This is a genomic window from Halomonas sp. TH-94, assembly GCF_057473365.1.
On record NZ_JBYCKL010000041.1, the window covers coordinates 1 to 56,034 of the forward strand.

Genomic DNA, 56,034 nt, shown 5'->3' on the forward strand with positions numbered 1-56,034 from the left:
ATCATCGCCGCTCGTCGCGACGAGTTCCTCTTGCCGCTGTGCCCGCGCCTCGTCACGACGCGTGATGATGATCTCGTCGGGGCTGGGGCTGACCGCCGCCGGGGGAGCTTCGCCGACTTCAAGACGTGCCCAGGGCACACGGACGTCGCCACGTACCTGCAGCGCCTGAGGGTTGATGCGCACGGCGATTTCCGGCGCGACTCGCAAGCGGCCGAATTGAGGCAGAGTCACCAGCAGCGGTCGGCGCGTACCGTCGAGGTCGACCGCAATACGCCAGTCGTCGAGCGACGGCCAACTGGCATTACCGTCGATCACCAAGCGCCCTTCATCGCTGGCGACGAAACCCATGATGCGTGCCCCATCGCCGGTGAATTCGATACGTATGCGGCCATCCTCGACGATAAGCGGCACATCGAGGCCCGAGGCACGCAGGCCCGTCAGCTCGAGCGCACCGTCGAGGCTCGGGTTGTCCCGGCTGCCCGAGACGTCCACCCGGCCGCTGACGATACCTTCCAGCATGTCGAGCCCGGCAGCCAGGGTCCGATAGCGCGACAGATCGAGGCGATCCAATACCAGGCTCCCCTCGAGCTCACCGGCGCCCAGCGGATCGTCAAGCCCGATGTCAAGCTGCAGGCGGCCGGCATCGCCGAGTCCAAGGTCGAGGTTGAACGCCGTGCGTGCCTGGCTGGCATCGAGTTGCATCTCGAGGCGGCTCTCCGGCATCGTCCAGGGCTGGCCGTAGATATCGACTCCCTGGAGGCTCAGCCGGCTGGCGAGGTCCGCCTCGACGTTCCACTGGTTGCCGCCCTGCCGCCAGCGTGCCTGCAGCTGCAGGTCGGTCTGGCCGCTGGCACGCCAATCCTCAGGCAGCCATTCATTGAGCATCTCCATGGGCAGCTCACGCAACGTCAGGCTGGCCTGCCCCTGATCGGCGCCGGCCTGGAGAGTATCCTCCAGGCACAGTCGGCCGCCCTGTTCGCGACGCAGACAGAACGGCTGTACCTGAGCCCGGCCGGTAGTCAGATTGGCACTGAAAGCGATCGGGTCGTCCAGGCGCATTTCACCGTAGTCGGTATCGATTTCAAGCGGGTCGATGCGGCCGGTATAGCGCTGGCTATCGCTGCTCAGGCCCCCTTCGAGAGCCAGTGACGCCCGCGAGAGCGGCATGCCCCGCCCGGCAATCGCCGTCAGCTCGGCGCGATGCGACGAAAGCCGACCGCCCAAGGCCAGCGTTACCTCATCGAATCGCTGGCCGCCGGCATTCAGACGCTCGATGGCGAGATTCACGTCGAGTTCCGGGTCGTCCAGCCCCTGCACGCTGCCGGTGAGCTGCAGCGCTTCGAGGCGGTTATCGGCAAACGCCAGCTCCCTGCCCTGAAGATCGAGAACCAGGCGAGGCCTCTCGACAGTGCCCGCAGTGCGGAAACGTCCGGACAGGCTTCCGCTGAGCTCATCGTGCAGGCTGCCGAGTTCGGTGAGGGAGATGTCACCGCTCAGGTCCATGCGCTGCTCCGAGACGGCGCCCTCGGCGGTGATACGGTTCTGCCCCTGGCGAAAATCGAACTCCCGGACCTGCCAGCGCATATCGCTGTCACCGGCCAACCGCGCCCGCAGCGACAGCGGCAGCTCCTGCAGCACTCCATCGATGGCCAGCCGAGGCACCTGCAGCTGCCAACCCTCATCCGTCTGGCGGAAGGCGATATCCAGGTTGCCGCTCAGTCGACCTTCCATGGCATCGGTAAATTGACCCGGGTTCAGGTTGTCGAGGCGCGCCGTGGCATCCAGCGCCAGGCCATCTTGCCACTCCACCCGTCCTCGACTGACAACCGAGGCGTTGCCAAGGCTCAGCGAAAGCGGTGTCCAGGCGAAGTGGCCAAGATCGCCAGTGCCCGAGAGCGCAATTCTCGTCAGGGGAACATCGGGCCCTTCGACATGCATCGACAGCGAAGCGGCATACTGGCTCAGAGAGCCCGAGAGCCGCAGATCGAGGTCCTCGACCACAAAGGGGTCGCGGAAGTCTTCATCGTCTTCGGCATGGGCAATGGCCATGGGCAATGGCCACTGCAGTAGTTCGCTGCCGGCCCTGGCGGTGAATGGCAGCTCGGGGTCCAGGGCATCCACTTGCGCGGTCAGTCGAGCGTCCACCGGACCGCGTGCGATGAGTTCGGCATCGAGCTGAGCCAGGGTGCCATCCAGTCTCAGGTCGAGACGCTGCCCGGCCAGTTCGGGGAGTAGCTCCGGGAGCCACAGGGCCGTTTCGAGACGCGCCTCGAGCGGGTAGTCGCCATGAAGCTCGACACGAGCGCTGAGACTCACATCCGCATCCAGGCTGGACGCTTCCAGAGCGAAGATCTCGACTTCCCGCCCACTGGCCTCCAGGGCGAGAGTCAGATGGCGCAGGTCATAATCCACCGGCCCGCGCACTGCGATGTCCTCCAGATGAATACGCGGCGCGGACACGCCGAACGGCAAGGTCACTTCGGGCAGTTCGATGCGCTCGCGCTCTTCGAGCGGGGTTTCCGCCTCGAGCACTTCCGCTTCGGTCTGCCGAACCGCCTGAGCCGATGCCAGCGCCTCCCGGCTCAACACCGCCGCATCTGCCGACCGTTCGAGAGCCAACTGCTCCGGTCCTCGTAGCGGGATATCCACACGCAACCGCTCCAGCCGAGTCGGCAGCACCTGCAGATGGTCACCTTCGGCCTCGAGGCCGGTATGCAAGGTGTGCCACGCTATCTGCGTGCCGTCGCCCAGCCGCACGACCACATCATTCAGGTCGAGCTCGGGGGCCTCGATCTGAAGGGGGAAACGGAACGGCGCAGGCGTCATCTCCTGCCCAACGTCCTGTCCCACCGGTGAGGGATGCGGTGCCGCCTCTCCTGCCCCTGCCTCGGGATCAGCAGGCGTTTCGGGACTGGTGGGCAGTCGGACACGCAGCCCTTCGGCGCGGGTGGCTTCCAGCTCCAGTCGAGAACCCGCCGCCTGAGCGGCCGTGGTCAGATTGGCAAGGTCGATCTGCGTGCCGTCAGCCAGCAGCACTCGGGTATCATCCAGTACCAGCTCGCGCAGCTCCACGGGCAGCGGCAGCCGCAAGGGATCGCCCGCCTCGGCCGGCTCTTGTTCCCGCTCCATCGCGCCTTGATCCTCGCCCGGTTGCAGTCGCACCTGCCCGCCTTGCATGGCCAGCCGCTCGATACACAGGCGGCCACGCAACAGGCAGTCGTCAGCCCAGACGAGCTCGAGTCGCTCGGCCGCTATCTCGGCAGGCCCCGCCTCGATTTGGAAGCCGTGCAGCACCAGGCGATCGAGCGGCGCACCCTCGAAACTCTCCAACTGATAGAAGCCGCGCTTGGCGCCTTCTTCCAGCAGCAGGTTGGCCCCCCAGGGCGACAGCGCAAGGCCGAGCACGAGGAACAGCACTCCGATAGCCAGCAGGGGTAGCAGGATGAACAGACGCAGCAGCGACCAGAGCAGCAGGCGTGTTCTCAAAATTCCGGGCCGATGGCGAAGTGCAGACGCCACGAGTTCTCCTCGTCATCGAAGGGGTGAGCAATATCAAAGCGTACCGGGCCCACAGGCGAGATCCACCGCACGCCCAGGCCAGCACCGGTATTGAGCGTATCCGGCCCCCAGTTGTCGAACGCATCGCCGCTGTCGATGAAGGCGGCCCCCCACCAGTTGCCGCGCACGCGGTGCTGGAGCTCGAGGCTGCCAGCCAGCATCTGCTGGCCACCGCGTAGCAGCCCCTCTTCATTGCGTGGTGCAAGGGTTTCATAACCGTAGCCGCGCACCGAACGATCGCCGCCGGTGAAGAAACGCAGTGAAGGCGGTATCTGGGAGAAATCATCGGTTTCGATGGCCCCGATAGCCAGCCGGGACACGAAGCGCAGATTGTCCCCGAACATGCGAATCCATTCGGTGTTGCCCGTCATGCGCAGAAAAGTGGCGTCAGAGCCCCAGGCCGTATCGGAGTACTCGAAGGCGATGCGTTGACGATCCCCCCAGGTGGGGAAGCGTGGGTTGCGAGTTCGCGTGCGTGACCAGCTTACGCCCGGGTAGTAGAGGAACACGCTCTCGGCCTCGCCGCCCTGAGTGAAGTCCTCATAGGTGGCACGCACGAACAGTGTCTGCACCCAGTGGTTGTCGAATTCCCAGCGCCGAGCGCCTTCGAGGGTCAGCTCGCTGGTACGTGTGTCCTGGTTGTCACGATGACGCAAGCCGTACTGAAACCGATACTGGTCGCGCAAGGGATCGTCGAGGGGCATCAGATAGGTGCCGGTAAACTGCTGCTCCGGCATTGATAGCGACAGATCGTGCTCGAGACTGTGGCCGTAGCGGTTGATCCACGGCTGATCCCAGCCGAAGTGCAGGCGTGGCCCGACGTCGGTGGCGTAGCCGATACCGGTTTCGAACTGGTGACGATCCGCCGGAACCAGCGACACATCGATCGGCATGTTGGGTTGCTCGGGGGCATGCAGGCGCGAGACACCGGCCAGTGCCATGGCAGAGACCGTTGGACCGCTGGCCATGGCGGCCCGCATGGTTGGCGCCTGCGGCAGCGCCGCCTCGCCCTCGGTGGTGACCATGTTCCACCAGCCCAGCGTCGGCGGTGCGATGGCAAGCTCGCGCCTGGCATCGAGCCGAGGGCGTACGCTTACCGAACTGAACCAGTTGGTCTGTCCCAGGCGCTGGGCATAGAGGGCAACCTGGCCCGCAAGGTAAGGCTCGCCAGGCTCGAAAGGCGCCAGGTTGCGCAAGCGCTCTTCCACGATATGGTGGCCACGCAGCGTGATGTTGCCGAATGCATAGCGCGGTCCGCTGTCGAGGGTCAGATAAAGCCTGGCGCTCTCGTCGAAAGGCCGCACTTCCATGCGCCGATCGGTGAAACTCCAGCCGAAGTAGCCGCGCTCCAGCGCCAGATTGGCGAGGCGGCTGCGCATGCGATCCCAGGGCGCATGAAGTAGAGGATCGCCAACCTGAAGTGTCAGGCTGTCGACGGTGTCGCGAAATGGCTCATCCCGCGCAGCCTGGCCTTCGAGGCGTACCTCGAGCACCTCAACGATCACCTGCGGACCGGAGTCGATGGCCAGATCGACGTAACGCGGTGGCTCGCGCTCGTCGAGACGGGGCTGAATCCTCGGCTCGTAGTAACCATACACCCGCATGGCTTCACGGGTGCGGCGCATCACTTCACCTTCCAGACGGCGACGGTCGTACTGAACGGCATCCACTTCGCTGAGATAGTGGCTGATGTTCTCGGCGACAGCACCCTCGACACCGTCGATCCTTGCCTCGAGGGCCAATGCGCCATGCGCTATGCCAAGACCCAAGGCCGCCGCCATCACGCGTGCAAACACGCCTCTTTCCATATCTACGGCTTCCCGTCTTGACTACCGCCGGAGCGTCTCGAGCTCCGGCCATACTACCTAAGGGCTTCCAGCCCTGCGTTGAGCGACAGCTGCTCCTGACGCAGCTCGCGAAGCTCCGTCTCAATGCCGGCCAACCTGGCCTGCAGGGCTTCGACCGCCTCTGAGGCATCGTCGTCGGCACCTGCTTCAATGCTAGCTTCCAGCGAGTCGAGACGCTCGCTCAATTCGGCTTCGCGCGTTTGCATGGCCTCATCGAATTCGACACGCTGCTGCTCAAAGAGTTGTGCAACTTGTCGATCGAGGGCTTCGAGCCGTTCGTCATAGGATGCTCTCACGCTGCGCTGCTCTTCCGCCAGCGCTTCCTGCACGTTCTGCAGATCCTCAGCAAGTTGTACAACACTTTGATCGCCTTCTGCCAGTGTATCGATTCTTGCCGCCAAGGCTACACGCCCCTCTTCGCCTGCCCGTTCGATTGCATTTAGCGAAGAGCGAACGGCCTGGAGCACGGCTTCGCGATTCTCGGCTTCGGACACCATACGTTCGACATTCTGGGAGAGATCGTCGACGCGCTGAGCGATGTCGTCGACGCGCTCATCGACGGCCCCGAATCGTGAACCGTCCCGCTCGGTGACCTGCTGGACCTCGACTTCCAGGCTAGCCATGCGAGCAACGAGCGATTCGGCATGGTCTGCCAGCGCAGAGAGTCGAGATTCGAGCTGTTGGAGGTTGTCCCCACGGCCCTCTTCGGCATCGAAGCGGGCATGCACGTTCGACATCTCGGATGTCACTTGAGCCAGGTGTTGGTTCAGGCGCTCTCGCTCCTGCCAGCCAAACCAAGCCAGGCCGAGCAGCATGGCCAGCAAGAGGAGTATGGTCATTTTGAGCGGCCATAGGCGGGGCTGGGAGTAGGACGCTCGGCGCGGCCTTGTCAGGCTGGTATCGGGATCGGGCACGATGGGACGTCGCTCGGAAGGACGCGCTTCGGGCATGTCGAACTCCTCGTTGGCAGATGCGGCAGGCGCTTCACCATTGTAAGCAGGTTGCGCGCCTACGCGCACACTACCATCTCAACGTGCCGCAGGTTGCTCCAGCGGCTCGGCACGGCGGCCAATACCGCGATAGACCAAACCCCAGCCGGCCACGTGGGCAGGATCGTAGATGTTACGCCCATCCAGCAGCAACCGCTCACGCAGAGATCCGGCCAGCCGAGACCAGTCAGGATTCCAATAGTGTTTCCACTCGGTGATGAGCATCAGCGCATCGGCGTTCTCGCAGGCAGCGTAGGGGTCACCGTCGAACAGCGTCAGCAGCGGGTGGTCACCCACTTCGGCCTGAAGTGCCGGGGTGGCGGCAGGATCGTGCAGCTGCACACGAACCCCCTGCGCCCATAGCGCACGCAGCAGGGTCAGCACCGGTGCGTGGTCGATACGCGCGGAGCCCGGCTTGAAGGCGGCACCCCAGATCGCCACAGTACGGCCCTCGAGCTGGCCATGGAAGTGGGTCCAGAGCTTACGGAACAGCGTCTCCTTTTTCTGCTCGTTGATGTCCAGGACCTGTTCGATCAGCGCGGAATGACGCCCGCTGGCCTCCTGTACATCGGCCAGGCGCATCAGGTCACGGGAGAAGTGCGGTCCGCCGAAGCCACAGCCCGGGTAGAGATATTCGTAGCCGATACGGGAGTCGGCCCCCATCCCCTGGCGCACGTATTCCACATCGACGCCCAGACTGTCGGCAAGACCGGCAATCTCGTTCATGTAGCTGATGCGGGTGGCGAGCATGCCGATCGTCGCCAGCTTGGTCAGCTCGGCGGCACGGCGCGGCATGAGCTGCATGACGTCCCGGCGTCGATTGAAGGCGCGCAGCACCTCCCTCACCTGAGCCTCTGCACGCTCGTCGTCACAGCCCAGGAGCCAGCGGCCAGGGCGAGTGAAGCTGTCCCAGGCGCGACCCTCTTCGATCATGTCGACCAGCGCGACGGCGCGTCGGCCCTTGCCACCGAGAAGACCTTCCAGGCGTTCGGTTTCACCGACGGGAAAGGTGGAGTTGTTGACCAGAACAAGCTCACCATCCTGACCGTCAGCGACCTCGGTTACCAGCTCGTCGGCCTCTTCGCGCTGCTCCGGCGACAGCGCGAGCCAGAGAATATCGAGGCGTCCACCCGGATCGACACCCTCACCGTTGGCCAGGCTCAGGGTGCCCTGCTCCAAGCCTTCCTCGAGACGCTCGAGAAGATCTGGCTCCCGCCGCAGCCAGTGCGCCGTCTTGAGGGCGGGCCAGCGCATCGAAGCATGCGGCACCCAGCGCACCTGATGGCCGACCCAGGAAAGGGCAGCGGCGGCCGTGGCCGCTGCAAGCTCGCTGCCATGAATCTGTATACGCATGGCACTCACTCCGCTTTGCTATAGCGCGTCAGTAATTCGCGAAAGCCTTCGCCGAAACGAGGGTGGCGACGGGCGTAGACCAGCGTGGCCTCGAGATAGCCGAGCTGATGACCGCAATCGTAGGTCTTGCCGTTCATGCGCCAGGCATCCACACCGTCACGCTGACGCAAGGTCTCGATGGCGTCGGTCAACTGTATTTCGTTCCCCGCTCCCGGCGGCGTCTCGGCCAGCAGGGCAAAGATGCTGCCCGGAAGCACATAGCGGCCAATGACGGCCAGGTTGGAAGGGGCCTCTTCACGGCTGGGTTTCTCGACCACACCGGCCAGGCGGCAAGACTCGCCGGCTGCCGGCGGCTTCCCATCGGGATTCACGATGCCGTACTTGTGCACGTTTTCCCAGGGCACTTCCTCCACCATGAGCTGCGAGCGCCCAGTGGTCTCGTAGGCATCGATCATGCCGGCCAAGTCGTTGCGCGGCAGCCCCTCGTCATCCACCAGCACGTCGGGCAACAGCACCGCGAAGGCCTCTTCCTCGCCGATGACCGGACGCGCGCAGAGCACGGCATGCCCCAAACCCAGCGGCTCGGGCTGGCGTACGCTTATGATGTTGACGTCATCGGGAACGATGGCCTTAAGCTCGTCGAGCAGTTCCTGCTTGTCCTTGGCCTCGAGCGTGGCTTCGAGCTCGAAGTGCTTGTCGAAGTGGTTCTCGATGGCGCTCTTGCTGGCATGGGTCACCAGCACGATGTCACGGATACCGGCCTTGACCGCTTCGTTGACCACGTACTGGATTACGGGGCGGTCGACGATGGTGATCATTTCCTTGGGAATCGCCTTGGATGCCGGCAGACAGCGAGTGCCGAATCCGGCCACGGGCAGAACGGCCTTGCGAATCATGGTGCCTTCCTTGTCGGTTTGAGAATGGTCGGTCGGTAAAGCATCTCCCTTGGCCTGTCCTTGATTCCGTCATGGGAATGCCCAGGCCGCTACGGGTACAATAGTGCATGATACCGAAGGTAAATAATGTTGCCAGGGTGCCTGACCCAATTGACACGGAGAGATCACATGAGCGCAAGCTTCCACCACAACGTCGACCAGGGCGAAATCGCCAAGTTCGAGGCCCTGGCCAGCCGCTGGTGGGACCCTCAGAGTGAATTCAAGCCGCTGCACGACATCAACCCGCTGCGACTGGATTTCATCGATGCCCGCTGCGGCCTTGCCGGACGCAAGGTGCTAGACGTGGGCTGCGGTGGGGGCATACTCGCCGAAGCCATGGCCCATCGTGGCGCACAGGTGACCGGCATCGACATGGGTGAGGCGCCGTTGGCGGTTGCCCGCCTGCACGCTCTGGAGAGCGGCGTCGAGGTGGAGTATCGGCAGACCAGCGCCGAGGCCATGGCCGCCGAGCATCCGGGTGAGTACGATGTGGTGACCTGCCTCGAGATGCTCGAACACGTACCCGATCCCGGCTCGGTCGTTCAAGCCTGCGCCGCCCTGGTCAAGCCCGGTGGGCAGCTGTTCTTCTCCACCATCAACCGCAACCCCAAAGCCTATGCACTGGCTATCGTCGGCGCAGAATATCTGCTGCAGATGCTGCCCCGCGGCACCCACGAATATCGCAAGTTCATCCGTCCGTCCGAACTCGCCGGCTGGTGTCGCGAGCATGGGCTCGAGGTAAGGGAGCAAAGCGGCCTGGTCTACAACCCTCTGACCCGCCGCTATCGTCTGTCATCGCGCGATGTCTCGGTCAACTACATGGTGCACTGCCGTCGGGAGCTGGTATGACGGCCTGCCCCCAGGCACTGCTGTTCGATCTCGACGGCACCCTGGTCGATACCGCGCCGGATCTTGCCCGCGCCACGAATGCGCTGCGCGCTCACCATGGTCTCGAACCGCTCCCCTATCCGCTCATCCGGGCGCAGGTTTCCAATGGCGGAAGTGCCCTGGTCGCGCTGGCGTTGGGATGGGACAAAGCGCACCAGAGGCATGACGAGGCGCGCCAGTTCCTGCTCGATGCCTATGGACGAGCGGTGGCCGAGGAAAGCTGCCTGTTTCCCCATCTCGACCGCCTGTTGAGCGCCTGGGAAGAGAGTCAGCGCCCGTGGGGCATCGTCACCAACAAGCCGCGCGCCTATGCGGCACCACTGATCGAGAGCCTGGGGCTGGAACCTGGTGCCCTGCTTTGCGCCGATGACCTTCCACAGAGAAAGCCGGCGCCAGAGCCGCTGTGGGTGGCGGCCGAACGGCTGGACGTCTCCCCTGCTCAATGCTGGTACATCGGCGATCATCTGAGAGACATGCAGGCGGCACGCGCCGCCGGCATGGTGGCCGTCGCCGTGGGCTACGGCTATATCGAAGAGGGTGAGGACTACCGAGAGTGGCCGGCAGACCTCTGGTTCGAGACATGCGAGTCGCTGGTTCAGGCCCTGCTTCAGCCTGCCTGAGCTACCAGGCAGGCTAGGCTATGTCTGAAAACTGTCTGCACTTGGCCATACGGCGTCAAAATCAGCTCGTGCGCGAGTCCGATCAAAGTACTCATTTACACCACGTAAACTTCGTCTTTGGACTCGCGACATCCCTGGCGCTCGCTCTTCGAGCAGCGGAGCTGCCCAAATCGGCTTCCCTGCCGATTTGTCGCTGATTTTTGCCTTGCGACCCACATGGATGTGGGAAGTGCGCTGGCCCGTCGGGAACGGGCCTAGCCCTGGCCTTCGCTCGCCGACTCTTCAGACAAAGCCTAGCAGCCATCTGCTTACTTGGGCGGCTGGGCGTCGAATCGCTGGCCGTTGATTCCCTTGCTGTCGGGCCCCATCAGCCACAGGTAGGTGGGCATGATCTCTTCCGGCGTACGCAGGGTTTCGGGGTGCTCCCCCGGGTAGGCATTGGCCCGCATCTTGGTGCGGGTCGCCCCCGGGTTGAGCGAGTTGACCCTGAGCGTGCCCAGATATTCGACCTCGTCCGCCAGCACTTCCATGAAGCCCTCGGTGGCGAATTTGGACACGGCATAGGCGCCCCAATAGGCCCGCCCCTTGCGCCCGACGCTCGATGAGGTGAACACCACCGAAGCATCGGCAGAAGCCTGCAGCAGCGGCAACAAGGCCTGAGTCATCCAGATCGGCCCATTGATGTTGACCTGCATCACCTGCTCCCACAGCTCCGGATTGTACTGTTCGAAAGGAGTGATGCGGCCCAGCAGACCTGCATTGTGCAAGATGCCATCGAGACGACCGAACTCCTTGTCGAGAGTTTCGGCCATGTCGTGGTAGTCCTTGAGCGTGGCACCTTCGAAATTGAGCGGAAAGATGGCCGGCTGCGGCCCGCCGACAGCTTCGATCTCGTCGTAGACCTTCTCGAGCTTGGCAATGGTTCGTCCCAACAGGATTACCGTGGCACCGTGTCGGGCGTAGGTCAGAGCGGCCGCACGACCGATGCCGTCACCGGCACCCGTCACGAGAATGATGCGGTCACGGAGCAAATCCGCGGGCGCCTCGTAGTCGAACTTGCAGGTCATCTTGGGTCCTTGATCAGGGCCAATCGGTTACAGGGATTGTCGCAGGAAGTCGTTGGCGAGGCCGGCAGCGCTGCTGTCGGGGTAATCCTCACGCACCCGTTCGAGCAGTCCACGACTCTCTTCGAGTTCGCCTTGACGCGCCTTGATCAGGCCCAGCTTGTACAGGGCATCGGGCACCTTGCTGCTCTGCGGATAGTCGTCGATGACCGTACGGAAAGCGGTCTCGGCCTGCTCCAGGTTGGCTTCCGCCGAGTGCAGCTCACCCAACCAGTAGTAGCCGTTGGCCGTCAGATTGGTATCCGGGTGCTCGACGACGAACGCATCGAACGCGGCAATGGCGTCGGCGAACTGACGCGACTGCACCTTGGCGAAGGCAGCCTGGTAAGCAGCCTGGGCATCGGCACTGGTGCCGCTCGGCGAAGGGGTCTGGGCAACCTGGCGGGCCGACTCCTGATCGACCTCGGGAGCGGTCTGGATACCGGCGCTACCGGCCGCCAAACGCTCATCGAGATCCATGTATTGCTGGCGGGTCTGGTTACGCAACTGCTCGAGCTGATGACGCAGCTCTTCGATCTGACCGCGCAGCTGCTGTATTTCGCGCTGATGCTCCTGCAACTGATTGTAGAGCACCAGGCTACCGCCCGGCTCTTCACGCACTTCGGCCTGATCGAGGAAACCCCGCGGCTGGCCGCTGCGGTCTTCCACGATGGGGCGCTGCTGGGCTTCGACAAGGCTCATCACGGACAGCGGGAGCACCAGGGCTCCCGCGCCGCACAGCCTTTTCAGACTGTGTCTCATGCTTTACTCCATAGGCGCGCGAGCGCGCCAGTTCGCTCAGTAGGCAAAGACCACGCGACGGTTCTGGGCATGGGCATCTTCGCCATTGCCACGCACGGCCAGACGCTCTTCGCCATAGCTGACGACTTCGAGCTGTGAGGGAGAGACGCCCTGCACCTCGAGGAAACGCTTGACCGAGTTGGCGCGACGCTCACCCAGCGCCATGTTGTATTCACGCGTGCCACGCTCGTCGGTGTGGCCCTGCAGTACTACACGGGCATTGCCGTTGGAACGCAGGTAGCGCGCATGGGCGACCAGTACCGATTCGAACTCCGAACGAATGTTGTCGCGGTCGAAGTCGAAATAGATGGTGCGAACGTCCGGAATACGACCGTCGGCCTGCTGGCCGGCACGATCGCCGCCTACACCGGTACCGCTGACCTGACCGGCGCCGGCAGTTCCCGTACCAACGCCGCCATCGGCGCGTGTGCCATCCATGGATCCGTCACGGCTGCCACCGGTGCTGGAACAGCCGGCAATCAGGGCCAGAGACAGGGCAATTGCCAGAGTTCTGGCATGTGACTTGAATTGCATCGTCGAACTCCTCAAAGGACTTGAATGACACGTAACACTAGTTCAAGAAAGGTGACCATGCGGGTTCACGCACATCACCACGCGCCGACGGCAACCGGTAGGACGCCCGTCCATCGGCCGACACGGCCCCCAACACCCCGCTGTTACCTTGCTGGGTGGCGAAGATTACCATGGTCCCGTTGGGCGCAACACTAGGCGATTCATCCCAACGGGTCTCACTGATTACTACCAGACGACCGGAACCCAGATCCTGGCGTGCAACCTGGAAACCGCTGTTGCTGCGATGGATCATGAACAGTGCCTCGCCGTCCGGCGACAGGCGACCGCGCGCATTGTAGTTACCGGTGAAGGTCAAGCGCTCGGATTGGCCGCTGCTGAGGTTATGACGGTAGATCTGAGGCCCACCGCTGCGGTCCGAGGTGAAGATCAAGCTACGGCCGTCCGGCGCCCACGCAGGCTCGGTGTCGATACTCGAGCTGTTGGTGATGCGCTCGAGACTGCGCGAACCCACATCCATTATGTAGATGTCGGGCTGGCCATCCTTGGACAGGGTCATGGCCAGGCGGCGCCCATCGGGCGACCAGGCGGGGGCGCCGTTGATACCGTCGAACGACGCCACCTGGGCACGCTGCCCGGTGCCGACATCCTGGACATAGATCGCGGGGCGTTCGGTCTCGAAGGAGACGTAGGCGAGCTTGCGACCATCCGGCGACCATGCCGGCGACAGGATCGGCTCGCGCGAGCTCAGTACCTGCTGGCTGTTGTGGCCATCGGCATCGGCTACGTACAGGGCAAACTGCATGTCCTGATCGGTACCCTGAGCCGTCACATAGGCGATGCGCGTCGAGAAGGCGCCACGGATACCGGTGACGGCCTCGAAGATCTGATCGCTGATGTAGTGGGCACCACCGCGCAACTCATTGGCTCCGGCGCTGACGCTTTCGCCAATCATGCGGCGTTGACCGCTGACGTCCATCAACTCGTAGCGGATGCGATAGCCATCGGCGGCACGGCTGACCTGCCCGACCACCAGGTATCGCACATCCAGCGCTCGCCACTGGCCATATTGCACCTGATCACCGGAGCTGGGACGGTCATACATGGCATTGCGGTCGAGCGGAGCGAAATAACCGCTGCGCTCCAGGTTATCACTGATGATCCGGGCCACATCCTCTGGCAGGCTTTCCCCGTCGGCCGCGAACGGCACGACAGCGATGGGGGTTGCACGGTCGCTGCCGCGGGTGATCTCGATGGTCAGGTTGGCCTGGGCAAGCGAGCTGAACAGGATCAGCAAGGCGCTTAGCCAGGTAGTCATCAGGGCTTTCATCAGCGTACATCTCCCGGTGTGAAACGCAGATTGAACTGTCGGAAGTCACGTTGCGCAGCTGCTGGCAGCTGACGCAGTTCATTAAACGGTGCGGCGGCTTCCACTGCCTGTAGTGCCGATCGGTCGAAGGTGCCGTCTCCACTACTCTGACTAATGGTAGCGCCAAACAGCTCACCCGAGGGACCCAACCGCACCTGGACCGTCGCAGCGAGACCGCCACCGGAGCCTGGCGGAATGACCCAGGCCTGCTCCACCGCACGGCGGACAAGATTGATGAAGCTGTTGGCCGCCTCCTGGGCCTGGCGGGCGTTGGCCACCGCATCCGACTCGCCATCGATGGCGCGGTCGAGCCCCTGGCTGGCTGCCTCGGCGGCACGCCGGGCCTCCTCTTCGCGCTGACGCTGTGCCTCGGCTTCACGCTGACGCTGGGCTTCCGCCTCGCGTTGACGCTGCTCCTCGGCTTCACGTTGACGCTGGGCTTCCGCCTCGCGCTGGCGCTGCTCCTCGGCCTCACGCTGACGCTGAGCTTCCGCCTCGCGCTGGCGCTGCTCCTCGGCCTCACGCTGGCGTTGTTCCTCGGCTTCACGCTGACGCTGGGCTTCCGCCTCGCGCTGGCGCTGCTCCTCGGCCTCACGCTGACGCTGGGCTTCGGCCTCCTGCTGGCGCTGGGCTTCCGCTTCGGCGCGCTGCTGAGCCTCGAGCTGACGCTGGCGCTCTGCCTCTGCCGCGGCTTCCTGCTGGCGTTGGCGCTCAGCCTCCTGCTCTTCTCGCAGCCGCGTCTGCCGCTCTGCCTCCTCGGCACGCCGCTGCGCCTCGGCCTCGGCGTCCTGGCGCGACTCCTGCAGGCGACGAGCCTCCTCTTCACGTGCCTGCTGCTGCTGTTCGGCCTCGCGGGCCTGTTCTTCGGCAGCCTGACGCTCAGCTTCCGCGCGGGCCTGCTCTTCGGCTTCGGCCTGGCGGGCCTCCTCCGCCTGACGCGCCTCATCTTCTGCCTGTCGAGCAGCGGCGCGTGAACGCGCCTCCTCGGCGCGCTGGGCCTGATCGGTGGTCGTCTCGGTGCTGACCAGCGTCGCCTGCACGATGGAGGTCGACTCAGGCGTTTCCGCTTGACGCTGGGGCAAGGTGATCAAGCTGAGCACCACGACCAGCACATGCAGGCCGATGGCGAGCAGAGTGGGCACGCCATAGCCGACAGGCCTGTCGTTCGTGCGCGAGGGGCCGCGCTGACGTCGGGCCATCACGTCTCCTAATCTCTTGATCAAGCGACTCTTAATCACGCGCTGGCGGCTCGGAAAGCAGACCTACGTTGGCAACCCCGGACACTTGTAGCGTGCTCATCAGGGTCACGATTTCCCCATAGGGCACGAAACGATCACCGCGCACCATGACGGGTGTACCGGGCTGACGGTCGAGCAGGATGAGTACGCGATCGCCCAACTCCTGTAGGTCGACGGCCATCTCTTCGCCACCGATCGACAGGTAGTACCCCCCCTCCCGATCCACCGAGACGATGATGGGGTCGCGGTCCTCCTGCGACTCGAGCGGTTCGGACGTGACCTGGGGCAGTTCGACCTGGACACCCTGGGTCAACATGGGTGCCGTGATCATGAAGATGACCAGCAGCACCAACATGACATCGATGAAGGGGACGACGTTGATCTCCCCCATCGGCTTGCGGCGACCGCCGCGATTGAACGGACCATGCATGTCGCGACTCCCTCAGGCGGTGCTGGCTTCGCTGCGACCCTGCAGATTGCGGTGCAGGATGGAGTGAAACTCCTCGGCAAAGTCCTCGTACTTGCCCAGCAGGCGATCGGACTCGGACGACAGGCGGTTGAAGAAGATTACCGCCGGGATAGCGGCGAACAGGCCCATGGCGGTTGCGATCAAGGCTTCGGCGATCCAGGGGGCAACGGTTGCCAGCGTGGCCTGCTGCGCCATGGAGAGCGCCTGGAACGAGCCCATGATGCCCCATACGGTACCGAACAGGCCGATATAGGGACTCGCCGATGCCACCGTGGCCAGGAACACGAGGTGCAGGGTCAGGCGCTCCTCTTCGCGCGACCAGGCAACCCGCATGCTGCGCTGCACGCCGTCGAGAATGGCGTCGGCGCTCTTGGTCTTGGGCATCAGGCGATTGAATTCGCGAAACCCGGCGCGGAAGACCTGCTCGGCGCCCTGGGTTTCCTGCTCAGAGGGCGTTTCACGGTAGAGCTCGTTGAGATCGACCCCTGACCAGAAGCGCTCCTCGAAAGCCTGGTGCGCGGCACGCGCCCGGCGCATGACGAACGTGCGCTGGAAAATCACCACCCACGAGAGTATCGAACCTATCACCAGGATCAGCATGACCAGCTGCACCACGGTGCTGGCGCTCATGATCAGGTGGGGTATAGACATGGTGTCGTTCACGGGCATCCTCGCTGATCTTGCATTCAAGCATTGATAACCGCGGCGAGTGCCGGCGGCCAGGGTCTGGGTTTGAGGCGCGACGCATCCAGACAGGCGATGTCGACTCGCGCTTCGCATAAGGGTTCCCCACTACGCTGCACCGACTGGCGAAAGCTCAATCGGCAGCGTCCGCTCGATTCGACAGCTGCGGTAGCGCAAAGCTGATCGTCGAGACGGGCGGGCTTGGCATAGCGACACTCCAGGCGATGCACCACCAGCTGAACGCCGGCATCGAGCAATTCGCGTTGGGTGAAGCCGTGATGGCGAAGCCATTCACTGCGTGCCCGCTCCATGTACTTGAGATAGTTGACGTAGTAGACGATGCCACCGGCATCGGTATCCTCGATGTAAACGCGCAGCGGCAGCTGAAATTCACTCACTTACGCACCTCACCGCTCGCATCCTGTGCCTGCTCGTTGGGCACGAGGCCGAAATGCTGCCAGGCCTGACGGGTCACGACCCGGCCCCGGGCCGTGCGCATCATCAGCCCTTGCTGTATCAGGTAGGGCTCGATCACGTCCTCGATGGTATCGCGCTCTTCGCCGATGGCCGCCGCCAGCGAATCGATACCCACCGGGCCACCGTCGAATTTCTCGATCATGGCCAGCAGCAGGCGACGGTCCATATGATCGAGCCCATGGTGGTCGACGTGAAGCATGTTCAGCGCCTGGTCGGCCAGCTCCGCGTCCACCCGACCGTTGCCGCGCACCTGAGCGAAGTCACGCACCCTGCGCAGCAGACGATTGGCGATACGCGGCGTTCCTCGTGAGCGGCGAGCCACCTCACGGGCACCGTCGAGATCGGCTTCTACCCCGAGAAGTCTGGCGGAGCGCGCCACGATCTCGGTGAGTTCATCGATGGCATAGAACTCCAGGCGCTGGACGATACCGAAGCGGTCGCGCAACGGCGACGTGAGCAAGCCCGCCCGGGTGGTCGCACCCACCAGCGTAAAAGGCGGAAGGTCGAGCTTGATCGAGCGTGCCGCCGGCCCTTCGCCGATGACGATATCGAGCTGGAAATCCTCCATGGCGGGATAGAGAATTTCCTCCACCACCGGTGACAGGCGATGGATTTCGTCGATGAAGAGCACATCGCCCGGCTGCAGGTTGGTAAGCATCGCTGCCAGATCGCCGGCACGCTCGAGTACCGGCCCGGAGGTGGACTTGAGCCCCACTCCCATTTCAGCGGCAATGATGTTGGCGAGCGTGGTCTTGCCCAGCCCCGGCGGCCCGAACACCAGCGTGTGGTCGAGACTCTCCTCACGCCCGCGCGCGGCACGGATGAAGATTTCCATCTGCTCGCGCATGCGCGGCTGGCCGATGTATTCGGCCAGGCTCTTGGGGCGAATCGCGTGGTCGACGCGGCTTTCACCCTCGCGCTCATCGGCAGCGATCAGACGGTCATTTTGCATCATGTCGAACACTCGTGGCGTTCATGAAAAATCAGGGTGACGGTGCCACCATCCTCGCTCTGGCGGAGGTGGGGGCGCGCCGGGCCGATGCATGCCATGCGTTGCTCCTACCCAGCCATGCGCCTGGTCAGGGCAGCCTTGATCATGGCCTCGGTGGACAGGCCTTCGTCCAGCCCTGAAAGCATCTTCGCCGCCTCGGTGGGCTTGTAGCCCAAGCTGACCAACGCGGCCTCGGCATCGACCAGCGGATCCTGGTTTCTGCCCCCCGCCTGTGCCTCCTGCGAGACGGCAGGAAGCCCAAGCTCACCTGGATGCTCCCAGTGGGGAAAGCGGTCGCGCATCTCGATGATCAGCCGCTCGGCCGTCTTCTTTCCCACACCCGGCAGCCGGGTCAGCGATTTCGCATCATCCTCCATCACGCAGCGGATGAAGGCCGATTCGTCCATCCCCGAAAGAATGGCCAATGCCAGCTTGGGGCCGACGCCGTTGACCCGGATCAGGGCGCGAAACAGCGCCCTCTCCTGCTCACGGGCGAAGCCGAACAGCAGATGAGCGTCTTCGCGCACAGTCAGGTGCGTGTAGAGGGAAACCTCTTCGCCCACCCCGGGCAGCGCCACTAGAGTGGTCATCGATGCCTCGAGTTCGTAGCCTACGCCGGCCACGTCAACGACCAGCCAGGGCGGTTGCTTGTCGAGCAGGGTGCCACGCAGGCGTCCGATCATGGGGCTCCACTATCCATCCAAGAACATCAGGTTACTAAGCCTTCCTGGCGCCACTATACTGGTCGCTCAAGCGGCTGACCAGTCTAGAGTAAACGGTGTTCGACAATTATTCGATCCCCCTGGCCCCGCCCGTTTCAGGGTTGGTAATCGCGCCATGATCCGCCCCTTCGGCGAGCTCGATGACCGCCGAAACTACCTTGATGGATCAGGCCCAGCCTGGCATGCGCGTGCGTCAGGGCGATGGCCAGCGCATCGGCGGCATCGGCCTGGGGAACGCCATCGAGCCCCAAAATAGCCACCACCATGTGCTGTACCTGTGCCTTGGCCGCCGCCCCACTGCCGGTGACTGCCTGCTTGATCTGACGCGGCCCGTACTCATTGACTGCCAGACCGTGATTGGCAGCACAGACGATCGCCGCGCCGCGCGCCTGGCCCAGCTTCAGCGCGGAATCCGGATTCTTCGCCATGAACACCTGCTCGATGGCCAGTTCGCCCGGACGGTGCAGGGAAATGAGCTCGGCGATGCCGGCATAGATGCGTGCCAGGCGCTGCGACAGCTCGACATCCTGCAGGCGAATGCAACCGCTGGCCACATAGCGCGGTTTGGGGGTGCTGACATCGAGCACGCCGTAGCCGGTGATGCGCGAGCCAGGATCGATTCCCAGAATCAACATGGCACTTCCTCGAGCTTCGCCTTGGTGGATACCTCATGAAACCGGCGCCCTGGGGCGCCGGTTCGGTACATGCTGCTCGGTCAGGCCAGGACGTTACTCCTGCTCTTCCACCTTGGCCTTCTGGCGCAGTCGGATGTTGAGCTCACGCAGCTGATCGCCACTCACCTCGCCGGGAGCGTCGGTCATCAGACAGGCCGCACTCTGGGTCTTGGGGAAAGCAATCACTTCGCGAATGGTTCGCGATCCCGCCATCAACATTACCAGACGGTCGAGGCCGAAGGCCAAGCCGCCATGGGGCGGCGCACCGTAGTGCAGTGCGTCGAGCAGGAAGCCGAATTTCTCACGGGCTTCTTCTTCACCGATGCCAAGAATCTCGAATACCGTGCTCTGCATCTGCTGGTCGTGAATACGGATCGAGCCACCACCCAGCTCGGTGCCGTTGAGCACCATGTCGTAGGCACGGGAGAGCGCGCCGGCCGGATTGGCCTTGAGCTCTTCGGGGCTGCACGAGGGCGAGGTGAACGGGTGGTGCAAGGGGCTCAGGCGGCCGTTGTCGTCGGCTTCGAACATGGGGAAGTCGACTACCCACAGCGGAGCCCAGTCACGGGTATAGAGGTTGAGATCCTCGCCCAGCTTGACGCGCAGTGCGCCGAGCGCCTCATTGACGACATTGGCCTTGTCGGCGCCGAAGAAGACGATGTCGCCGTCAGCCGCGCCGACCCGGTCGAGCAGCTCCTCGATCACGTTCTCCATGAACTTGACGATCGGCGACTGCAGGCCTTCGATGCCCTTGGCGCGCTCGTTGACCTTGATCCAGGCGAGCCCCTTGGCGCCGTAGATACCGACGAACTTGGTATAGTCGTCGATCACCTTGCGCGACATGCTCGCCCCGCCCGGTACCTTCAAGGCCGCCACTCGCCCATCGGCCGCACTGGCCGGGCCTGAGAATACCTGAAAATCGACCTGCTTCATCAGGTCGTCGACATCGACGAGCATCAGCGGAATGCGCAGATCGGGCTTGTCGGAACCGTAGCGGTCCATGGCATCGGCCCAGGTCATACGCGGGAATTCGGGAAGTTCGACGTCGAGCACGTCCTGGAACAGCTCGCGGATCATTGCCTCGGTGATGCCCATGATATCGTTCTCCTCCACGAAGGAGGCCTCGATATCGATCTGGGTGAACTCCGGCTGACGATCGGCGCGCAGATCCTCGTCACGGAAACACTTGGCGATCTGGTAGTAGCGATCGAAGCCGGCGACCATCAGCAGTTGCTTGAAGAGCTGGGGCGATTGCGGCAAGGCAAAGAAGCTGCCTGGATGGGTGCGGCTCGGCACCAGGTAGTCACGCGCCCCTTCGGGGGTGGCACGAGTCAGGATGGGCGTCTCGATATCGAGGAAACCCTGCCCTTCGAGGAAAGCGCGCACGTGATGCGAGATGCGCGAACGCAAACGCAGTTTCTCGATCATCTCGGGACGACGCAGGTCGATGTAGCGATGCTTGAGGCGAACCTCCTCGCCGACCTTGCCGTGCTCGTCGAGCTGGAACGGCGGCGTGGCCGCCGTGTTCAGCACCTCGACGTCCTTGGCCAGCACCTCGATCATCCCGGTGGGCATCTTGGGATTCTGGGTGCCTTCCGGGCGCAGACGCACGCGACCGGAAATGCGCAGCACGTACTCGCTGCGAGCGCGGTCGGCAGTGGCGAAGGCCTCGGCGGTGTCGGGGTCGACCACGACCTGGGCGATACCGTCGCGATCGCGCATGTCGAGGAAGATCACGCCCCCATGGTCACGGCGGCGATGAACCCAGCCGCACAGGGTGACCGTCTGGTCCACCAGGGTCTCGTTGAGCTGGCCGCAATAATGGCTGCGCATGTCGTATCCTGTTTCGGTTAAGCGTTTTCGATTAAGTGTCAGTATCGGTCGCGGTCAGGCCGCGGCGCCGTCCTTCGCCGGCGCCTTGCTTTCGCTGCCACCCGCGGAATCTCCGGCCAGGTTCTTCTTGCTGCCGGACTTGAAGTCGGTCTCGTACCAGCCGCCACCGGCCAGACGGAAGCCCGCAGCCGAGACCAGTCGGCCTAGCTCGGGGGCTTTGCAGGCAGGACAATCGGTCAGGGGGGCGGCGCTCAGCTTCTGGAGCTTTTCCAGACGATGGCCGCAAGCCTTGCACTGATATTCATAGATGGGCATGGTTCAATTCACTCCTGATTCGACAGTGCACAACCAATGGCGATATAGGGTCGGGCGGTACACTTTCCAAGCCTGCCGTAAAAGCCCGATAGTATAACGTGCCAGACGTGGCCTGTCCCAGCCTTGCCACACCGCCCAACACAAGGAATCCAGCATGAAAGCCGTGATACTCGATGCCGCCAGTCTGGGCCCTGACGTCGACCTCGCTCCGATCCGCGAGCATCTCGATGTGCTGGACGTGCATCAAGCCAGCACCACCGAGCAGAGTCGCGAACGTCTGGCGGGCGCCCAGGTGGCCATCGTCAACAAGGTGGTGCTCGATGGCGCCACTCTCGACGCCCTGCCCGATCTCAAGCTGATCTGCGTCCTGGCCACCGGTACCAACAACATCGACATGCCTACCGCCGAGCGTCTCGGCATCCCGGTGCGCAACGTCACGGCCTACGGCACCGCCAGCGTGGCCCAGCACACCCTGATGCTGATCCTGACGCTGGCCAACCGGCTGCCGCTCTATCAGCGCGACGTGGCGGCCGGCCGCTGGAACCGGAGCCCCTTCTTCTGTCTGATGGATCACGGCACGCTGCAGCTCGAAGGCAAGCACTTGGCCATTGTCGGCCAGGGCGAGCTCGGCAGCCGTGTCGCCGCCCTTGCCGAAGCCTTTGGGATGCGTGTCAGCTTCGCCGCCCGCCCCGGCAACGAAGGCAACGACACACGCCCGGGCATCGCTGAACTCGCCCCGGAAGCCGACGTGATCAGCCTGCACTGCCCCCTCACCGACGCCACTCGACACCTGTTCGATTCTAGACTGATTGCCAGCCTCAAGCCCGGCGCCCTGCTGGTCAACTGTGCACGCGGGGGCATCATCGACGAAGAAGCCGCGCTCTCTGCACTGCGAGCCGGGCGCTTGGGCGGGCTGGGAGTCGACGTGCTGCCGGTGGAGCCGCCGCGTGACGGCCACCCGCTGCTCGATGCGCTGAGCGAACCGCTCAATCTGATCGTCACGCCACACAACGCCTGGATCACCCCCGAAGCGCGGCAGCGTATCGTCGCCCTCACCGCGGAGAGCCTGGGCCGCTGGAAAGCCGAGAACGGAGCCTGACATGCTGCACAATCTGGGCTCGATCAATCTCGACCACTTCTACCGAGTACCTCATCTGGTTCATCCCGGTGAAACGCTGGCCAGCCGCAGCTACCATGTCGGTCTCGGTGGCAAGGGGGCCAACCAGTCGCTGGCCATGGCGCTGGCCGGCGGTCGGGTATGCCATTGGGGCCGGCTGGGCCGGCAGGATGCCTGGGCGCGGGATCGCCTGGCCCGTGCCGGGGTCGACGTCACACATGTGGAACTGGTCGATGAAGCCAGCGGCCATGCCATCATTCAGGTCGACGACCGCGGCGAGAACGCCATCATCCTGCATCCAGGTGCCAACCACGGTTTCACTCGCCGCCATCTGGATGCACTGTGCGATACCGCAGAGCCCGGCGACTGGCTGCTGCTGCAGAACGAGTGCAATGCCCTGCCGGAACTGCTCGCATGCGCACACAAGCGCGGCCTTGCCATCGCCTTCAATCCCGCGCCGATGAACGATACGGTGCTCGAGCTGCCACTCGGAAGCTGCCACCTGCTGTTCGTCAATCGGGGAGAAGCCGCCTGGATGGCGGGGCTTCCTGAATCCAGCGATGCCGAGGTGCTGCTCCAGGGCCTGCATGAAAGGCTGCCCGATACGGCCACGGTGCTGACGCTAGGTAGCGAAGGCGCCTGGTACCAGGCCGCCGCCGAACGCCACTTCCAGCCTGCCCTGAAGGTCGAACCGGTGGATACCACCGGGGCCGGCGATACGTTTATCGGCTATTTCATGGCCGCGCTGCAGGAGCAGCATAGCGTTCCCGACTGTCTGGCCCTGGCAGCCCACGCCGCGGCCTTGAGCGTCCAGCAACCCGGTGCCGCCGACAGCATTCCGTCGCGCGACGAGGTCGAGCGGTACCACACCCGACCATCCAGTACCTGACACCCACAAGCAGTACCTGACACCTACAAGGAGGCAACGTGTCACATCCGATCATTTTCGATACCGACCCCGGCGTCGACGACGCCCAGGCCATCGCCATTGCCCTGCGCCATCCCGACATCGAGCTGTTGGGCTTGACCACCACCTATGGCAATGTCGATGTGGAAACCGCGACCCACAACGCACTATTGCTCAGCGAACTGGCCGGCCGTGAGATTCCCGTCGCTCAAGGGGCTGCCGGCCCCATGGTCAAGCCGCGCCACCCGGCACCGGCGCATATCCACGGCGCCAACGGGCTGGGCAACATCGACTTGCCCCCGGTGAAAGGCAGGCGGGAGTCGCGCAGCGCAGCCCAGTTCATCGTCGATACGGTCAATGCCCGTCCCGGCGAGGTGACGCTGGTTTCCGTCGGGCCGGTGGGCAATCTGGCCGCCGCCCTGCAGCTCGATCCGGCCCTCACCGAGAAGGTCAAGCGCGTGGTAGTCATGGGCGGATCGATACGCGAGGGCGGCAACGTCACGCCGGTGGCCGAGGCCAACATGTTCAATGACCCCCACGCCGCCCAGCGCGTGCTCACTGCCGGCTGGCCCCTGGTGCTGGTCGGGCTGGATGTGACCCACCGCTGCGTCCTGACCCAGGAACACATGCAGCGCATCGAGGCAGGCCAAGGAGAGCTGGGCAAGGTGCTGGCCGGCAGCTACGCCTTTTACCGCGATTTCTATCGCGAGTTTCTCGGTATCGACGGCTGCTGCCCTCACGACAGCTGTGCCCTGGCCTGGCTGCTGCGCCCGGAGCTGTTCACCACGGCTCCCGGCCATCTCTCGGTGGTCACCGACGGCATCGCCGAGGGTCAGACCGTTTTCGCCCCCGAGGGACGCGGCTTCATCCAGGAGCGCTGGTCGCAGGCGCCCCTGGCAGAAGTGTGTCTGGCAGTGGATGGCGAAGCCGTCGTGGAATGGATTGCCGATACCCTGAGCTGAGCCCATTCAAAGACAAACGAAGTTGTCAGGGTCACGATGTTCGATCGCTTCGAGCTCGACGTGGGTGACCCTGGCATTCGGTGGCCCCTGCCATAGCCACGACACCACCCGGTTGATTGACTCGCCGTCGCCGCACAGCAGCACTTCCACCTGGCCATCGGGCAGATTCTTGGCGTAGCCGGTCAGGCCTTGCTGAAGGGCCTGTTCCTGAACTGCACGGCGGTACCACACTCCCTGCACCTTGCCGGCCACCAGCGCTCTTACACAGGATTTGTTCATCTTTTTTTACTCCCTCTCGCCCGTCAATGATGCTCCTGGATGCTCTAATCTTGATAATAGGAAGGCGGCTTCGCCACAAGCAATGGCCGCCCCGGTGGAAGCGGTGACACCCACTGCGTTCCTGACCATAACAATGCATCCTTACAAGGGAGACAACGCCATGCAGGTGTTCGACCACCCCGAGTTCGACCATCATCGTCAGATCGTCTTCGGCTGCGATAGAGCCAGCGGACTTCACGCCATCATCGCCATTCACGACACACGCCGCGGTCCCGCCCTGGGCGGCCTGCGAATCTACCCCTACGCCAGTGAGGCGGAAGCCCTTACCGACGTGCTCCGTCTATCGCGAGGCATGACCTACAAGTCGGCGCTTGCCGACCTGCCCCTGGGGGGCGGCAAGGCCGTGATCATCGCCGACCCTCGACGCGAGAAGACACCGGACATGCTGCAGGCCATGGGCAGACTGGTGGAATCGCTGGGTGGGCGTTACATCACCGCCGAGGACTCCGGCAGCGACGAGGCGGACATGCGCATCATTCGCAGCGAAACCTTGCACGTCAGCGGCCTGGGCCATGGGGGGGAATCTGGGGATCCATCCCCCTTCACTGCCTACGGCGTTTTCTGTGCCATGAAAAGTGCCGTTCGACACCGCTTCGGCCATGACGACCTGCACGGGTTGCGCGTGGCCATACAGGGCGTCGGCCATGTCGGCGCCCATCTCGCTCGCGAGCTGCACGCAGCAGGCGCACAGCTGGTTCTCACCGATGTGGACCGCGACAGTCTCGGCATGCTGGCCGATGAACTCGGCGCCGAGAGCGTGATGCCCGACGCGATCTTCGATGCCGACGTCGAGGTATTCGCCCCTTGTGCCATGGGCGCGGTACTGACCGAGGCGGTGGTCGGGCGACTCAAGGCCGGCTTGATCTGCGGTGCCGCCAACAATCAGCTGGCGACAGTCGAGATCGCCGGACGTCTACACGGACGAGGGATTCTCTATACGCCGGATTACGTCGCCAATGCCGGCGGCGTCATTGAAGTCGAAGCCCAGCGCCATCCCCATTACGACAGAAGCGCGGTGATGCGGCACGTCGAGCGCATTGCGCTCACCGTCGATGAAATTCTCAGCCGTGCTCAGGCCCAGGACATGAGCCCTGCCGTCGTGGCGGACCAGCTGGCACGCGAACGCCTTGCCGAGTGACACCGAGGCCGGGCGACGCCGTCGCCCGGCCTGCTCACGCTACCCAGCGGCGAGTCACTCCAGCACCAGTTCGTGCTTGACGATCACCGCACTGTTGCGCGGCACCACCGGGCGCCCCCTGGCGATCAGATAGCTGCGAGTGAAGGCGGCACCGAACAACAAAATCAGCGAGCTGTAGTAGACCCACAGCAGGATCATCACCACCGAACCGGCGGCGCCATAGGTCGAAGCCGTAGCGGTATAGGCAAGATAGGCAGCAATGGCGCTGCGCCCGATGGCGAAGAGCAGCGCCGTGACCACGGCCCCCAGCAGTACGTCCCGCCAACCCAGCACCACATCCGGAAGGACCTTGAAGATAGTGGCGAAAAGCGCGGCGATGACGACCATGGAAACGACGAACTCCGCTCCGGTGGCCAGGGGGCCCATCAACGGCATGGCGTCACCCACGGTTTGCAGCATGGCACGCAGCATGATTCCCACCATCAGCGAAACCAGCAGAATGAAGCCGATCGCCAGCACCACCGCCAGCGACAGCAGGCGCTGCTTAAGAAACAGCAGCACGCTGTTTCGACTTGGTTTGGCGGTCACGCCCCAGATGGTATTGAGCGAGAACTGCATCTGAGCGAAGACCGTGGTCGCCCCGATCAGCAATCCGCCAAACCCCAGCAGGGACGGCAGGATACCCGTCTCCTCGACACGCGACGCCGCCACGGCCTGCTCCACCGCCCGCGCCGCTTCTTCGCCAAGCGTGCCCTGGAGCTGAGCGACGATTTGCCCTTGGGCCGCATCCTCGCCGAACGCTATGCCTATCACGAAAACGGCAATGATCACCGTCGGTGCCAGCGAAAAGAGCGTATAGAAAGCCAACGAACCGGCATAGCTGAAAGCGTTGCGCTCCAGCCACAGCCTGAAGGCTTGCTGAAGCGTGTTCCACCAGAATTTGATCGAGAATCTGTGCACGGAACCTCCTGGGCAATCCCTCTCTTCAGCATACGCAAATGTAAAGCCCTTGTCGGCCAACGGAGCGCATTGCAGCTCCTGGCTACCCGCGCCCATAATGGTGCCCCCAGGTCAGCCGCAAAGGAAATGCCGATGAGCGACACCGATCACCAATTCGACTGTCTCGTTTTCATCGGACGCTTCCAGCCCCCGCACCTGGGTCACCTTGCCGTGATCAACGAAGCCCTGCGCCATGCACGCCAGGTCATCGTGCTGGTGGGTTCGGCCTGGCAGGCGCGTTCGCTGCGCAACCCATGGCGCTTCGATGAACGCCAGGCGCTGTTGCGCAGCTGCTTCGACGATGAGGAGAATTCGCGACTCGAAATCGTGCCGCTGCTGGATGCGCTGTACAACAATGACGTCTGGGTGCGCGACGTGCAGCGCAAAGTACGTGACATTGCAGGACATCATAACGCCAGGCTGCCGCGCATCGGGTTGATTGGTGCGAGTCGCGGCCAGTCGAGTTATTACCTGGCGCTGTTCCCGCAGTGGGAGTCGGTCAGCGTACCGCTGGTGGACGGTATTTCAGCGAGCCAGATCCGTGAGCGCTTGTTCCGCTCACCCTCTTCCACTGAAGACTACCTCAGCACTGGCGCGACTCACGACCTGCCCCCCGGCGTATGCGATGCACTGCGGGACTTTGCCGGCAGCGAGGCACACCGGCAGCTGATGGAAGAGCAGAAGCTGCTCGAGCAGTACCGCCAAGCCTGGAGCGACGCCCCCTACCCTCCGATCTTCGTTACCGTGAACGCCGTCGTGGTGCAATCTGGGCATGTGCTGCTGGTGCGTCGAACTGCGGCGCCCGGCAAGGGCCTGCTGGCGCTGCCCGGCGGCTTCATCAACACCCACGAGCGGCTGTTGGATGCCTGCCTGCGAGAACTTCGCGAGCGCGTGCGGCTCAAGGTTCCGGAGCCCGTTCTCAAGGGCTCGTTGCGGGGCCAGAGGCTATTTGACGAACCCCATCGCAGCTGGCGCGGCCGCACACTGGCCGAGGCCTTCTACTTCGCCCTTCGCCCGGATCAGCAGCTTCCACGACTCAAGCCGGTGAAGGGGGGCGATCACGCTCGCTGGGTGCCGCTGGCCGAACTCGAACCCGACAGCCTGTTCGAAGACCACTTTTTCATCATCCAGAACTTTCTCGGCCTGCCGGCCGATATCGGCGGGATCTGACCCAGGGATAGAAAACGCTTGCTTGGAAGAGAACGGGATTTCCGCCGGGGCCGGCCGGGCGAGCGCAGCAGGAAAGCCAGGCTTTTTCAGGCTTGGAGGAAGTCTCGGGGCAACTTCATCATCTGCCTCCACAGCTTCTCGACGCCAGGCTTGTGCACCAGCGAGCAACGGTAGAGTCGAATCTCCAGCGGCACGTCCCACTTTTCCCCGCCGGCTCGCACCAACCTGCCGCTTCGCAGCTCTTCGCGAACGCAGAAATCGGGTATCCAGGCCAGACCGACGCCTTGCAGCACCATCCCCTTGAGCCCTTCCGCCATGGCGGTTTCATAGACGGTACGCAGCCTCAGGCGCAGCGGGTCGTTCTTGAGCAGCATGCGTACGCTGCGGCCTAGAAAAGCGCCCTGGGTATAGGCGAGATAGGGAATCGGCTCTTTGCTGTCGAGACTGAAGCGCGGCTTGCCGGCGGCGTCGGCAAGGCTCACCGGCAGCATTTTCACCTGGCCGATGGAAAACGAAGGAAACACCTCGCCATCGAGCTGCATGGTGGCATAGGGATCGTGATAGGCCAGCATCAGGTCGCAGTTGCCTTCCCGCAAGACGTGGATCGCCTCACCCACGTTCATCGCCACCAGGCGCGTCGGCAGCTCCCCCAGTCCCTCCTGGAGCCGTGAGATCCATTCGGGATAGAAGCTCAGGGCCAGAGAGTGGGCGGCAACGATATCCAGCGCCTCGCGTGCCATGGAGACACCGCGCAAGTGGCCCAGGCACTCATTGAGCTGCTCCACCAGGTTGCGCGCCGTGACCACGAACAGCTGCCCTTCCGGGGTCAGGTTGATCGGCGTGGTGGAGCGATCGACCAGCGTGACACCCACGGCCTGTTCGAGAGCCCGTATACGCCGGCTGAAGGCGGGCTGGGTCACGTGGCGCTGCCGAGCGGAGGCGGAGAAGCTTCGGGTGTTGGCCAAGGCAACGAAATCTTCCAGCCATTTTGTCTCGAGGTTCACCGGGACTCCCGCTCACAGCAATCGCGATCTAGTTAAGCGCCCTGACAAAAATCTCAAGGACGAGAGTTTGTTAGGCGTCGCCTAATGTACCTCAGCTGCCATTCGAACCCAAGTGGCTTCGGCGGAGCCGGCTGGACTACTGAATGGGCGCCGTCAGATAAGCGGCTCGCGAAATGAGCTTGCTCCATAGCGGGCGATTCTCCAATTCGTCGTAGCTTATTCGGCGACAGTCGGCGAAGTCACGTTCAAGCATCAAACGCACCTGGGCCGCGAAGCGACGGTCGGGAATGAAAGCGGTGATCTCGAAATTGAGTCGGAACGAGCGATTGTCGAGATTCACGGTGCCCACCGATGCAGCACTGTCATCAATCAGAATCACCTTTTGATGCAGGAAGCCGGGCTGATAGCGATAGACCTTGACCCCAGCCCGCACCATATCGGGGAGAAACGAGAAGGCCGAGAGATAGATGAGCAGATGATCCGGGTGTTCGGGGATCATGATCCGCACGTCGACGCCGCGCATGGCCGCCAGGCGCAATGCGTCTTGTACGCCCTGGTCGGGGACGAAGTAGGGGCTCGTGACCCACAGCCTCTCATGGGCGCTGTGGATGGCGTGTTGCACCAGCAAGCTTGCCGTCTCCTGACGATCGGCCGGCCCCGAGGGCACGATCACCACGTTCTGACACTCCTCGCAGGTGACGTGAGGCTCCCAGCGCAGGTTGATGACATCGCCGGTCGCCCAGTGCCAATCCTCCCAGAACGCCTCCTGCAGCCCGAGAACGCTGGGCCCGATCAGCTTGAGATGGGTATCGCGCCAGGGGCCGTGGCGAGGATGCTGGCCCAGGTACTCCACCCCGATATTGAAACCGCCGAGCCAACCCACATCGCCATCGACGACGAGGATCTTGCGATGATTGCGGAAATTGAGCTGGAAGCGATGCTTGAATCCGCGTGAGGAACGAAAAGGACTGACCTCCACCCCACCCCCTCTCAGCTCATGCAGATAGCCTTCGGCAAGCTTGCGACTGCCGACCTCGTCGTAGAGAAAGTAGACACGAACGCCACGCTGCGAAGCCTGTAGCAGATGATCTTTGAGTCGATGCCCCAAGGCGTCGTTGCGGACAATGAAGAACTGGATCAGCACGTACTCGCGGGCGGCATCGATACCGGCGAACAGACTGTCGAAGGTAGCCTTGCCATCGATGAGCAGCTCAGCCTGATTGCCGCTGGTCAGCGGCATCATGGCCAATTGCTCGACGGCCCGGACGTCGGGGTCGCGGGCATCAGCCAGGAACGGTTCGAGGCGTACCCGATAACGCGCCAGGATGCGACGCAGCACGGTATCGCGTTCCCCGCGAGCAGAGACATAGCCGTAGAAACGCGGTCGACCGAATATCCAGTACGCCGGCACGGCCAGGTAAGGAATGGTGACCAGTGAGATGATCCAGGCCACGGCGCCTTGCGAGGTACGGCTGGATAGCAGCGCCAGGATCGCCGAGAGAAAACCCAGCAGATGCACCAGGAATATTGCCAGGCCGAAAAGCCAGGATGCCATGATCTCTCCCTGAAAAAACAGCAGGCTGCAGCATACCCTAGACGACAGCGGCCCCGCCAGTTGGCGGGGCCGTGCTACCAGGTCACTGCGCGCCTTTGTTCGTCAGGCAGTGATACGTTCGGCAATGATCTCCTTCCACTTGGCAGGACCCGTCTGGTGCACCGAGGTACCCTGGCTATCTACCGCCACGGTGACCGGCATGTCCTCGACCTCGAACTCGTAGATCGCTTCCATGCCAAGATCGGCGAAGCCCACCACACGGGATTTCTTGATCGCCTGGGCCACCAGATAGGCGGAGCCGCCCACTGCCATCAGATATACCGCCTTGTTGTCACGGATCGCCTCGATCGCCGCGGGACCACGCTCTGCCTTGCCCACCATGCCCAGCAGGCCGGTTTCCTCGAGCATGGTGCGCGTGAACTTGTCCATGCGCGTGGCGGTCGTGGGTCCGGCCGGGCCCACGACTTCGTCGCCTACCGGATCTACCGGACCGAGGTAGTAGATGAAGCGCCCGTTCATATCGACGGGCAGTGCCTCGCCCTTTCCAAGCATGTCGACCATGCGCTTGTGAGCCGCGTCGCGACCGGTCAGCAGCTTGCCATTGAGCAGGAGGGTGTCGCCAGGCTGCCAGGTCTGCACCTCTTCCGGCGTCACGGTATCCAGGTTCACGCGCTTGACGTTGTCACCCATCTCGCGAGTGATCTCGGGCCAATCCTCGAGCTTGGGGGCAGGCAGCGCTGCAGGGCCGGAGCCGTCCAGGGTGAAGTGCGCATGGCGGGTTGCGGCGCAGTTGGGAATGATCGCCACCGGCTTGTTCGCGGCATGAGTCGGATAGTCCTTGACCTTGATGTCGAGCACCGTGGTCAGGCCGCCCAGACCCTGGGCGCCGATGCCGCTCTTGTTGACCCGGTCGAACAGCTCCAGGCGCAGCTCCTCGGCACGATTGGAAGGCCCGCGCGCCTGAAGTTCCTGAATGTCGATGGGGTCGAGCAGCGCTTCCTTGGCAATCTCCATGGCTTTCTCGGCCGTACCGCCGATACCGATGCCCAGCATACCGGGCGGACACCAGCCGGCCCCCATCTTGGGCAGCTGCTCCATCACCCAGTCGACCACACTGTCGGAGGGGTTGAGCATGGCGAACTTGGACTTCGCCTCGCTGCCACCGCCCTTGGCGGCCACATGAACTTCCACGCTATCGCCCGGGACGATCTTGTGGTGAATGATCGCCGGTGTGTTGTCCCCAGTGTTCTTGCGTGCCCCGTCCGGGTCGGCCAGCACCGAGGCGCGCAGAACGTTGTCCGGCAGCTGGTAGGCGCGGCGTACGCCCTCGTTGATCATGTCGTCGAGGCTCATCTCGGCCTCCCAGCGCACGTTCATGCCTACGTGAACGAAGACGGTCACGATCCCCGTATCCTGGCAGATCGGACGATGCCCCATGGCGCACATGCGTGAATTGATCAGGATCTGCGCAATGGCGTCCTTGGCCGCCGGGTTCTCTTCCCGCTCGTACGCCGCCGCCATGGCGTCGATGAAGTCTTTGGGATGGTAGTAGGAGATGTATTGCAGGGCGTCGGCGACGCTCTGGATCAGATCGTCCTGGCGAATCACGGTCATGTGATAGGAGCTCCTCGGCAGTGTCGGCATGCCCGCTTCTGGATTCGCTGGGGAATCGGCGGGTTCGAACGGTGGCGAATTATACCGTATCGAGGACTGCTCGACAGAGGTCTGCCGCCAAGGTCGTAATGTTAGGATGACAGTCCTTTGAAGATAACGGTATAAAATCAGTTGGAGTCATTTGTCACTTCCCTCAGACGGCTCTACGCTTGCTGTAGCTTCCACAAGGATATCCGCAGTCACGATCAAGGAGCCGATCATGCAACCTACCGTTTGCGACTTTCTCGTCTCGCGCCTCAGGGAATGGGGTGTAGAGCGCCTGTATGGCTACTCCGGCGATGGAATCAACGGCTTCATGTCCGCCCTGCGCCGTGCCGATGGTCACCCCCGTCTGATTCAACCGCGCCACGAGGAGGTCGCCGCCTTCATGGCCTGTGCCCACGCCAAGTTCAGCGATCAGGTAGGCGTGTGCGTGGCGACCTCAGGGCCTGGCGCCGTGCACCTGTTGAACGGCCTCTACGACGCTCGCAAGGACCATATGCCCACCGTGGCCATCGTCGGTCAACAGGCGCGCATGAGCCTGGGTACGGACTACCAGCAGGAGCTCGATCTGATGGCGCTGTTCAAGGACGTGGCCAGCGAGTATGTGCAGATGGTCACCGAGCCGGCTCAGGCCAGACACGTCATCGACCAGGCGATGCGCATCGCCATCGCCCGACGTACCGTGACCTGCGTGATCCTGCCCAACGACGTGCAGGATCTTCCCATGGAAGATCCGCCCAGAGAGCACGGGGCAGTGTTCTCCAGCGTCGGCTATCGCTTCCCGCAGCTGGTACCGGAGCCCGCCGACCTGGACACCGCTGCCGAGATACTCAATCAAGGCAAGAAGGTCGCCATTCTGGCCGGCGCAGGGGTCAAGCACGCCGTTGACGAACTCCTTCACGTGGCAGACCTCACCGGTGCCGGCATCGCCAAGGCGATCTTGGCGAAGACCATGGTGCCCGACGACATTCCGGGCGTGACCGGCGCCATTGGTCTGCTTGGAACCGAGGCCAGCGATCGCATGATGAAGGAGTGCGACACGCTGTTGATGGTAGGCACGCGATTCCCCTACGTGGAGTTCCTGCCCGAACCCGGCCAGGCCCGAGCCGTGCAGATCGATGCGGTCCCCGAGGCGCTGGGGGTACGCTACCCTACCGAGATCAACCTGCATGGCGATGCCGCCGCGACCCTGGCCGCCCTGGCCGAGCGGCTCAAGCGCAAGCGCAGCAACAAGTGGCGCAAGCAGATACAGGGCTGGATCGACGACTGGTGGGAGAAGATCGAGGCACGCGCCGCCACCGAGGCCAACCCCATCAATCCCCAGGCCGTCTTCCAGAGCCTTTCACCGCGCTTGCCGGATAACGTCATGCTCGCCTGCGATGTCGGCTCGGCAACCAACTGGTATGCGCGAAACCTCAAGATTCGTCGCGGAATGCTGGGCTCGGTGTCGGGCGGACTGGCATCGATGGGTAACGGCGTGCCCTACCTGATCGCCGCCAAGTTTTGCCACCCCGACCGCCCCGCCATTGCCTTGGTCGGCGACGGCGCCATGCAGATGCTTGGCAACAATGCCCTGATCACCTTGGCCAAATACTGGCAGGAGTGGGAAGACCCCCGCTGCATCGTGCTGGTTCTCAACAATCACGATCTGAGCCAAGTGACCTGGGAGCAGCGCGTGATGGAAGGAGACCCCAAGTTCGATACCTCGCAGGAGCTTCCGGAGTTCCGCTACGACGAGTATGCCGAGCTGCTGGGCTTGAAGGGGTTGACCATGCGCCACCCAGACGATATCGACCGGGTGTGGACCGAGGCGATTACCGCCGCACGGCCGGTCGTGATCAATGCCTACACCGATAGCGACATTGCCCCACTGCCGCCGCACATCGAGTTCGATCAGGCCAAAAGCTACCTCGCCTCGATGCTCAAGGGAGATTCCAGCGGACTGCACAGCGCCAAGCTGTCGGCAAAACAGGTAGGACGTTCACTGTTCAAGCGCAAGAAGTAGCAGCGCGCCCACCAGCCCTGATGACCACGTTGCGTGATCAGGGCTGTGCATCATGAAGATAACGGTATAATTAGGCGTTCTTCTCGTCCGGCTGACAGCTTGGGCAGCGGTAGAAGCGCCGCGACGCGATGACCCACCGTTCTATCGGTATGCCGCAGGCATGGCAGGCAAGACCGTCACGCTCGAACACGGCAAAGCGACTCTGGCGACGGCTCTCGCCTTGCCGCCTGGCGGCGCTGGCCCACTCGGCGCGGTTCGTCACGCCGGCTTGCTGGTAGGCTTGATGCGTCACATCGAGAATGCTGCGGGCCAACCGACTCAGCTGCTCAGCGGTCAAATCCGCCACCCGGGCCGTGGGAGAGAGCCCGGCGAAAAACAGGATTTCGGAGCGCAGATAATTGCCGATCCCGGCGAAGAGCGACTGGTCCAGCAGTAGCCCGCCCAACCGGCGACGTGCGAAACGGGCTTCGCACAGGCGTGCCATGGCCTGCTTCGGAGTGACACCATGCGTCAGCAGATCGGGGCCGAGCCGGGAGAGAAACGGATGCTCGTCGAGCCTGTCGGCCGGCCACAGGGAGATATCGGAAGCGCTATAGAGGCTGGCCGAGCGCCCTTCTGCCGTCAACCGAACACGCAGCGAGCGCTGGGTATCGGGCTCGCGCTCGGCGTCATGCAGCTTCCACACGCCGTAGAGCTGGTTGTGGGAGTAGAGCACACGCCCGTCGTCGAAGCGGGTCAGTAGCGCCTTGCCCCAGCTGTCCACCGCCGCGACCTCTCGCCCCATCAGCGAGTCGGCCTCGGCGGCCAGTTCGGGGAAGGCGAACCACACGGACTCCAACCGCCTGCCGGCAAGCTGCTCGTGCAGGCGGTCGGCGGCACGGCGAATCTCAGGGCCTTCGGGCATCGTTGCTCCGATTCAGAATAATGCGGGAAAGCCTCGAGCGGGCTACCCAAGCGCCAGCTGCCGCTCCTTGAGCTCATGCAGCCGGTCGCGCAGCCTGGCCGCCTCCTCGAACTCCAGGTTCTGGGCCGCTTCGAACATGGCATCCTCGACCCGCGATACCTCCTTGAGCAGATCCGTAGGCGACAACGCATCGATATCGTAGATCGCCGCGCCCTCGGCCACCTTGCGCTCGCTGCGTCGCCCCTTGCCCTTGCGCCCAGGCGCCTGGGCTGCCTCCATGATGTCGGCCACCGAACGGGTCACGGTGGTGGGCGTGATGCCGTGCCGTTCGTTGTGAGCGACCTGCTTGGCGCGGCGGCGCTCGGTCTCGTCGATGGCGCGCCGCATGGAGTCGGTGACGCGGTCGGCGTAGAGAATTGCCTTGCCATGAGCGTTGCGTGCCGCGCGGCCGATGGTCTGGATCAGCGAGCGCTCGTTGCGCAGGAAGCCCTCCTTGTCGGCATCGAGTATGGCCACCAGCGAAACCTCGGGGATGTCGAGGCCCTCGCGCAGCAGGTTGATGCCCACCAGCACGTCGAACTTGCCCAGGCGCAGGTCGCGGATGATCTCCACCCGCTCCACGGTATCGATATCGGAGTGCAGATAGCGCACGCGCACGTCGTGTTCGTCGAAGTACTCGGTGAGATCCTCCGCCATACGCTTGGTCAGGGTGGTGACCAGTACCCGTTCACCCACCTCCGTGCGCAGGCGGATCTCGGAGAGCAGATCGTCGACCTGGGTCGTGGCCGGGCGCACTTCGATATCGGGGTCGACAAGCCCTGTGGGTCGGACCACCTGCTCCACCACCTGACCGGCGTGCTCGGCCTCATAGGGGCCCGGCGTCGCCGAGACGAAGATCGTTTGCGGCGATATGCGCTCCCACTCTTCGAAGGTCATGGGGCGGTTATCTAGGGCCGAGGGCAAGCGGAAACCGTACTCGACCAGGGTTTCCTTGCGCGATCGATCGCCCTTGTACATGCCTCCCACCTGGGGAACGCTGACGTGGGACTCGTCGATGAACAGCAGGGCATCGTCAGGCAGGTAGTCGAAAAACGTCGGCGGCGGCTCGCCGGGATTACGGCCGGAGAGATAGCGCGAGTAGTTCTCGATGCCGTTGCAGTAGCCCAGCTCGTTCATCATCTCCAGATCATAGAGGGTGCGCTGCTCCAGCCGCTGAGCCTCCACCAGGCGGTCGTTCTTGCGCAGCCATTCCAGCCGCTCGATGAGCTCGGCCTTGATCCGCTCGGCGGCCGAGATGATGGTCTCACGTGGCGTCACGTAGTGGCTCTTGGGGTAGATCGTCATGCGTGGCACCTGGCCGCGCACTTCGCCGGTGAGCGGATCGAACAGGCGAATCGAGTCGATCTCGTCGCCGAACAGCTCGACTCGCACCGCTTCCTCGTCGGAGTCGGCCGGGTAGATATCGATGACGTCACCGCGCACCCGATAGGTGCCGCGCTTGAAGTCCATGTCGTTGCGGGTGTACTGCAGCTCAGCCAGCCGGCGCAGAAAGGAGCGCTGGTCGATCAGTTCGCCTCGGGTGAAGTGCAGGCGCATCTTGAGGTACTGGTCGGGGTCGCCGAGACCGTAGATGGCCGATACCGACACCACGATCAGCGCATCGCGCCGCTCCAGCAGCGCCTTGGTCGCCGAGAGACGCATCTGCTCGATATGGTCATTGATGGAGGCGTCCTTCTCGATGAAGGTGTCCGACGAGGGAACGTAAGCTTCCGGCTGGTAGTAGTCGTAGTAGGAGACGAAGTACTCGATGGCATTGTCCGGAAAGAAGGACTTGAACTCACCATAGAGCTGCGCGGCCAGGGTCTTGTTGGGCGCCATGACGATGGCCGGGCGCTGCAGCCGTTCGACCACGGTGGCCATGGTGAAGGTCTTGCCCGAACCGGTCACGCCAAGCAGCGTTTGATGCGCCAGCCCGGACTCGAGCCCATTGATGAGGGCCTCTATCGCAGCCGGCTGGTCGCCGGCGGGCTTGAAATTGGCATTGAGGCGAAACGGCTTGCTCATGGTGGCTCCCGAAAGGCATCAGGCGCCTTCACGGCGCCTGATTTCAACGTACCGATGAGTGGTCAAGTATAGCGCTGCGGCTGGGCTCATGCCTCGCCGGCAGCGGTACTGCGGGTGGTGACTTCCACGGTCGCGCTGGTCATCAACCGGTGGATGGGGCACTTGTGACTGATCTCTTCGAGACGTGCACGCTGCTCCTCATCCTCGATACCGTGGAAGGTCATCACTACTTCGAGTCGATAGGTGCCCTTGCGTTCCTCGCTGTCATCCCGGTTGACCCTCACGGTGATGCCTTCCAGCGGCCACTTCTTGCGCTGGGCATACATCTGGGCGGTGATCGCTTTGCATGCACCCAGCGAGAGATCGAAATAGTCGTGTGGATCGGGTGCGCTGCCTTCGCCACCGAATGCCTTGGGCACATCGACGTATACGTCCTCGAGGCCTTCGATCTGCACCCGCTGGCGAAAGATGCGGTTACGCTCGCTGACGATTTCGATGGTCTTGTTCATTGACGGCTCCGCTGGGTTACTTGACCTGAATGGGCAGCTTGAGTGCCAGAACGGCTCGGACCAGGGCCTCACGGCTTGCACGCCCTTCCACTTCGGCACCATGACGACCCACTTCGGCGCTCTCCACGCCGTCCACCATCATCAAGGCCGTGGTGATACGGTTGACCTGATCGGCGTTCTCGACGCCTGTGAAATCGAGCGACTGATGCGGCATGCCTGGTCCCCTCGGTGCACGGAATAAGTCAGCGACGATTCTAGCATGGCGCCCCGAACTGGGCATCGGCCAGCATCGCGCCGATCAAGGAACGAGACGCTTTATCGTTCATGCTATTGTGGCGGCTCCCTTGCAATCTCATTCGCCAACCCACATAACGGAGCGATGAGATACCAAAGACGACCCGGAGCCTTGGCATGAGCGATTGGATCACCGCCCTGGATGGGCGTTATGTGAGCGATGAGCGGGTGGCGGTCGCCTCCCCGCCCCCCCTTCAGGAGGCCATGAGCAAGGCCGTCATCGCACCGCTCGTTCACCTTGGCGTGCTCGACGTGCTTGGGCCTGGCGCTGCCAAGCTGCTGCAGGGGCAGACCAGCGCTCAGGTCGACCTCGCCAATGGCGAGTTCGCTCCGCTCACCGCCTTCTGCAGTGCCAAGGGGCGTATGCTGGCCAACGCCCAGCTCATGCAAATCAGTCCCGACCGCTACCGCTTGATTCTGCATCGTGGCCTGCTGGAGCCGCTACGCGATCATTTGAAGAAGTTCGCCCCCTTTTACAAATCCGAGCTCGCCATCCGCGACGATCTGGCAATCCTGGGTCTGATCGGCGAACGGGTGCCTGCCTTGGTGGCAAGCCGGTTCGACGTGCCACTACCCGCTGCCTGGCATCAGGCCGGCGACGAGGAGGTGCAACTGCTGGCTCACCCCGGGCCTCAGCCGCGCGCTCTGGTTTGCCTGCCTCAGGAGCGAGTGCAAGCGACCGTGGATGGACTGGGAGAGGAGACTGCCCGGGTGGGTAACGCCGTCTGGTGCCTGCACGACATACAGGCCGGGCTCGCCTGGCTGACGCCTACCCATCAGGACGCGCTGCTGCCACAGATGATCAACTGGGAAGCCCTGGGCGGGGTGAGCTTCAAGAAGGGCTGCTATACCGGCCAGGAGGTGGTCGCACGCGCCCACTTCCGCGGGCAGGTTAAGAAGCGCCTGTCTCGAGCGCGCCTGACGGGTGAACGTCTGCCTCCACTGGGGAGCGCCATCGTCGACGAGAGCGGCAAGAGTGCGGGCGAGGCGATTGCCGCCGAGCACGACGGCTGCGGCAACGTCGAACTGCTGGCGGTTCTCACGACGCGCGACGATATCGGTCCGCTCTCGATCGAGGGCCAGCCCCTCACGCTGCTGCCGCTCCCCTACCCCATCGAGCGGCTCGACCCGGAGAGCCTTGCCAAGGCCAGCGCCTAGGCCTCGTTCCCGGCGACGTCCAACCCGAAGATCCGGCAGGCGGTTGCGGTGCTCTGCGCAGCGATCGTCTCCGGCGTCTCACCCCGCAACGTTGCCACCCGTTCACACACCTGAGTGATGCGTGCCGGCTCGTTGCGCTGCCCTTGATAACCGCAAAGCGGCATGTCTGGGCTATCGGTTTCCAGCACGAATCCATCGTCGGGCAGGCTCTTCACTGCACGCCACAGGCGCTGGGCGCGCTCATAGGTGACCGCACCGCCAAGACCCACGACGAAGCCGAGGTCGAGGAACTTCCAGGCCTGGTCAGGCGAGCCGGCAAAGGCGTGGATCAGCCCCCCCGCCGGCATGTCGAGCTGACGCAACCGTTTCGAGACCTTGTCGTTGGCATGCACGCAGTGGATGACCACCGGCAGCTGGCGCGATTTGGCCAGGCGCAGCTGAGCATTGAACAGCGACCACTGCTGATCGAGGGTCTCCTCGAAGCGTGCATCGATACCGCACTCCCCCAGCGCCCGCACCTCGGGGTGCTCATCGAGCAGCTTGGCCAAGGCCACGAGGTCGCCGTCACCATGCTCGTGCATGAAGTAGGGATGCAGGCCCAGACTGATGTGCACGTCCGCGCGCCGGTTCAATTCCAGCACGGCGGGCCAGCGCTCGCGGGTCGTACCCGGCACCATGAAGTGGCTCACACCGGCCTGCCTGGCACGCTCGAACATCGCTTCGCGATCTTCTTCGAAGGCCTCGAAATCGAGATGGCAGTGGGCATCGATCAACACCTTGGCTCTCCTTGGCAGTTCATTCGTCGTCCCTGACGAGGATCCGACCAGCCGACGCTTCGGTACCGCGCAACGCAGCGCTTCGCTCACGCAGGCATTCGTGTAGTGTTTCCCTAGTGTTCCCGCGTGGCGGCGAAGCGTATCTCCGGCCAGCGCTCCTGGGTCATCTGAAGGTTGACCCTCGTGGGGGCAATGTAGGTCAGGTAGCCGCCGCCATCCAGGGCCAGGTTGGCGCTCGCCTTGCGCCTGAACTCATCGAGCTTCTTGGCATCGTCGCAGTAGATCCAGCGCGCGGTCTGCACGTTGACCGGCTGATAGACGCAATCGACCTTGTACTCTTCCTTGAGGCGATGGGCGACCAGATCGAACTGCAAGGTGCCGACGGCCCCCAGGATCAAGTCGTTGTTATCCAGCGGCTGGAACAGCTGGGTAGCCCCTTCCTCGGAGAGCTGTTGCAACCCTTTCTGCAATGCCTTGAGCTTGAGCGGGTCCTTGAGCTGTACACGCTTGAACAGCTCCGGGGCGAAGTGCGGAATGCCGGTGAAGCGCATGTCCTCACCCATGGTGAAGGTATCGCCGATCTGGATGGTGCCGTGGTTGTGCAGGCCGATGATGTCGCCGGGCCAAGCTTCTTCCACATGGGCCCGGTCGGAAGCCATGAAGGTCAAGGCGTCGGCGATCTTGACGTCCTTGCCGATGCGCACGTGGCGCATCTTCATGTTCTTCTCGTACTTGCCCGAGCAGACGCGCAGGAAGGCGATGCGATCCCGGTGCTTGGGATCCATGTTGGCCTGGATCTTGAACACGAAGCCGGTGAAGCGGGAATCGGCCGCCTCGACGGTACGGGTATCGGTCTCACGCGGTTGCGGCGTCGGAGCGTATTCGACGAAGCCGTCGAGCATTTCGCGCACACCGAAGTTGCCCATGGCGGTACCGAAATAGACCGGCGTGAGCTCACCGCGACGGTAGGCGTCGAGGTCGAACTCGTGGGAAGCGCCGCGCACCAGCTCCACCTCCATGCGCAGCTCTTCGGCCGCTTCGGTGCCGAGCACCGCGTCGACCTCGGGGTTGTCGAGCCCCTCGATACGCTTGTCATCGGGGATCCGGCTGCCCTGCCCCTGGGTGTAGAGATGGACCACATCGTTGTAGAGGTGATACACGCCCTTGAAGTGGCGCCCCATGCCGATGGGCCAGGTCATCGGCGCACACTCGATGTTGAGCACCGTTTCCACTTCGTCCATGACCTCGATGGGGTCGCGAATGTCGCGATCCATCTTGTTGACGAAGGTCAGGATCGGCGTGGTGCGCAGGCGGCACACCTCCATCAGCTTGATGGTGCGCTCCTCGACGCCCTTGGCGCCATCGATCACCATGAGCGCGGAATCGACGGCGGTCAGGGTGCGATAGGTGTCCTCGGAGAAGTCCTCGTGGCCTGGGGTATCGAGCAGATTGACGACACGACCGCCGTAGGGGAACTGCATCACCGAGGTGGTCACGGAGATACCCCGCTCCTGCTCCATCTTCATCCAGTCCGACGTGGCGTGGCGGTCGTTGCGCTTGCTCTTCACCGAACCGGCAAGCTGAATCGCGTTTCCGAACAGCAGCATCTTCTCGGTGATGGTGGTCTTGCCCGCGTCGGGGTGCGAGATGATAGCGAAGGTTCTACGCAGCCCGACTTCCCGGGCCAGATCGGCATCAGACATCAGTCTCGAATTCGTCTTGTGGCACCAAGCGGTGCGTGAATGGCAGTGGGCGCATTCTACGGCTTTGCCTCGTACAGTTGTAGGGCGAGCGTGGCGAAAGCGTCACCCAATGCACGTCGAGGGCAACGACACGGTATGATGCGGCCAAGGACGACCGCACGGAGCCCTCATGCCTGCCACCCCCTTGCCCCTCTCGACGCCCAGCCGCAACCTGGTGCGCCTGACCCTCGTCCGCGGCATCACCTGGACAGGCTTTCTCATCGCCGCCATCGTCGGCGTCGAGCTGCTGCATTTCGACATCGAGGTGGCGGCGGTCATCGGGGTGATCGTCTGCATGGGACTGGTCAACCTTTTCACCTGGTGGCGACTCGGCCGTCAGTGGGCTGTCAGCCACACCGAGTACGTGCTGCATCTGCTGGCCGACACCGCGGGCCTGACACTGCTGTTCTATCTGACCGGTGGCTCCAGCAACCCCTTCATCAACTACTATCTGGTCCCCGTCACCATTGCGGCCGCCACCCTGCCCTGGCGCTACGCCTGGATCATCGCCAGCGCGGCCATGGCGTCCTATACGCTGTTGATGTGGGTACATCACCCGGTTCCGCAGTTCGCCCACTACCACGAAGCCGCCGGCGTGAACCTCCACATCCTCGGCATGTGGATCAACTTCGGCCTGTCTGCAGGGCTGGTCACCTTCTTCATTTACAAGATGGCGCATGCCCTGCGCAGCCGCGAACAGGCCCTTTCCAAGACTCGCGAGGCGGCGCTGCGCAACGAACAGATCATCGCGGTGGCGACCCAGGCGGCCGGCACCGCCCATGAGCTAGGCACCCCTTTGTCGACCATGGCGGTACTGCTCAGCGAGATGCGCGACGATGCCCGTGACGACCCTGAACTTGCCGAGGATATCGACCTGCTGCGTCGTCAGGTCGACGTATGCAAGTCGCGGCTGCGTCACCTGGTAGAGAACACCGACCGACGGCGCATGGCCGAACCGGAGACTTGCGATGCGCGGGAGTGGCTTAAGGGAGTGGTGCAGCGCTGGCTGGTGCTGCGCCCTGACGTCAGCCATCGCCTCGAGATCGCCAACCAGCGTGGCACGCCTTGGCTCAAGGTCGATACCACCCTGGACCAGGCCATTACCAACCTGCTCAACAATGCCGCAGATGCCAATCCGGATGACGTCAGCATTCGCCTCGACTGGAATGACGCGGAGGTGATCGTCGACATTCGCGACCATGGTCCGGGCGTCAGTCTGGACATCGCCGATCAGCTGGGGGAAACCTTCGTCTCCACCAAGAGCAAGGGACTCGGTATCGGCCTGTTTCTGACCCACGCGACCATCAACCGCTTCGGCGGCGGTGTAAGCCTGTATAATCATCCTGAGGGAGGGACGCTGACCGAAGTGACCCTGCCGCACAGCGAGCCCTGAGCGACGAGGACACCATGCAAGACGCCGATACCCGCCTGCTGGTCGTCGATGACGACGAAATGTTCTGCCACGTACTCTCGCGCGCCCTGAGCAGGCGTGGCTACGAGGTCCTGGTGGCACACGATGCGGAACAGGCACTGAGCCTGGCTCGCCGTCATCGCCCCGAGTTTGCGACCCTGGACCTCAAGCTTGAGCACACCTCGGGGCTGAAGCTGCTTCCCGAACTGCTCGAAGCGGTGCCCGCCTGCCGCATCGTAGTGCTGACGGGCTACTCGAGCATTGCCACTGCGGTGGAAGCGATCAAGCTCGGCGCCGTCAACTACCTATGCAAGCCGGCCGATGCCGACGAGATACTCACCGCACTGGATCAGCAGCAGGGCGACCCGGACGCCGAAGTGGCCGACTCGCCCCCCTCGATCAACCGCATCGCCTGGGAGCATATCCAGAAGGTGCTGCAGGAGCACGACGGCAACATCTCGGCCACCGCCCGCGCCCTGGGCATGCACCGCCGTACCCTGCAACGCAAGCTGCAGAAGCGCCCGGTGCGGCGTTGATTATTGAGCTGTCCAGCCAAGATCGATATTCCAGCTCGAGCCGGTCACAGCGCCGGCCGCATCCGAAGCCAGATAGGCCACCAGGGCCGACACCTCTTCGGGCTCGATGAGACGCTTGACCGCGGCGTTCTTGAGCATGATTTGCTGCACCACGTCCTCCTCGTGCATGTCATGCAGCCTGGCCTGATCGGCGATCTGGTTCTCCACCAGCGGCGTCTTCACATAGGCCGGGCAGATGGCATTGGCCGTGATGCCCTGCGGCCCCCCCTCCAGCGCCGCGGTCTTGGTCAGCCCTATCATGCCGTGCTTGGCGCTGATATAGGCCGACTTGCCCGGCGAGGCGACCTGGGCATGCACCGAGGCGATATTGACGATGCGCCCCCAGCCATTCTCACGCATGGAGGGCCAGGCGGCCTGGGTGAGCAGGAAAGGCGCCGTCAGCATGAGATCGATGATTTGGCGCCACTTGGCCTCGGGGAAATCCTCGATCGGCGATACGTGTTGAATCCCGGCGTTGTTGACCAGGATATCGACCTTGCCGAAGCGCTTGACGGCCTCGGCCACGGCAGCCTTGCACGCCGTACCGTCAGCCAGATCCGCTTGAAAGAATGCCGCCCCGACGGCATCCGCCTTGGCCTTGGCCTGATCGTTGAAATCGACGGCCAGCACCTGATGGCCGAGATCACGAAACTGACGTACCACGGCTTCACCGATGCCGCTGGCGGTACCCGTCACCAGGGCGACACGTGGCACGGTAGACGTTGCGTTAGTCATGGGTAAATCCTTCTACACGACGATGGGAGACTCTAGCGCTCAGCATAAGCCCCGGGGCGCAATCGGGGCCAGCCCACCGGAAGTCTTACGCCTCTGCAGAAGGAGCCATTACCTGATCCATGAGGCGCTGCGCCAACCGGCTGCCCTCCTCGCGGGTTTCAAGATCGCTCAGGTCGTCGAGCAACTGGCAGCGCCAAAGCCAGGTTTGCTCGTCCACCCGCTCGGCAACGAAAGGATAGCGGCCCGAGGGCAGGTCGAAGGCCCGTCGCTCGCCCTCCGCGGGTGGTGGAGCGCTGGCAAAGGTAGGGAACAGCACCAACGACAGTGACGCGGGGCTGATCAGGGCGCCGATCAGAAAATCGCGCAGCGCAGAGTCCTGGCCCCGGTCAGGGCAAACCTGAAAGCACAGCGCATCGACATCGAGATGCGGATTGCAGGTCGGCGATGCCTCGAGCGCTTCGGCCTGTCGGCGCTTCCAGGCCTGGGCCATTTCGTTCAGGCGCCGGTATTGATCAGGCGTAGGGGCCAGCATGGGACACTCCTTCCAGACAGATGGTAAGGCACCCCGTTCGGCAGGACGCCTTTCGGCTGCTATTCTGGCAGGTCCATGCATGACGAGGAATGCCCCATGCTTCCCCAGCAGCGTCTCGAGCTCGCCGTCGCCATCGCTCACGAAGCCGGCGAGCAGATCGTAATGGCCAGGCACAACCAGACCTTCAATCAACAAATGAAGCATGGACAGGAACTGGTCACCGACGTGGATGTGGCCGTGGACACCCTGATAAGCGAACGCCTCGAGGCCAGCCTGCCCGGCGAGCAGCGACTTAGCGAGGAGCTCGCCCCCGATCGCGAGGTGATGACGACGGCCGAGTCGCTTTGGGTGATCGACCCGATCGACGGCACCGTCAACTTTGCCCATGGCCTGCGCCACGTTGCCGTCTCCATCGCCTGGGTCAGTGAAGGCAAGACGCGCCTCGGCGTGGTTCACGCTCCCTTCCTTGGCGAAACCTACACGGCCCTTCTCGGCCAGGGGGCCTGGTGTAACGGCAAACCGATCCATGCCAGCCGCAGAGGCAACCTGCAGCGCTGCCTGGTCGCCACCGGCTTTCCCTACCGACGCGACAGCCGACCGCCACTGATGCGCCGGCTGGCGGCGGTTCTAGAACATTGTCAGGATGTCAGGCGCAATGGCTCTGCCGCTCTCGACCTGTGCGACGTAGCGTGCGGTCGTCTGGATGCCTACTACGAAAGCGTTTCGCCCTGGGACTTCGCCGCCGGGGTCTTGATCGCCCGGGAAGCCGGCGCACGTACGGGACATCTCTATCCCTGTCCTGAGGGGATTCCTCACGATCTCTACGGCGAGAACCTGCTGGTCAGTGCTCCGGAGATCCATGCCGAGCTCGGTGACCTGCTGCGAGCTGCCGATGCCAATGAGCTCAGACAGTACTGAATGACTCAATGGCCGCGGCAGCTCACGGCCGGTAAATAGCAGGCTGCAATCGATTCACTAGCGGTGGGCTATTGGCCTCTGCCCTCGCCATCCGTCACAATGACGCAAGCCAAGCCAATTTCAGGAGACACTTCTTATGTTCGTGGTCATCTTCGGCCGTCCGGGCTGCCCCTTCTGCGTACGGGCTCAGGATCTCGCCCAGCGCCTGGAAAGCGCCAATGCCATCGAAGGGCACCGCTATGTGGACATCTGGGCCGAAGGCATCAGCAAGGCGGACCTGGAGAAGACCATCGGCAAACCCGTCTCCACCGTGCCCCAGATCTTCGTCGACCAGGACCATGTCGGCGGTTTTACCGAATTCGACAAGTACGTTCGCGACAACGCCCTGCTGGCATGACCCTTCCGCTATACGCCATGGCCGAGATGATCTCTCGGCCTGATGCAGCGTTCAATTCCCGTTTAACGTTTCCCGTCGCGTTGAAAGCCGTTCCTGGCCACCCCCTATACTGAAGTCCAAGCGTAGCGCATCTGGACATAAGGAACGGGACGATGCAAAGGGATGAATTTCTGCAACAACTGTGGCTCGACTATATCCACCATCATCCAGATGTGGGAATGCTACGCCTGTGGCCGACCGATGCCCCCGTCGAGTACCTGACGCTGCTGACTCTCAATCAGCCGCCCTTTTCGGCGCAGGATCTGCTGCCGACCCTGGGACACCTAGGCTATCGGCCCGTTCATCGCTACGCGATGGCCGACCGCGGCCTGCTGGTTTTCCTGATGGCGCCCCCGGATGAAGGCCCCTGGCTGGTCCTGGCGGAATTGCAGCTCGGCACGCTGTCACGCGAACCGCGCGAGAAGCTCGCTGAGCTGGTGAGCCATGCTCACCCCCAGGACACACGAGGCAAGAATCTGCTTAGCCGAGGACGTCCTTGGGCCATGCCCAGCTGGGACGACTACACCATGCTCGACGATGCTCATCCCCTGGCGAGCTGGATCGCCGTCATGGGACCCAGCGTGCATCATGCCGGCTTCGACTGCGAACGCCTTGGCCACCGCTTCGACGAGCTCAATGGCGCTGTCGAGGCAGCCGGCCTGGTGGGAAGCGACGACCGCCAACATGGCGTCTTTCCCATTTCACCGTTACTGCAATATCGTTTTTATCCCACCTGCTCCCAACGTCTGGCCTTTGCCAATGGCGACGAACACCGTATTTGCCTGGGCGGCCTTGCACTGATGCAGAAACGCTTGAGCAGCGATCATGAGCGCGCCGTGGAGCTGCTGCTGCCCCATCACACGCGTTGTGAGATCGCCTGAAGCGAACACAGCGTTATCCACAATTTCTGTGGATAACGCTGTGCAAGACAGCGTGAAAAACGAAATGGCACCAAAGAATGACACGCTCCTCACGAACTGATCATAAATTCATCACACAAAGAAACAAAAAGGCCTGAGTCCAGAACTCAGGCCTTTGGCTGATGCCGTGTCGTACCGATTCTCTCGGCGATCCGTCAGTCGAAGGTCATTTCCGGCACGTGGTCGGGGACGATGAGCTTGCCGGCGGTCTTTTCGACGATCTCCTCCACGCTCACCCCCGGGGCACGCTCCTTGAGGATGAAGGCGCCGTTCTCGATCTCCAGGTAGGCAAGATCGGTCAGGACGCGATTGATGCAGCCAGCGCCGGTCAGCGGCAGCGTGCATTTCTCGAGCAGCTTGGACTCCCCGTGCTTGGAAGCGTGCGTCATGGTGCAGATGATGTTCTCGGCCCCCGCCACCAGGTCCATGGCGCCGCCCATCCCCTTGATCAGCTTGCCTGGCACCATCCACGAGGCAATGTTGCCCTCCTGATCGACCTCGAAGGCGCCGAGAACGGTCAGATCGACGTGGCCGCCACGGATCATGGCGAAGGATTCGGCAGAGTCGAAGATGGCCGCTCCGGGGCGGGCCGTCACCGTCTGCTTGCCGGCGTTGATCATGTCCGGATCGACCTCATCCTCGGTGGGGAACCGCCCCATGCCGAGCAGACCGTTTTCGGACTGCAGCATCACGTCGATGCCGTCAGGGACATAGTTCGCCACCAGAGTGGGAATGCCGATGCCAAGGTTGACGTAGAAACCGTCCTTGAGCTCTTGCGCCACGCGCTGTGCCATCTGTTCGCGAGTCAGTGCCATCTTGTTTTGCCTCTTGTGTTCAGGGAGAAGCGATAGAAACGATGCCGGTCGCTGCCGGCGCCGGAAGAAGGTGGCGGGCTCAGCCCTCGCGCACCGTGCGCTTCTCGATACGCTTCTCGAAGGTGCCCTGGATGATGCGGTCGACGTAGATGCCAGGCGTATGGATCTGGTCGGGACGCAGTTCGCCCGGCTCGACGATCTCTTCGACCTCTACCACGGTGACCTTGCCGCAGGTGGCCGCCAGGGGATTGAAGTTCTGCGCCGTGTCGCGATAAACCACGTTGCCATAGCGGTCGGCCTTCCAGCCCTTGATGATGGCAAAATCGGCATGGAACGCCTCTTCGAGAATATAGTGACGCCCGTTGAACTCGCGCACTTCCTTACCCTCGCCGATTGGCGTGCCGTAGCCGGTGGCGGTATAGAAGGCGGGAATACCGGCACCGCCGGCGCGCATCTTCTCGGCCAGGGTACCCTGCGGTGTCAGAATCACTTCGATTTCATCGTTGAGCATCTGCTGCTCGAACAGCGCGTTCTCGCCCACATAGGAAGCGTAGAAGCGCTTGATCTGCTTCTCCTCCAGCAGCAGCCCCAGGCCGAAGCCATCGACACCGCAGTTGTTGGAAATGACGGTCAGATCCTTGACGCCGCGACGCTTGACCTCGGCAATCAAGTTCTCCGGGATGCCGCACAGACCGAAGCCCCCGGCGACCATCGTCATCCCGCTTTCGATGCCGTCCATCGCTTCTTCGTAGGAGTACACGCGCTTGTCGAAACCTGACATCGCAAAGCCTCGTCTTGTTGTGGAATGGAGTAAAAATGACAGTACCTGACCAGTGTTGACCCCGCCAATATATTTGTTAAGTTTGTTTTTCTTATCAATTCATATAATAGACTTATAAAAGGCACCCCCCGATGACCGTCAAGCAGCTACGCGCCTTTCTGGCCGTGGCACAAACTCTCAGCTTCACCCAGGCCTGTGAGCGTCTGCACCTGTCGCAGCCGGCCTTGAGCCTGGCCATCAAAGGACTCGAAGAGACCCTGGGTGGGCCGCTGCTGATTCGCAGTACTCGCAGCGTGCGTCTTACGCCCGAAGGGGAGACCCTGCTGCCCCTGGCCAAACGCCTGGTGGCCGACTGGGACAATGCCGAGGAGCTGCTGCGCCAGCGTTTCACTCTGCAGCTCGGACGCGTGGCGCTGGCCGCCATGCCTTCCATCGCCTGCAACCGGCTGCCGGGGGCGCTGCGGCGCTTTCGCGTGCGTTTTCCCAGAGTGAATGTCACGGTGCACGACGTGATCAACGAGCAGGTGATCGACATGGTGCGCCGGCAGCAGGTCGAACTTGGCATCGCCTTCGAACCGGAAACCCGGGAAGGCATCGACTTCCTGCCGCTGTTCGACGATACCTTCGTTGCCGTGCTTCCCCCGGATTCCCCCATGGCAGAGGCCGAATCGATCGGCTGGGCGGACTTGCTCACTCACGACTTCATCACCTTGCAGCGGCCCTCCATGGTACGCATCCTGCTGGAGCAGGCGTTGGCGCGTCAGCAGACCGAACTACCGGTGGCGTTCGAAAGCCACCAGCTCGCCACCGTCGGGCGCATGGTGGCAAGCGGGCTTGGCGTCAGTGCCGTACCTTCGCTGTGCCGCGAGCAGATGCATGAGCTCGGCGCCCGCTGCGTGCCATTGGTAGCCCCCCGGATAAGCCGCACTGTCGGGATAGTGTTGAGTGCCGGGCAGGAGCTGTCCATCGCCGCCCGGGCGCTCCATGAGGTGTTGCAGACGACGCTATGTGAATCGAAGTCGACATGAGGTAACGCTGGGCAGCATCGACGCTATCCATTAGCATGTGCGGCTATCGCAAGAAAAGTCACGAAACGACGGCAAGGAGTCAGGAATGGCGACCCTGAAAGGGCTCATCAGCGTACTGCTACTGGTGATCAACACCCTGTTCTGGTCGGTACCTCTGATCCTGTTGACCGTGCTCAAGCTGATCACGCCCACCCGGACCCTGCGCCTGATCGTGCTGCGCGGGCTCAATGCCGTGGCGCTGAACTGGATAGGCGTCAATCTCTGGTGGATGCGCCATTGGTTGAAACCTCAGCTCGACGCGAGCCTGCCCGAGGGCCTGTCGCCTGAACAACGCTGGCTGGTGATCTCCAACCACCGTAGCTGGACCGATATCTTCATGCTGCTGATGGCGCTGCATCGCCGCATCCCGATGCCGCGCTTCTTTCTCAAGCGGCAGCTCATCTGGATTCCCATCGTCGGCCTCGCCTGGTGGGCTCTCGAATACCCTTTCATGCGCCGCTACCGTCGTGAGCAGATCGAACGCAACCCGCAGCTAGCCGATGTGGACCGCAAGGCAACCGAGCTCATGTGCGCTCGCGCCCGGGAGATGCCACTGGCGATCTTCAACTTCGTTGAAGGAACGCGTTTTACCCCGGCCAAGCGCGACGCGCAGAATAGTCCCTTTCGCCACCTGCTGCGCCCCAAGGCAGGCGGCGTGGCCCAAGTTCTCAGCCACCTGGGCGAGCAGCTCAACGGCATCCTCGACGTCACGCTGCACTACGAGAACCCTCACCCGACCTTCTGGGGTTTCCTGTGCGGCCGCGAAGGTGCCATTACCCTCGAGGCGCGCCGACTCGAAGTTCCCGGCTGGATGCTCGACAGCCAATATCACGACGACCCGCTCTACAAGGAACGCTTCCATTCATGGCTCAACGCCCTATGGCAGGAAAAAGACCAGGCGCTCGAATCGCGTTGATACTGCTTTGCTCCTTGGCGTTGCTCCTGGCCGGCTGTGGCTCGCCTGGCGGTGGCGTCCAGCGCAGTGCCGAAGCGCAACGCAGCAGCGACCCCGGTATCGCCGGCACCTGGGTCGTGGTTCAGCGTGGCGACACCATGGGCAGCATTGCGGCACGCGCCGACGTGCCCTTGGCTCGTCTGCAGCGCTTCAACCCTGACGCCAACCCCACGCGACTGGCGGTCGGCCAGCGCCTGTTGATTCCCACCCAGCAGGAACGTGCGCCATCCGGTGGCCCCTACCGCTACCAGATTCGCCCCGGCGACACCTACTCTTCGGTCGCGCGTCGCTTCAGCACCACCCCGGCGCGCATTCAATCGGCCAATCCCGGCGTCGAGCCGACACGTCTCAGGGTAGGACAGGTCATTCAGGTTCCTCTGCGCGGTGGTGCCGCAGCGGTTGCATCGAGCCCCAGTTCAGGAGCGGCCAGCCGACCCAACGCCAGCGCACCGGCACGCACTGCCAGCCCTCCGCCCGCCCCCAGCTCGGTGCCTTCCTCGGCGCGGAACTGGCCTTGGCCTCTGGAGGATTACCGCATCGTACGGGCCTATGGCACCGACAGTCACGGAACGCTGCAGCCGATGCTGCTGGCCACCAGCCGTGGCGCCCGAGCCAAGGCGGTGGCAGATGGCGACGTAAGGTTTGCCGGCAGCATGCGCCAGCTCGGCCGTGTCGTGATCGTGCATCACGCCGATAACCTGCAGAGCGTCTATGCCTTGTGCGACAACCTGCTGGTGGATGACGGTGCCCGCGTCACGCGCGGCACCCCCCTGTGCGAAGTCGGTTTCAGCAACGCCACGGAACGCTTCGACTTGCTGTTCGACATTCGCCTCGGCGGCAAGCCCATCGATCCCCGACGCGTGCTGCGCTAGGCGTATGGCGGCCATGTGGGAAGCACTGCTGTCATCACCCCCCCTGCACCGCTACCAGGGGGTACTGGGCGAGCCCGCGGCCGGTCAGGCGTTGGCCACCCTGGACAGAGAGCTGGCCTGGCAACGCCCGACGCTGAAACTGTACGGCCGCGAACACTCGATACCGCGCAGCCAGGTATGGATGGGCGACCGAGACGCCAGCTACCGCTATTCCGGTCGCGAGTTTCACCCCGCCCCTTGGCACCCGGTAGTGGCTGCACTACGCGATCGGACGGTCGTGCTGATGGCTGAGCTGGGTCTGGAAGCCGATTTCAACAGCGTTCTGCTCAATCGCTACGCCGATGGCGGGGAACGCATGGGCTGGCACAGCGATGACGAGCCGGAGCTGGGGCCCGCTCCCGTCGTCGCCGCCCTCTCGCTTGGCGCCGAACGGCCGCTGCGATTCCGCTGGAAGCAGGGTGAAAGCGCTGCCTTCAACGTCTGGCTGCCACACGACAGCCTGCTGGTCATGGGCCCGGGTTGCCAGACACGCCTGCAGCATGCGCTGCTGCCAAGACGCATCCCCGGGCTGCGCATCAGCCTTACCTTTCGCCAGGTAGGGGCTCGCCACGTGCGCTCGTGATCACGCTTCAGCGCGCCTGACGATAGAGCCCCCATAGCAGGGTGATGAGGAGCGCATAGACCAGGCTCCCGGCCGGATAAGCCAGGAAACTGTAGGTCAGGCCGAAATCGATGAAGGCCACCGGCACCAGGGTGCCCGCCACGGCCAAGGCGCGCCGTTCGCCGGAACCGGATCCCACACCCCGCGCGAACAGCCATAGCGGCGTGAAATAGAGCCCCAGTAGTGCCAGCAAACCCGGCAGACCACGCTTGACCCAGGCATCCAGCACTTCGTTGTGCGCATGCCAGAACCGTCCCAATGAAGGATCCTGCACGCCCTCGGCCCCACGCTCGCGCATGGCGTCCTGATAGCCCCTGTTGCCCCAGCCCTGGAGCGGGCGCTCGAGAATGAGCTGAGAGGAGCCGCGCCACATCTCCAGCCTGGCACTTACCGAGGTGATCTCGTCATCGCCCGCCACGTAGAGTCGCAGGCTGGTAACGGCATTGTCGACCCGCGACGCCACGCCGGTCTGCGGCATCACGTAGAGGCTGCCCAGCAGGGTGACCAGCGCGGCCATCAGCGTCATACGCCAGCTGAGCGGCAAGCGTCGCCCGTGGCCCCGGTAGAGCACCCAGATAGCCAGCGGCAGGCCGATCCAGCCACCGCGCGAGCCGGAAAAGGCCGAGGCGATCAACCCGGCCAGGCCACCGGCCACCAACAACAGCGACCAAGGCCAGCGTTCTCGGCGGGCAAAGGACCAGCTGAGGCCCGCAAGACACAGCAGCCCCATCATCAGCCCGAGATTACCGAAGAGGATGGCATGAAACGGATCATGACCATCGGCCCGTACGGTACGCTCTATCACCCTTTGCCATACCGCCCAGGTGCCAGCCGCCATGCTGCCAAGCGCCAGCCCCGCCCATAGCCAGGTGGCCGACACCCGAACCCTGGCCAAGGCTACCAGGGCAACCAGACCAAGGGCGAAGGGCCACGCATCGTCCAAGCCGCTGGCGCCCTCACCGTGTACCAGCGGCATGATGCTCCAGACGAGCACCTGCGAACCGAGCGCGGCCGCCAGCAAGAGGTCTTGTCGCCTGGGGAAGGTATCGATCCATCCCTCTTCGCTGAGCCAGGCCGCCGCCAGCAAGAGCATCGGCACGCTCAAAAGGGCGGCCCATGGCAACACGAGTATCGACGTTCCCATCAACAGCAGGGTAAGTGACGCCAGCCAAGCCGGGTACGCCACCTTCAGTGCACGGGTCATGGCCGCAGGTTCGGCTCTCATGGAGTCGTGTTCGATCATGGCAATCATTCATCCATTGATAGGTTGCCGTCAAACGGCGTCAGGGAAACCGCCATCCTGGCTCTCCCGACGCCGTGCTGGGCGTTACCACACAAGATAGTGGCGCCAATACATCCCCGTGGGAAGTCACTCCACGGTGACTGACTTGGCCAGATTGCGAGGCTGATCCACATCGGTCTTGCGCGCTACCGCCACATGGTAGGAGAGCAACTGCAGCGGAAGGGTGTAGACGATCGGCGCCAAGAAGCGGCAACAGCCAGGCACCTTCACCACCGTCATGCCCTCGCCCTGCTCCAGACCGCTTTCCGGATCGGCAAATACCACCAGCTGCCCACCACGGGCACGCACTTCCTGAAGGTTGGACTTGAGCTTCTCGAGCAGCTCATCCTTCGGCGCGAGCGCCACCACCGGCATGCTGGAATCGATCAGCGCCAGCGGACCGTGCTTGAGCTCGCCCGCCGCATAGGCCTCGGCGTGAATGTAGGAGATCTCCTTGAGCTTCAGGGCCCCTTCCATGGCAATGGGCATCTGCGCGCCGCGTCCGAGGAACAGGGTATGGCGATAATCGACGAAGCGCTTGGCCAGGGTGGCGATATCCGCCTCCAGCTTGAGCGTATCCCCAAGCAGCGTCGGCAGATAGCGCAGGCGGTGCACCAGTCGGGTCGTCAGGGTCTCATCGCCGCCGCGCAGCTGGCGCAAGGCAAGCGCCACCAGCATGAGCGATGTCAGCTGGGTGGTGAACGCCTTGGTCGAAGCCACGCCGATCTCGGGGCCGGCATGGGTCATGAGGCTGAGATCGGACTCGCGCACAAGGGAGCTTCCGGGCACGTTGCAGATCGATAGCGCACCGATGTAATGGCCAGGCACCCGCTTGCGTGCGTGGCGCAGGGCGGCCAGGGTATCGGCAGTTTCCCCCGATTGCGACAGGGTCAACAGCAGCGTTCCCGGCGGGGCGACCACTTCGCGGTAGCGATACTCCGAGGCGATCTCCACGTGACAGGCAACACCTGCAAGCGCTTCGATCCAGTAGCGTGCCACCAGGGCGGCATGATAGCTGGTGCCGCACGCCACGAGATGAATCTGGCGAGCCTCACTCAGAAGCTCACGCGCCTGAGGCCCGAAGGCCTCCACGAGGACGCGATCGCGACCCAGCCGCCCTTCCAGGGCATTGGCCACGGCAACCGGCTGCTCGTGAATCTCCTTGAGCATGAAATGCTCGAACTCGCCCTTGCCGATCGCCATGTCATCGTGCTCGTAGCGCAGCACCTCACGAACCACCGGAGCCCGCTGCCCCGCTGAATCGAGGCCATGCACGACGCAACCCTCCCGGGTCAACTCCACGAGGTCGCCATCTTCGAGATAGATGAAGCGGTCGGTCACCTTGAGCAGCGCCAGCGGGTCGGAGCCCAGGTAGCAGCCGTGATCACCGATACCCACGACCAGAGGGCTGCCATGGCGCGCGCCGACGACGCGGTCGGGCCTGTCGGCGTCGATCACCCCCAGAGCGTAGGCCCCTTCCAGGCGAGCCACAGCGGCGCCGACCGCGGCGATCAGATCACTGCAGGCCTGCAGCTCACGCTCGACGAGATGGGCCACGACTTCGGTGTCGGTAGCCGAGGTAAAGACGAAGCCATCGGCGATGAGTTCCGACTTCAGCGCCTGGTGATTCTCGATGATGCCGTTATGCACCACGGCGACACGTCCCGACACATGGGGGTGCGCATTGTTCTGGCTGGGCTCGCCATGGGTCGCCCAGCGGGTGTGGGCCACACCGGTCATGCCGGTCAGCGGTGCCGCGGAGAGCATCTGCTCCAAGGCTGCCACCTTGCCCACTTCACGGGCGCGACCCAGCTTGCCGGGCGCCTCCACCAAGGCGACACCGGCCGAATCATAGCCTCGATATTCGAGGCGCTTGAGACCTTCCATCAGAATGGGCAGAACATTGTCCGAACCCACGGCAGCTACGATGCCACACATATTCTCTTCTCCATGAAGACGCCGCGACCCTCGGTCGCGGAGTGCTGACTAGGGACTGTGATTTGCGGTGTTGAGCAAGGGTCGAGATGAGAGCCGGCCTTCCCAGTCCGGCGGGGTGTGTCATGAGCCACCTACTTGTGACGCTCCAACACCGGGCGCAGCGGCGTGACCGCCACCGTCGACACCGGCGTCAAGGCTTCTCTGCGGCGCTTTTCCAGCCACACGAGATCGACGATGTCGCCTTGCGGCCGATAAGCCGTAGGCGCCTCGAGCAGCAGGCTGCGGATACCGTCATGATGGAAGTTGCGACAGGCCTCGAACAGACGATCGAGGTATGTCTCGAGCCGCGGCCACTCCCAGAACACTTCCTGGGCGGTCATGATGCGGGGGTGAGAGGTAGCCGAAACGTCATCGCCCACCAGCAGCTCCTCGAACAGCTT

Annotated in this window: 54 protein-coding genes (1 of these 54 only partly in view); 18 read left to right on the forward strand and 36 right to left on the reverse strand. The window is 63.4% G+C overall.

Features of this window, described 5'->3' with window-relative positions; translation table 11 throughout:
- The 5 genes from AC2VNO_RS08125 to galU all read right to left on the reverse strand — a co-directional run.
- Positions 1-1,731, reverse strand: a 1,731-nt coding sequence (locus AC2VNO_RS08125; RefSeq protein WP_486933706.1) for a translocation/assembly module TamB domain-containing protein, incomplete at its 3' end; no start/stop codon positions are given.
- 1,751 nt (positions 1,732-3,482) lie between these two features.
- Positions 3,483-5,354 carry an autotransporter assembly complex protein TamA gene (tamA, locus tag AC2VNO_RS08130; protein WP_486933664.1) on the reverse strand — a complete coding sequence of 624 codons (1,872 nt, stop codon included), beginning with the start codon at positions 5,352-5,354 and terminating at the stop codon, positions 3,483-3,485.
- Positions 5,355-5,419: 65 nt separating this feature from the next.
- Positions 5,420-6,355 (reverse strand): hypothetical protein, encoded by a 936-nt coding sequence (locus AC2VNO_RS08135; RefSeq protein ID WP_486933665.1) that lies wholly within the window; start codon positions 6,353-6,355, stop codon positions 5,420-5,422.
- Between the two features lie 78 nt (positions 6,356-6,433).
- On the reverse strand, positions 6,434-7,747 hold the full coding sequence (locus tag AC2VNO_RS08140; RefSeq protein WP_486933666.1) for a UDP binding domain-containing protein: 1,314 nt from the start codon (positions 7,745-7,747) through the stop codon (positions 6,434-6,436).
- 5 nt (positions 7,748-7,752) lie between these two features.
- A complete protein-coding gene (gene galU, locus AC2VNO_RS08145) occupies positions 7,753-8,643 on the reverse strand; it encodes a UTP--glucose-1-phosphate uridylyltransferase GalU (protein ID WP_486933667.1) in 891 nt (296 codons plus the stop codon).
- A 168-nt stretch (positions 8,644-8,811) separates the two neighbouring features.
- On the opposite strand from galU, the gene ubiG reads away from it, so the two are divergent.
- Both ubiG and AC2VNO_RS08155 read left to right on the forward strand, forming a co-directional pair.
- Positions 8,812-9,531: a bifunctional 2-polyprenyl-6-hydroxyphenol methylase/3-demethylubiquinol 3-O-methyltransferase UbiG gene (gene ubiG, locus AC2VNO_RS08150; RefSeq protein WP_228578749.1), complete on the forward strand. Its 720-nt coding sequence runs from the start codon at positions 8,812-8,814 to the stop codon at positions 9,529-9,531.
- Positions 9,528-10,190: an HAD-IA family hydrolase gene (locus AC2VNO_RS08155; protein ID WP_486933668.1), complete on the forward strand. Its 663-nt coding sequence runs from the start codon at positions 9,528-9,530 to the stop codon at positions 10,188-10,190. Before ubiG ends, AC2VNO_RS08155 begins: the two co-directional genes overlap by 4 nt.
- 308 nt (positions 10,191-10,498) lie before the next feature.
- On the opposite strand, the gene AC2VNO_RS08160 is transcribed toward AC2VNO_RS08155, so the two are convergent.
- The 13 genes from AC2VNO_RS08160 to AC2VNO_RS08220 form a co-directional block, all read right to left on the reverse strand.
- On the reverse strand, positions 10,499-11,257 hold the full coding sequence (locus AC2VNO_RS08160; protein ID WP_486933669.1) for a YciK family oxidoreductase: 759 nt from the start codon (positions 11,255-11,257) through the stop codon (positions 10,499-10,501).
- A 27-nt stretch (positions 11,258-11,284) separates the two neighbouring features.
- The gene (gene ybgF / locus AC2VNO_RS08165; protein ID WP_486933670.1) at positions 11,285-12,055 is read right to left on the reverse strand and encodes a tol-pal system protein YbgF; all 771 of its coding nucleotides are present in this window, start codon (positions 12,053-12,055) and stop codon (positions 11,285-11,287) included.
- A 36-nt stretch (positions 12,056-12,091) separates the two neighbouring features.
- Positions 12,092-12,628 (reverse strand): peptidoglycan-associated lipoprotein Pal, encoded by a 537-nt coding sequence (gene pal, locus AC2VNO_RS08170; RefSeq protein WP_486933671.1) that lies wholly within the window; start codon positions 12,626-12,628, stop codon positions 12,092-12,094.
- A 37-nt stretch (positions 12,629-12,665) separates the two neighbouring features.
- Positions 12,666-13,955, reverse strand: a complete 1,290-nt coding sequence (tolB, locus tag AC2VNO_RS08175) for a Tol-Pal system beta propeller repeat protein TolB (RefSeq protein WP_486933672.1) — start codon at positions 13,953-13,955, stop codon at positions 12,666-12,668.
- The gene (tolA, locus tag AC2VNO_RS08180) at positions 13,955-15,193 is read right to left on the reverse strand and encodes a cell envelope integrity protein TolA (protein WP_486933673.1); all 1,239 of its coding nucleotides are present in this window, start codon (positions 15,191-15,193) and stop codon (positions 13,955-13,957) included. Before tolA ends, tolB begins: the two co-directional genes overlap by 1 nt.
- A gap of 31 nt (positions 15,194-15,224) precedes the next feature.
- Positions 15,225-15,662, reverse strand: a complete 438-nt coding sequence (gene tolR, locus AC2VNO_RS08185; RefSeq protein ID WP_486933674.1) for a protein TolR — start codon at positions 15,660-15,662, stop codon at positions 15,225-15,227.
- A gap of 12 nt (positions 15,663-15,674) precedes the next feature.
- The gene (gene tolQ / locus AC2VNO_RS08190) at positions 15,675-16,352 is read right to left on the reverse strand and encodes a protein TolQ (protein WP_228578741.1); all 678 of its coding nucleotides are present in this window, start codon (positions 16,350-16,352) and stop codon (positions 15,675-15,677) included.
- A gap of 35 nt (positions 16,353-16,387) precedes the next feature.
- Entirely contained in the window at positions 16,388-16,783 is a 396-nt protein-coding gene (gene ybgC, locus AC2VNO_RS08195; RefSeq protein ID WP_486933675.1) for a tol-pal system-associated acyl-CoA thioesterase, read from the reverse strand.
- Complete coding sequence (gene ruvB, locus AC2VNO_RS08200) at positions 16,780-17,817, reverse strand: Holliday junction branch migration DNA helicase RuvB (protein ID WP_486933676.1); 1,038 nt, start codon at positions 17,815-17,817, stop codon at positions 16,780-16,782. Before ruvB ends, ybgC begins: the two co-directional genes overlap by 4 nt.
- Before the next feature lie 104 nt (positions 17,818-17,921).
- Positions 17,922-18,536: a Holliday junction branch migration protein RuvA gene (gene ruvA, locus AC2VNO_RS08205; RefSeq protein ID WP_486933677.1), complete on the reverse strand. Its 615-nt coding sequence runs from the start codon at positions 18,534-18,536 to the stop codon at positions 17,922-17,924.
- A 134-nt stretch (positions 18,537-18,670) separates the two neighbouring features.
- Entirely contained in the window at positions 18,671-19,210 is a 540-nt protein-coding gene (gene ruvC / locus AC2VNO_RS08210) for a crossover junction endodeoxyribonuclease RuvC (protein ID WP_228578737.1), read from the reverse strand.
- Positions 19,211-19,303: 93 nt separating this feature from the next.
- Positions 19,304-21,082 carry an aspartate--tRNA ligase gene (aspS, locus tag AC2VNO_RS08215; RefSeq protein WP_486933678.1) on the reverse strand — a complete coding sequence of 593 codons (1,779 nt, stop codon included), beginning with the start codon at positions 21,080-21,082 and terminating at the stop codon, positions 19,304-19,306.
- Between the two features lie 54 nt (positions 21,083-21,136).
- Positions 21,137-21,397 (reverse strand): FmdB family zinc ribbon protein, encoded by a 261-nt coding sequence (locus AC2VNO_RS08220; protein ID WP_228578735.1) that lies wholly within the window; start codon positions 21,395-21,397, stop codon positions 21,137-21,139.
- 154 nt (positions 21,398-21,551) lie between these two features.
- Between AC2VNO_RS08220 and AC2VNO_RS08225 the strand changes: the two genes are divergently transcribed.
- The 3 genes from AC2VNO_RS08225 to AC2VNO_RS08235 are packed head-to-tail and all read left to right on the forward strand — an operon-like array spanning position 21,552 to position 24,383.
- Positions 21,552-22,496, forward strand: a complete 945-nt coding sequence (locus AC2VNO_RS08225; protein ID WP_486933679.1) for a D-2-hydroxyacid dehydrogenase — start codon at positions 21,552-21,554, stop codon at positions 22,494-22,496.
- Position 22,497: 1 nt separating this feature from the next.
- Positions 22,498-23,403 carry a ribokinase gene (locus AC2VNO_RS08230; protein WP_486933680.1) on the forward strand — a complete coding sequence of 302 codons (906 nt, stop codon included), beginning with the start codon at positions 22,498-22,500 and terminating at the stop codon, positions 23,401-23,403.
- Positions 23,404-23,441: 38 nt separating this feature from the next.
- Positions 23,442-24,383: a nucleoside hydrolase gene (locus AC2VNO_RS08235; protein ID WP_486933681.1), complete on the forward strand. Its 942-nt coding sequence runs from the start codon at positions 23,442-23,444 to the stop codon at positions 24,381-24,383.
- Between the two features lie 6 nt (positions 24,384-24,389).
- Here AC2VNO_RS08235 and AC2VNO_RS08240 read toward each other — a convergent pair whose 3' ends face one another.
- Positions 24,390-24,662, reverse strand: coding sequence for an acylphosphatase (locus AC2VNO_RS08240; RefSeq protein ID WP_486933682.1), 273 nt, complete (start codon positions 24,660-24,662; stop codon positions 24,390-24,392).
- Positions 24,663-24,822: 160 nt separating this feature from the next.
- On the opposite strand from AC2VNO_RS08240, the gene AC2VNO_RS08245 reads away from it, so the two are divergent.
- On the forward strand, positions 24,823-25,860 hold the full coding sequence (locus AC2VNO_RS08245; protein ID WP_486933683.1) for a Glu/Leu/Phe/Val family dehydrogenase: 1,038 nt from the start codon (positions 24,823-24,825) through the stop codon (positions 25,858-25,860).
- Positions 25,861-25,914: 54 nt separating this feature from the next.
- On the opposite strand, the gene AC2VNO_RS08250 is transcribed toward AC2VNO_RS08245, so the two are convergent.
- Complete coding sequence (locus AC2VNO_RS08250) at positions 25,915-26,820, reverse strand: YihY/virulence factor BrkB family protein (protein ID WP_486933684.1); 906 nt, start codon at positions 26,818-26,820, stop codon at positions 25,915-25,917.
- A 132-nt stretch (positions 26,821-26,952) separates the two neighbouring features.
- Here AC2VNO_RS08250 and AC2VNO_RS08255 point away from each other — a divergent pair, with 132 nt between their 5' ends.
- A complete protein-coding gene (locus AC2VNO_RS08255; protein WP_228574004.1) occupies positions 26,953-28,029 on the forward strand; it encodes a bifunctional nicotinamide-nucleotide adenylyltransferase/Nudix hydroxylase in 1,077 nt (358 codons plus the stop codon).
- Between the two features lie 86 nt (positions 28,030-28,115).
- On the opposite strand, the gene AC2VNO_RS08260 is transcribed toward AC2VNO_RS08255, so the two are convergent.
- From AC2VNO_RS08260 to AC2VNO_RS08270, 3 genes are all read right to left on the reverse strand, one after another.
- The gene (locus tag AC2VNO_RS08260; RefSeq protein WP_228574006.1) at positions 28,116-29,033 is read right to left on the reverse strand and encodes a LysR substrate-binding domain-containing protein; all 918 of its coding nucleotides are present in this window, start codon (positions 29,031-29,033) and stop codon (positions 28,116-28,118) included.
- A gap of 136 nt (positions 29,034-29,169) precedes the next feature.
- On the reverse strand, positions 29,170-30,588 hold the full coding sequence (gene cls, locus AC2VNO_RS08265) for a cardiolipin synthase (RefSeq protein WP_228574008.1): 1,419 nt from the start codon (positions 30,586-30,588) through the stop codon (positions 29,170-29,172).
- A 102-nt stretch (positions 30,589-30,690) separates the two neighbouring features.
- Positions 30,691-32,202, reverse strand: a complete 1,512-nt coding sequence (locus AC2VNO_RS08270; RefSeq protein WP_486933685.1) for a fumarate hydratase — start codon at positions 32,200-32,202, stop codon at positions 30,691-30,693.
- Between the two features lie 259 nt (positions 32,203-32,461).
- On the opposite strand from AC2VNO_RS08270, the gene AC2VNO_RS08275 reads away from it, so the two are divergent.
- A complete protein-coding gene (locus AC2VNO_RS08275; protein WP_486933686.1) occupies positions 32,462-34,249 on the forward strand; it encodes a thiamine pyrophosphate-requiring protein in 1,788 nt (595 codons plus the stop codon).
- A gap of 70 nt (positions 34,250-34,319) precedes the next feature.
- Here the strand turns inward: AC2VNO_RS08275 and nei are convergent, their stop codons facing one another.
- The 4 genes from nei to AC2VNO_RS08295 all read right to left on the reverse strand — a co-directional run bounded on the left by nei (position 34,320) and on the right by AC2VNO_RS08295 (position 37,940).
- Complete coding sequence (gene nei / locus AC2VNO_RS08280) at positions 34,320-35,153, reverse strand: endonuclease VIII (protein ID WP_486933687.1); 834 nt, start codon at positions 35,151-35,153, stop codon at positions 34,320-34,322.
- Positions 35,154-35,195: 42 nt separating this feature from the next.
- Complete coding sequence (gene uvrB / locus AC2VNO_RS08285; protein ID WP_486933688.1) at positions 35,196-37,217, reverse strand: excinuclease ABC subunit UvrB; 2,022 nt, start codon at positions 37,215-37,217, stop codon at positions 35,196-35,198.
- Between the two features lie 86 nt (positions 37,218-37,303).
- Positions 37,304-37,726, reverse strand: a complete 423-nt coding sequence (locus tag AC2VNO_RS08290; RefSeq protein ID WP_228573698.1) for an OsmC family protein — start codon at positions 37,724-37,726, stop codon at positions 37,304-37,306.
- A 16-nt stretch (positions 37,727-37,742) separates the two neighbouring features.
- Entirely contained in the window at positions 37,743-37,940 is a 198-nt protein-coding gene (locus AC2VNO_RS08295; protein WP_228573696.1) for a hypothetical protein, read from the reverse strand.
- 197 nt (positions 37,941-38,137) lie between these two features.
- On the opposite strand from AC2VNO_RS08295, the gene ygfZ reads away from it, so the two are divergent.
- Positions 38,138-39,178 carry a CAF17-like 4Fe-4S cluster assembly/insertion protein YgfZ gene (gene ygfZ / locus AC2VNO_RS08300; RefSeq protein WP_486933689.1) on the forward strand — a complete coding sequence of 347 codons (1,041 nt, stop codon included), beginning with the start codon at positions 38,138-38,140 and terminating at the stop codon, positions 39,176-39,178.
- Here the strand turns inward: ygfZ and AC2VNO_RS08305 are convergent.
- Complete coding sequence (locus AC2VNO_RS08305) at positions 39,175-39,954, reverse strand: TatD family hydrolase (protein ID WP_486933690.1); 780 nt, start codon at positions 39,952-39,954, stop codon at positions 39,175-39,177. The two genes, ygfZ and AC2VNO_RS08305, sit on opposite strands and share 4 nt — an antisense overlap.
- A gap of 113 nt (positions 39,955-40,067) precedes the next feature.
- On the reverse strand, positions 40,068-41,657 hold the full coding sequence (locus AC2VNO_RS08310; RefSeq protein ID WP_486933691.1) for a peptide chain release factor 3: 1,590 nt from the start codon (positions 41,655-41,657) through the stop codon (positions 40,068-40,070).
- Positions 41,658-41,826: 169 nt separating this feature from the next.
- Here AC2VNO_RS08310 and AC2VNO_RS08315 point away from each other — a divergent pair, with 169 nt between their 5' ends.
- A complete protein-coding gene (locus AC2VNO_RS08315; protein ID WP_486933692.1) occupies positions 41,827-43,089 on the forward strand; it encodes an ATP-binding protein in 1,263 nt (420 codons plus the stop codon).
- A gap of 14 nt (positions 43,090-43,103) precedes the next feature.
- On the forward strand, positions 43,104-43,643 hold the full coding sequence (locus tag AC2VNO_RS08320) for a response regulator transcription factor (protein ID WP_486933693.1): 540 nt from the start codon (positions 43,104-43,106) through the stop codon (positions 43,641-43,643).
- Here AC2VNO_RS08320 and AC2VNO_RS08325 read toward each other — a convergent pair whose 3' ends face one another.
- Positions 43,644-44,417: a 3-hydroxybutyrate dehydrogenase gene (locus AC2VNO_RS08325; RefSeq protein ID WP_486933694.1), complete on the reverse strand. Its 774-nt coding sequence runs from the start codon at positions 44,415-44,417 to the stop codon at positions 43,644-43,646. It abuts the gene before it with no gap.
- An 85-nt stretch (positions 44,418-44,502) separates the two neighbouring features.
- Positions 44,503-44,949: a [NiFe]-hydrogenase assembly chaperone HybE gene (gene hybE, locus AC2VNO_RS08330; RefSeq protein WP_486933695.1), complete on the reverse strand. Its 447-nt coding sequence runs from the start codon at positions 44,947-44,949 to the stop codon at positions 44,503-44,505.
- Positions 44,950-45,045: 96 nt separating this feature from the next.
- On the opposite strand from hybE, the gene AC2VNO_RS08335 reads away from it, so the two are divergent.
- From AC2VNO_RS08335 to AC2VNO_RS08345, 3 genes are all read left to right on the forward strand, one after another.
- Positions 45,046-45,867, forward strand: coding sequence for an inositol monophosphatase family protein (locus AC2VNO_RS08335; RefSeq protein WP_228573681.1), 822 nt, complete (start codon positions 45,046-45,048; stop codon positions 45,865-45,867).
- Between the two features lie 136 nt (positions 45,868-46,003).
- Positions 46,004-46,264, forward strand: a complete 261-nt coding sequence (locus AC2VNO_RS08340) for a GrxA family glutaredoxin (protein ID WP_228573679.1) — start codon at positions 46,004-46,006, stop codon at positions 46,262-46,264.
- 152 nt (positions 46,265-46,416) lie between these two features.
- Positions 46,417-47,184, forward strand: a complete 768-nt coding sequence (locus tag AC2VNO_RS08345) for a VOC family protein (protein ID WP_486933696.1) — start codon at positions 46,417-46,419, stop codon at positions 47,182-47,184.
- A 194-nt stretch (positions 47,185-47,378) separates the two neighbouring features.
- Here AC2VNO_RS08345 and AC2VNO_RS08350 read toward each other — a convergent pair whose 3' ends face one another.
- Entirely contained in the window at positions 47,379-48,038 is a 660-nt protein-coding gene (locus AC2VNO_RS08350) for a CoA transferase subunit B (protein ID WP_228573674.1), read from the reverse strand.
- A gap of 79 nt (positions 48,039-48,117) precedes the next feature.
- Positions 48,118-48,819 carry a CoA transferase subunit A gene (locus tag AC2VNO_RS08355; protein WP_486933697.1) on the reverse strand — a complete coding sequence of 234 codons (702 nt, stop codon included), beginning with the start codon at positions 48,817-48,819 and terminating at the stop codon, positions 48,118-48,120.
- 131 nt (positions 48,820-48,950) lie between these two features.
- On the opposite strand from AC2VNO_RS08355, the gene AC2VNO_RS08360 reads away from it, so the two are divergent.
- The 4 genes from AC2VNO_RS08360 to AC2VNO_RS08375 all read left to right on the forward strand — a co-directional run bounded on the left by AC2VNO_RS08360 (position 48,951) and on the right by AC2VNO_RS08375 (position 52,335).
- Positions 48,951-49,847 (forward strand): LysR family transcriptional regulator, encoded by an 897-nt coding sequence (locus AC2VNO_RS08360; RefSeq protein ID WP_486933698.1) that lies wholly within the window; start codon positions 48,951-48,953, stop codon positions 49,845-49,847.
- Between the two features lie 85 nt (positions 49,848-49,932).
- A complete protein-coding gene (locus tag AC2VNO_RS08365) occupies positions 49,933-50,802 on the forward strand; it encodes an acyltransferase (RefSeq protein ID WP_486933699.1) in 870 nt (289 codons plus the stop codon).
- Positions 50,751-51,713 carry a LysM peptidoglycan-binding domain-containing protein gene (locus tag AC2VNO_RS08370; protein ID WP_486933700.1) on the forward strand — a complete coding sequence of 321 codons (963 nt, stop codon included), beginning with the start codon at positions 50,751-50,753 and terminating at the stop codon, positions 51,711-51,713. The genes AC2VNO_RS08365 and AC2VNO_RS08370 overlap by 52 nt, the downstream gene beginning before the upstream one ends.
- A 13-nt stretch (positions 51,714-51,726) precedes the next feature.
- Positions 51,727-52,335 carry an alpha-ketoglutarate-dependent dioxygenase AlkB family protein gene (locus AC2VNO_RS08375; protein ID WP_486933701.1) on the forward strand — a complete coding sequence of 203 codons (609 nt, stop codon included), beginning with the start codon at positions 51,727-51,729 and terminating at the stop codon, positions 52,333-52,335.
- A gap of 7 nt (positions 52,336-52,342) precedes the next feature.
- Here the strand turns inward: AC2VNO_RS08375 and AC2VNO_RS08380 are convergent, their stop codons facing one another.
- The 3 genes from AC2VNO_RS08380 to AC2VNO_RS08390 form a co-directional block, all read right to left on the reverse strand.
- Positions 52,343-53,617, reverse strand: coding sequence for an O-antigen ligase family protein (locus AC2VNO_RS08380; protein WP_486933702.1), 1,275 nt, complete (start codon positions 53,615-53,617; stop codon positions 52,343-52,345).
- 126 nt (positions 53,618-53,743) lie between these two features.
- Positions 53,744-55,594, reverse strand: coding sequence for a glutamine--fructose-6-phosphate transaminase (isomerizing) (gene glmS, locus AC2VNO_RS08385; protein ID WP_486933703.1), 1,851 nt, complete (start codon positions 55,592-55,594; stop codon positions 53,744-53,746).
- A 131-nt stretch (positions 55,595-55,725) separates the two neighbouring features.
- Positions 55,726-56,034: the end of a polysaccharide biosynthesis protein gene (locus AC2VNO_RS08390; RefSeq protein WP_486933704.1), read on the reverse strand. 1,659 nt of this gene lie beyond the right edge of the window; only the last 309 of its 1,968 coding nucleotides appear in the window; the start codon falls outside the window, past its right edge; it ends in the stop codon at positions 55,726-55,728.

What these genes read in the sequence shown, in the direction of transcription:
- AC2VNO_RS08275 (WP_486933686.1), top strand. Translation starts at nt 32,462, where the DNA reads ATGCAACCTACCGTTTGCGACTTTCTCGTCTCGCGCCTCAGGGAATGG.
- AC2VNO_RS08345 (WP_486933696.1), top strand. Translation starts at nt 46,417, where the DNA reads ATGCAAAGGGATGAATTTCTGCAACAACTGTGGCTCGACTATATCCAC.
- AC2VNO_RS08295 (WP_228573696.1), bottom strand. Translation starts at nt 37,940, where the DNA reads ATGCCGCATCAGTCGCTCGATTTCACAGGCGTCGAGAACGCCGATCAG.
- AC2VNO_RS08375 (WP_486933701.1), top strand. Translation starts at nt 51,727, where the DNA reads ATGTGGGAAGCACTGCTGTCATCACCCCCCCTGCACCGCTACCAGGGG.
- AC2VNO_RS08380 (WP_486933702.1), bottom strand. Translation starts at nt 53,617, where the DNA reads ATGATCGAACACGACTCCATGAGAGCCGAACCTGCGGCCATGACCCGT.
- AC2VNO_RS08220 (WP_228578735.1), bottom strand. Translation starts at nt 21,397, where the DNA reads ATGCCCATCTATGAATATCAGTGCAAGGCTTGCGGCCATCGTCTGGAA.
- ubiG (WP_228578749.1), top strand. Translation starts at nt 8,812, where the DNA reads ATGAGCGCAAGCTTCCACCACAACGTCGACCAGGGCGAAATCGCCAAG.
- AC2VNO_RS08135 (WP_486933665.1), bottom strand. Translation starts at nt 6,355, where the DNA reads ATGCCCGAAGCGCGTCCTTCCGAGCGACGTCCCATCGTGCCCGATCCC.
- galU (WP_486933667.1), bottom strand. Translation starts at nt 8,643, where the DNA reads ATGATTCGCAAGGCCGTTCTGCCCGTGGCCGGATTCGGCACTCGCTGT.
- cls (WP_228574008.1), bottom strand. Translation starts at nt 30,588, where the DNA reads ATGGCATCCTGGCTTTTCGGCCTGGCAATATTCCTGGTGCATCTGCTG.
- AC2VNO_RS08365 (WP_486933699.1), top strand. Translation starts at nt 49,933, where the DNA reads ATGGCGACCCTGAAAGGGCTCATCAGCGTACTGCTACTGGTGATCAAC.
- tolQ (WP_228578741.1), bottom strand. Translation starts at nt 16,352, where the DNA reads ATGTCTATACCCCACCTGATCATGAGCGCCAGCACCGTGGTGCAGCTG.
- AC2VNO_RS08245 (WP_486933683.1), top strand. Translation starts at nt 24,823, where the DNA reads ATGCAGGTGTTCGACCACCCCGAGTTCGACCATCATCGTCAGATCGTC.
- AC2VNO_RS08320 (WP_486933693.1), top strand. Translation starts at nt 43,104, where the DNA reads ATGCAAGACGCCGATACCCGCCTGCTGGTCGTCGATGACGACGAAATG.
- AC2VNO_RS08230 (WP_486933680.1), top strand. Translation starts at nt 22,498, where the DNA reads ATGCTGCACAATCTGGGCTCGATCAATCTCGACCACTTCTACCGAGTA.
- AC2VNO_RS08310 (WP_486933691.1), bottom strand. Translation starts at nt 41,657, where the DNA reads ATGTCTGATGCCGATCTGGCCCGGGAAGTCGGGCTGCGTAGAACCTTC.
- AC2VNO_RS08255 (WP_228574004.1), top strand. Translation starts at nt 26,953, where the DNA reads ATGAGCGACACCGATCACCAATTCGACTGTCTCGTTTTCATCGGACGC.
- AC2VNO_RS08140 (WP_486933666.1), bottom strand. Translation starts at nt 7,747, where the DNA reads ATGCGTATACAGATTCATGGCAGCGAGCTTGCAGCGGCCACGGCCGCC.
- AC2VNO_RS08325 (WP_486933694.1), bottom strand. Translation starts at nt 44,417, where the DNA reads ATGACTAACGCAACGTCTACCGTGCCACGTGTCGCCCTGGTGACGGGT.
- tolA (WP_486933673.1), bottom strand. Translation starts at nt 15,193, where the DNA reads ATGGCCCGACGTCAGCGCGGCCCCTCGCGCACGAACGACAGGCCTGTC.
- AC2VNO_RS08240 (WP_486933682.1), bottom strand. Translation starts at nt 24,662, where the DNA reads ATGAACAAATCCTGTGTAAGAGCGCTGGTGGCCGGCAAGGTGCAGGGA.
- hybE (WP_486933695.1), bottom strand. Translation starts at nt 44,949, where the DNA reads ATGCTGGCCCCTACGCCTGATCAATACCGGCGCCTGAACGAAATGGCC.
- AC2VNO_RS08290 (WP_228573698.1), bottom strand. Translation starts at nt 37,726, where the DNA reads ATGAACAAGACCATCGAAATCGTCAGCGAGCGTAACCGCATCTTTCGC.
- uvrB (WP_486933688.1), bottom strand. Translation starts at nt 37,217, where the DNA reads ATGAGCAAGCCGTTTCGCCTCAATGCCAATTTCAAGCCCGCCGGCGAC.
- AC2VNO_RS08315 (WP_486933692.1), top strand. Translation starts at nt 41,827, where the DNA reads ATGCCTGCCACCCCCTTGCCCCTCTCGACGCCCAGCCGCAACCTGGTG.
- AC2VNO_RS08270 (WP_486933685.1), bottom strand. Translation starts at nt 32,202, where the DNA reads ATGACCGTGATTCGCCAGGACGATCTGATCCAGAGCGTCGCCGACGCC.
- glmS (WP_486933703.1), bottom strand. Translation starts at nt 55,594, where the DNA reads ATGTGTGGCATCGTAGCTGCCGTGGGTTCGGACAATGTTCTGCCCATT.
- AC2VNO_RS08160 (WP_486933669.1), bottom strand. Translation starts at nt 11,257, where the DNA reads ATGACCTGCAAGTTCGACTACGAGGCGCCCGCGGATTTGCTCCGTGAC.
- ruvC (WP_228578737.1), bottom strand. Translation starts at nt 19,210, where the DNA reads ATGTTGATTCTGGGAATCGATCCTGGCTCGCGCATCACCGGCTACGGC.
- pal (WP_486933671.1), bottom strand. Translation starts at nt 12,628, where the DNA reads ATGCAATTCAAGTCACATGCCAGAACTCTGGCAATTGCCCTGTCTCTG.
- aspS (WP_486933678.1), bottom strand. Translation starts at nt 21,082, where the DNA reads ATGCGCAGCCATTATTGCGGCCAGCTCAACGAGACCCTGGTGGACCAG.
- AC2VNO_RS08335 (WP_228573681.1), top strand. Translation starts at nt 45,046, where the DNA reads ATGCTTCCCCAGCAGCGTCTCGAGCTCGCCGTCGCCATCGCTCACGAA.
- AC2VNO_RS08370 (WP_486933700.1), top strand. Translation starts at nt 50,751, where the DNA reads ATGGCTCAACGCCCTATGGCAGGAAAAAGACCAGGCGCTCGAATCGCG.
- tolB (WP_486933672.1), bottom strand. Translation starts at nt 13,955, where the DNA reads ATGAAAGCCCTGATGACTACCTGGCTAAGCGCCTTGCTGATCCTGTTC.
- AC2VNO_RS08155 (WP_486933668.1), top strand. Translation starts at nt 9,528, where the DNA reads ATGACGGCCTGCCCCCAGGCACTGCTGTTCGATCTCGACGGCACCCTG.
- nei (WP_486933687.1), bottom strand. Translation starts at nt 35,153, where the DNA reads ATGCCCGAAGGCCCTGAGATTCGCCGTGCCGCCGACCGCCTGCACGAG.
- AC2VNO_RS08340 (WP_228573679.1), top strand. Translation starts at nt 46,004, where the DNA reads ATGTTCGTGGTCATCTTCGGCCGTCCGGGCTGCCCCTTCTGCGTACGG.
- ruvA (WP_486933677.1), bottom strand. Translation starts at nt 18,536, where the DNA reads ATGATCGGACGCCTGCGTGGCACCCTGCTCGACAAGCAACCGCCCTGG.
- tolR (WP_486933674.1), bottom strand. Translation starts at nt 15,662, where the DNA reads ATGCATGGTCCGTTCAATCGCGGCGGTCGCCGCAAGCCGATGGGGGAG.
- AC2VNO_RS08225 (WP_486933679.1), top strand. Translation starts at nt 21,552, where the DNA reads ATGAAAGCCGTGATACTCGATGCCGCCAGTCTGGGCCCTGACGTCGAC.
- ybgF (WP_486933670.1), bottom strand. Translation starts at nt 12,055, where the DNA reads ATGAGACACAGTCTGAAAAGGCTGTGCGGCGCGGGAGCCCTGGTGCTC.
- AC2VNO_RS08350 (WP_228573674.1), bottom strand. Translation starts at nt 48,038, where the DNA reads ATGGCACTGACTCGCGAACAGATGGCACAGCGCGTGGCGCAAGAGCTC.
- AC2VNO_RS08355 (WP_486933697.1), bottom strand. Translation starts at nt 48,819, where the DNA reads ATGTCAGGTTTCGACAAGCGCGTGTACTCCTACGAAGAAGCGATGGAC.
- AC2VNO_RS08360 (WP_486933698.1), top strand. Translation starts at nt 48,951, where the DNA reads ATGACCGTCAAGCAGCTACGCGCCTTTCTGGCCGTGGCACAAACTCTC.
- ygfZ (WP_486933689.1), top strand. Translation starts at nt 38,138, where the DNA reads ATGAGCGATTGGATCACCGCCCTGGATGGGCGTTATGTGAGCGATGAG.
- ruvB (WP_486933676.1), bottom strand. Translation starts at nt 17,817, where the DNA reads ATGATGCAAAATGACCGTCTGATCGCTGCCGATGAGCGCGAGGGTGAA.